This is a genomic window from Nitrospira sp., assembly GCA_024998565.1.
Lineage (GTDB): Bacteria > Nitrospirota > Nitrospiria > Nitrospirales > Nitrospiraceae > Nitrospira_A.
This window is the reverse complement of sequence record JACOEM010000003.1, coordinates 57,672-115,342: the sequence shown is the minus strand read 5'-3', so window position 1 is coordinate 115,342 and position 57,671 is coordinate 57,672. Positions and strand designations below refer to the sequence as shown.

Genomic DNA, 57,671 nt, shown 5'->3' with positions numbered 1-57,671 from the left:
CAGTCCATCAAGATCACGGCCTCGAGCGGACTCAGCAAAGAAGAAGTCGACAAGCTCGTCAAGGACGCCCAGTCCCACACCGAAGACGACAAGAAACGTCGCCGGGTGGCCGAGGCTCGAAACCAGGCCGACTCGTTGCTGTACAGCACCGAAAAGAACCTGAGCGAGCATGGCGACAAGATCGGCGAAGACGATAAGACCAAGATTACCGAAGCCATTGCCGGACTCCGTAAGGCGATGGAAGGCGACGATCCCGCCGCCATCGAAACGGCCACGCAAACGCTGACCACGGCCTCCCATAAGCTGGCTGAAGAGATGTATAAGAAAGCCTCTGCGGCAGCGGGTGCCGGCGCCGGGGCTGATGCGACCGCTTCCTCCGGAGACGGCGGCGCGCAGGCCAAGACCGATGAAAAGGTCGTGGATGCGGAGTTCGAAGAAGTCGATAAGGACAAGAAGTAAGCCCCTCACCGATTGCACGACCGGGTTTCACCATGCGTGAAGCTCGGTCGTGTTGCACATTTAACCGGGTAAAAATCTTCCGTGGCTAAGCGCGACTACTACGAAACTCTCGGCATTGAGCGAACCGCGTCCGACGACGAGATCAAGAAGGCATTCCGGAAACTGGCCCGCCAGCACCATCCAGATCTCCACACATCCCCCGAACAGAAAAAAGCCGCGGAAGAAAAATTCAAAGAGCTGAACGAGGCCTACGAGGTCATCAGCGACCAGGAAAAACGGCGGCGGTACGATGCCTTCGGCCATGCCGGTGGACCGCAGGGGGCGGAGGGATTCGATTTCGGTGGACAGGGCGGATTCGGCGACATCTTCAACGATATTTTCGAGGACTTCTTCGGCCAGCCTCGCGGGCGCGCCCGCGCCGAGCGCGGCAACGACCTGCAATACAACCTTGAGGTGACGTTCGAGGAGTCGGTTTTCGGAAAGGAAGCGAAACTTAAAATTCCCCGGTGGGAAACCTGCGCCGATTGCAAAGGCACCGGCGCGCGCTCAGCCACGGCCATTAAGATGTGCCCGGCTTGCAAAGGACAGGGCCAACTCCGTTTCCAACAGGGATTTTTCAGCGTCAGTCGACCCTGCGGTCAATGCGAAGGGGTCGGACAGATCATCACCGAACCCTGCCAGGCCTGCAGCGGACGGCAACGTATCCGCAAGGAACGCATGCTCTCCGTCCAGATTCCAGGCGGGATCGAAACCGGCATGCGCCTGCGACTTGCGAACGAGGGTGAACATGGCGTCCAGGGCGGTCCGCAGGGAGATCTCTATGTCGCCATCACGGTAAAGCCCCATCCTCACTTCCGCCGCGAGGGTCAAGATATCGTCTCCGACCTCCCCGTGAATCTCGTCACTGCGATTCTGGGCGGCCGCGTGGAAGTGCCGACGCTCAAGGGCAACACCTTCATGAAAATTCCTGCCGGCACACAGCCGGACAAGATCCTTCGTCTCAAAGGGCTCGGCTTCCCGAATCTCAAAGGGGGCCATACCGGCGATCAGCTGTTCCACGTCAAAGTCGAGATTCCGACGAAGCTCAATTCAAAGCAAAAAGAGCTGCTCGAGGAATTCGCTAAAGAAAGCGGCTACACGAAAGACACCGAGGGTGAAGGCTTTCTCGACAAGATGAAAACATTCTTCGAATAGACCGATCACTGCCCTCCGCCTGATCTGCCGACCACCATGCCGGCTTTCTTCGTCTCCTCATCAGATATTCGTGAAACCCAGATCACCCTCACCGGTGATCTCTGCCATCATCTGCGAGCCAGCCTGCGCGTCAAGCCGGGCGAAGATCTGTGGTTCACCGATGAGCGACGGCGGCGGTATCGCGTGCGGGTGATGCAAGTGGCCCAGCAGGCGATCACGGCGGAGATTCTCGAACAACGACAGGGACCCGTCGAGACCGGCCCACCCCTGCTGCTCGCACAGGCCCTGCTCAAAGGCGACCATATGGATTGGGTGGTGCAAAAGGCGAGTGAGTTGGGTGTACGGACGATCCTTCCCCTGATCTCACGCCATGGGATCGTACGACCACAGACCGACCGGATCGCTGCTCAAGTGGCCCGCTGGCAGCGCATCGCCACCGAAGCGGCGCAACAATCGGAGCAGTGGCAGCCACCGCAAGTATTGGAACCGCTGGAGTCACGCCGGTTCTTTTCCACTCACAACGCGACCTGTTCGTTGCTCCTGGCAGAACGCCTTGAGGCTCTCGCATTGGCCAGAGTGCCGCTGCCGAGCCTCCCCTCGGAACAGATTTGCGTCATCATCGGACCCGAAGGGGGATGGGCAGAAGAAGAGATCGCACTGGCTCTCGCGGAGCGCTGCCAAGCCGTGAGTCTCGGCGAGTGTATTCTCCGTGCGGACACCGCGGCAGTCACGGCGCTGAGTATTGTGCAGAGTCGATTGGGCCGATTGGGGTAGGATCGGGCTGGGGATTGGCCTAGCGCTACCGGCGTCCGGGACTGATCGAAATAATGGTGCCCCCCTCGCCTGCCGCCCACCCGACAGTGGTGTGAGGAAAACTCAAGGCCATCAGCGAGCGCTTCACCGGGCTGGCTTCTTCCACCCAGTTAAACCCTGCATCGGTGGTTCGCAGGATCTGACCATGCTCTCCCACGATCCAGCCTTGTTGGGCATCGGTAAAACGGACCCGAATCAGGTCGGTCAGCTTGTTACAAGTCCGGCCGCAGGGTAAGGTTCGATCAATCCAATGGGTGCCCCCGTCGGTCGTTTGAAACAACGCCCCGGCATTGCCGACCGCCCAGCCGTTCACCTCATCCGCGAAGGCCACATCGAAAAACGTGGCCGAACTCTGGCTGACCTGGGGCGTCCAGCTCGCACCGCCGTCGGAGGTCGTGAGAATCGTGCCCAACGCGCCGACGATGGCTCCGTGCTGCTGGTTCGTCAACACGATGGAGTGCAGCGCGGCGCTGGTGCCGCTGGCTTGATCCGTCCAATTCTCTCCGCCGTCGGTCGTCTGCAGAATCGTACCATTGCCGCCGACCAACCAACCCTTCTGGGGCGTCACGAACGCGATCCCATAGAGCGGGGCCTGCGTGGACACAAACACAACGCTCCAGGTTTCTCCACCATCCCGGCTGGTCCGCACGGTGCCGTTGGCGCCCACGACCCATCCACGACGCGCATCCTGGAAATACACGGCCGTCAGCAGCGACGTGGTGCCGCTCGATACCTTTTTCCACTTGCGTCCGCCGTCGGTCGTCTTGAGGATCGTTCCGCCGGACCCCACCGCCCAGCCGAGTTGAGGATCGTGAAAGAACATGCCCAGCAGCGTGGCTTCAGATCCACTCTTCTGCATGGCCACAGTAGCCCTGATTTCCGGGGAAGCCGCCTCGGCTGTGCCTGCGCACAGGAGGGCGATGAACAACCACGATGCAACGGCCAGAATGTGCAAGGTACGACGCCTCATTAATGAAAGTGGCTGTTATCCGGATTAGGATTCCGCCAGTAACTGGCATCCGGCAATCCCGTGGGTTGGATGGTAAACGTACCGGCTTCGAGCGTGACCCACTTCTTCGGCGTGCAGCAGGATCCGTCCGGCAGGAGATCCCACGACCCACGGCGGACCACGAGCGGCCCCGACGTCAGATCCGGATTGAACTCACCGAGTTTGCCCACGCCATAGGAGTGGCGATGAGGAATCTTGACTTTGATTTCCGTGTCCGTCCACGACTGCACGATCGCACCGACCCCGTTGAATAACACTTCGGTACGCGAGACGTTCTCTCCCAACTCGGGAGCAACCCTGGCATAGACACTATCCGTAATAACCTTGCTGGGTTCGGCCGTCTTGAGAAACTTCCCGAACCCACTCCCCTTGATCGTCACCACCTCATCCAATCCCCCGGTGTTCGGACTGTAGGAATCGATCTTCGGCGTCACGAGCGTAAAATTGCCGACCTGCGTTTCAAGCACCTTCTTATCGGCGCAGCACGTGCCATCCGGCTTGGGAGCATTGGCAGCGCGTTTGACCACCACCGGACCACTTTTCGCGCTGAAGGGTACCCAGACATCAATGCGGTCGTGGCCCCAACGATACACGATCGCCTGCACCCCGCCGATTTCGACGGTGTTCTCGCTCAGGGAAAAATCGATATAGTTAAATGGCGTAGACCCGGCTTCGGAATAGAACCCAAAATTCTCTCCCGTGATTTTCAGCAAGGTGCCGATGGGCGCCTCAGTCGGGGTCAGACCGGTCGCCTGAGGTGTCTGAACCGTGTACGTCCCGATGGCACGTTCCTGCCCATTGCGCTTCATCACGACAGGGCCGGTTTGGGCATCGAGCGGCACGTGGACCACAACGGTCGTATCCGTCCACTGCGACACCGTCGCCAGATGCCCTCCGAACAGCACGCCATCCTCGGGGTTTCTCGTCGCCCCGAATCCCTTGCCGAACAACACCACCTTCGTCCCGACCGGCCCACTCGTGGGATCGACCCGCACCGACGCGAGCACCTTCACCGCCATCGAATTGCTCACGACTTGCTTGACCGGCGCGCAACAGGATCCGTCCGGCAACGGATCGGACGAGGCCATACGTACCACAACATCACCCGACTGCACGTTGCCCGGCAACTCCACTTCGATCTTGTCGTCACGCCATTTGCGCACGCGAACGGTCACGTCGCCCACGGCTACGCTGTTCACGCCGAAAATGGTGTTTGGATCACGCGGCCCGGCCGTGTTGCCGAAATGTTCACCCGTGATCTCCAGAATCGTTCCCGGTTCGGCCTCAGCCGGCGACAACGAATGAATGGCGGGCTGCAATCGCGTAAACGATCCAGCCTTTACGTGCTTCTTCCCGATGATCACGTCGACCGGCCCATTGGTCGCCTGCGAGGGCACGCGCACTTCGATGAGATCGGCCTCCCAGCGTTGGATCAAGGCCGGCACGCCCTGGAAGGTGACCTGATTAAACTTCGTCGATTTATAGGGGCCGAACCCCTTCCCGGTGATCGAAAGGGTCGATCCCGGCACGGCAGCATTGGGATGAAGAACCGGCCCCTCTGCCCGGACTTCTCCGGAAACGACCGGGCCTACGAACAGCGCGACACCGAGCACGAGACGAGCGATGTATTGCATGGGATGACACTCCCTACCGAAAGCCTCGGGGCAGGCCTGACCAGCAGGCTCGGGCGAGGCTGAAATGATGACACATCAGACGAACGCCCCGCACGTGGCACGGAAACCCCACGCAACTGAGGCAGCGAGGCCGGATGGGGGGTACGGCAATGAACGAAGGGGCTCACGGACTATAACAAGCGGATTTTTTTGATGTCAAGGCAAGCGGGCGCGACGGGAAGGGAACAAACGGAGGAAAGTGTTTTATGGTCGAACCTGGACCAGTAATTCGAGTTCGATTGCGGCGTGCAAGGGCAACTCTGCCGCACCCAGCGCCACGCGAGCATGGCGTCCGGCCTCGCCGAACACCTGCACCAACAGATCGGAGGCGCCGTTGATGACAGCCGGCTGCTGCACAAACCCTGAGGCAGATGCCACATGCCCCACGACACGCACGATACGCCGCACACGATCCAATGAACCGAGCTCCTGCTTCACGACCGCCAAGGCATTCAGCAGCGCCAGCCTGGCCGCTTCGGCCCCGCGCTCAACCGTCACGTCCTGCCCCAGCTTGCCCGTGATTGCGACCTGCCCGTCACGAAACGGCAACATGCCGCTCAGAAAGAGCAGATCACCCGCCAGCACCGCAGGCACGTAACTCGCGACCGGTTTCGGAGGAGCGGGCAATTCGATCTCGAGAGATTTCAACGTCGCATCGATCGACACAGGTAATCCTTTCACTCGTCGCTGCTACTGATGAAGACGCATCCGCTAGCGGGACTGCAATGCATCCAGGAAACTGTCGCCCCAGGGCAGCCTGGTCGCGCCCAACGCTTCACCGATGGTTTGGCCAAGGTCCGCCGCGGTCGATCTGGTTCCGAGGTTCACACCGCGCGCGAGACGCGGACCGGTCACGAGACAGGGCACATATTCGCGTGAATGACCGGGATTCGGCCTCGCACAGTCGAAGCCGTGATCGCCGGTGATGATCAACACGTCTCCGACCTTGAGGGATTCCTGCAAATCCCGCAGCCGACGATCGATCTGCTGCAATGTAGACACTGTGGTCTGAAGATCGGGATTGATGACCGGGAGGCTTGCGTAAATCAGACCACGCGGCACCTTGCTGAACATGCCCACCACTTCATCCATGACGGCTTCCGCCTGGAACAGCGGCACCGATCTCGTCACCCCGCGCCCGCTGAACAGGTCGCCGACCTTTCCTACCCCGATCACAAGCTGGCTGGCCCGGCTCAAGTGATCCAGTAACGTCAGCCCCGGTGGCTCCACGGCAAAATCACGCCGCCGCTCCGTCGCAGTAAACTTGCCTGATTGCCCGACGAAGGGGCAGGCGACCACACGCACAATCGGCACCATGCCCTTGAGCAACTTTCGGGCTTCACGGGCCAGGCGATAGAGTTCTTCAGGCGGCACCACCTGCTCGTGCGCCGCCAGAAAAATAGTCCCTGCCGTATCGATCCAGGCGATGGGCATTCCCGATTTCTGATGCTGTCCGCCGAACTCGGCGATCGGCTCCTGCGTGACCGCACGGCAATTGCCCAGGGTCTTCTGTCCCAATGCGGCCTCGAGCGCATTCGCCAGCTCGGTCGTGAAAGTTTCACAGGGGCGCTCGCCTTCTTCGATCACGTATCCGGCGATTTCCCAATGCCCGGAGAGAGAATTTTTTCCCTTGGTCGAAAACCCGAGAGCCCCGTAGCAGCCTTCCGGCTGCACCATCGGACGAATACCTTGAAACTGGCCCAGATGCCCGAGACCGAGTTGCTCAAAATTCGGCAGGGCGAGCCCCTTGGAAATGGCGGCCAGCCGCTGCAGGGTGTTGCAGCCGGCATCGCCATACAGGTCGGCATCGGGCAAGGCGCCGATGCCGAAACCATCGAGCACCAGCAATACGATTCGAGTCATCATGGGCGCACTATATCAAATCCACCGGAACGAGCAAGGCTTTCACATCGCATGGCGGTTCACCGCACCTCAACCAGCGAGGCGCGCCATTCATTCAGAATCTTCAAACTCGCGCTGGTGCCGATCCGGTCGGCCCCGGCCTCCAGCAACTCCCGCGTGGTCTTCCAATCTCTGATGCCACCGGACGCCTTCACCTTGGCCCGTCCGGCCACGGCTTCTTTCATCAGCCGAACGTCTTCCACTGTCGCTCCGGCCTGATTGAATCCGGTCGAGGTCTTCACATAATCCATCCCGGCCTCGACGGCCAGCCGGCAGGCAGTGATCTTTTCTTCTCGCGTCAGGAGGCAGGTTTCCAGAATCACCTTATGATTCACACCGGGCGTCGCCTGAACAACGGCGGCCATATCGTTCCGTACCAGATCGTAGTCGCCGGATTTCAACCGGCTGATGTTGATGACCATATCGAGCACCCGCGCGCCATGCGCCACCGCCTCCATGGCCTCCGTTACCTTAGCGTGAGTCGAATGCCCACCGAGCGGAAACCCGATGGGGATGCCCACCTGGACATCGGTCCCTGCAACCGCGGCCACCGCCTCATCCACATAACAGGGAGGCACAAAAATCACGACGAACCCCTGCTCCCTGGCTTCCGCGCAGAGGCGTAACACATCGGCCTTAGTAGCCTCCGGACGCAGCACCGTATGGTCCAGGTAACGCGGCAACGATTCATTCCACGACTTCACACTCATACGAATGTCCCTTTCACATTCTACGATCGATGAGGAAATTAGACAGGACGTGTCGTGACCGGTTCTCAATACGATCACGCACCGTGGGCGACAAGGTTGCCCCTGGCACGTTTGCGGAAGTACTGTTTCTGATATTTCTCCACCGCTTGATTGTGCTCGGCCAACGTGGAAGAAAATTGATGGGTCCCGTCGTTCCGCGACACGAAATACAAATACGACGCCTGGGCGGGAAACAGCGCCGCACGCAATGAATGGGCCCCGGGGCTGGCGATCGGTCCCGGCGGGAGACCCTGCACACGATAGGTATTGTAGGGGCTCATGACGGAGAGATCGCGCTTGTGAATGTTCCCGTCGAACGCCGGTAACCCGTAGATCACCGTCGGGTCGCTCTGCAGCGGGATCTTTTTCCGCAACCGGTTATGAAACACCGCCGCGATCAGTTCCCGCTCCTCCTTCGCTCCCGTTTCCTTTTCGATGACAGAGGCGAGGGTCAGCACCTGATGCAGGGACATTTTCATGCGGGCCGCCTGCTCCTGCAACTCGGTACCCCAGACACGATGGAGACCATCGACCATCGCCTTAATCACCTCCCGCGCCTTCGTACCCTTCGCAAAGGAATAGGTTTCGGGAAAGAGATACCCTTCGAGGGAATCGGCCTCGATGCCGAGGGTCGAAATAAACGTACGATCGCGCACCAGCTTCGTGAACTCTTTCGTATCCGTCACCTGCTGCGCCGCCAGCACCTCGGCAATCTGTGTCAGACTGTACCCTTCCGGAATCGTAACGGGATGCAACACCACCCGACCGGCCAGTAGCTTCGTCAGAATGTCCTGCGGCGACATACTGGCATCCAACTCATACTCACCGGGGCGGATCTTTCGATCGATGTCCCGCGTCTTGCCCAGCAATAAAAAAGCCGACCGGCTGCGGATCAACTGTTCGTTTTTGAGAAGAGCGGCGACCTGCTGAAAGGTGCTGCCTTCAGGAATGAGAACAATGTGGGAGGGAGGTTTAGGAGGTCCGCTCGCGACGGGGCTTTGAGCCCAACGCAGCACCAGATATCCCGCGAGAGCCGCGAACATCACTGCCGCCAGGGCCAGACCCATGATCGCTTTCTTCTGCATCATCGACTCGGGGTTCGTCAAAAACCCAGGGATCGTTCTCCACGGGTGCGTTCAGATCGTTCGCCTGGCTGGTGGCCGGCTGTTCCAAACTCGCCAGATAACTCTGCAGGAGAATCGCCGCGGCAATACGGTCGACGATCCCCTTCCGCTTCCGGCGGCCGACGTCAGCCGCAATCAATAGGTCCTCCGCCGCGCAGGTGGTCATCCGTTCATCCCAGGTGATCACTGGGACAGACAGTGCCGGCTCCAGTAACTGGATGAACTCCGCGACGACTTTGGCCGCGGGACCGATCTCGCCATCCAGCCGCAACGGCATGCCGACCAGCACCTGCCCGACTTCGTGTTCACGAACCAGGTCCTGGATATGCCGGATGTCGGCATCGGGATTTCGCCGGTAAAAGGTTTCCAGCGGCTGAGCCGTCCACCCGAGTTCATCACTCAGGGCAAACCCGATCCGCTTGGAGCCGTGATCGATGGCGAGAATCCGTTGGCCTTTCATCAGTTTACCCTTCGAGGGCCTTCTGGACCAACCCAAAAACTTTTTCCAACGCGGTGCCGAGCCCTTCGGGATTTTTTCCTCCGGCCTGCGCCATCTCAGGACGCCCTCCCCCGGTCCCGCCCACTTCCGTTGCCATCTCCTTAATAAGTTCGCCCGCTTTCAGACGGCCCACCAGATCCTTCGTCACCACGACGAGCAGCGACACTTTGCCGTCATTCGCCGCCCCGAGCGCCACGACGCCGCTGCGCAGTTTGTCACGCAATTGATCGGCCAGCGCCCGCATGCCATTCACATCGAGGCCGTCCGTGCGTTGCGCGTGGACCTGCACACCCTTGATCTCGCGCGCCTGCGCGTCGCCGGACGAGGTGCTCGCCATCTTGAGCTTAACCTCCGCGAGTTCCCGTTCCTTTTCTTTCAGTTGCTCGCTCAACTTGCGGGTACGGGCGACGACTTCACCCGGCGCCACTTTCAGGAGGTCGGACAACTCACGAACATCCGCTTCCAATCGCTTGAGCGAATCCAATGCGCCGCTGCCGGTGAGACATTCGATGCGGCGCACACCGGCGGCCACCCCCGATTCGGACACGATCCGGAAGAGGCCGATTTCGCCCGTCCGCCGGCAATGAGTGCCGCCGCACAATTCCTTGCTGAAGGTATCGATGTGAACCACTCGCACCTGATCGCCATACTTGTCGCCGAAAAACGCCAGCGCTCCGCCGGCCACGGCTTCCTGCACTCCCATCACATCGGTTTGCACCGGCTGATCCTGGCGCACCTGCTCATTGACGATCGATTCGATCTCGTCGATGTCGCGTGAGGCCAATGGACGGAAATGCGCGAAGTCGAACCGCAACCGATTCGGCGCCACCAGCGACCCGTACTGTTTCACATGCGGCCCCAGCAGATCCCGCAAGGCGGCATGCACCAAATGGGTCGCCGTATGATTGCGGGCCGCATCGTGCCGAGTGCGACGATTCACAGCGAGCTGCAACCGCTCTCCTTCACGGATCGAACCGGAGGTAACTACGCCCTTGTGCACAATCAAAGTCGGCACCGGCCTGGTGGTTTCACGAATCTCCACACGGCCATCGGGGCCGGTCAGGAGCCCCTGATCGCCTGCCTGTCCGCCGCCCTCCGCGTAGAACGGCGTGACATCCAGCACGACTTCGATCTCGTCACCTTCACTCGCTTCTTTGACCAGCCGATCGCCCTTGAGCAACGCCTGCACGACACCTTCCGAATTCAGGTGTTCGTAGCCGACGAATGCCGTGGTGCCGACACGAGCGGCCACTTCACTCAAGGCGGGGCGGGCCGTCTCATTCTCGAAGCCCCCCGTTTTCCTGGCGCGCGTGCGCTGCTCTTCGATGGCCGCTTCGAATCCGGTTTCATCCAGCCGGATGTCCTGCTCACGGCAGGCTTCCGCAATGAGGTCCATCGGAAACCCATAGGTGTCATACAACTTAAAAATTTCGGTACCCGAGAGCATGTTTTGACCGGAGGCGCGCACCTTGGTCAGCATGTCGTTGAGAATCGGCAAGCCCTGATCGAGCGTGGCGATAAACCGTTCTTCCTCACCCCGTGTCGCCTCGGCCACCGTGCCGGCTGCCGGGCGCAACTCGTGATAGGCCTCGCCCATCTGTTCCACCACCGTCGCCGTCAGTTCATGCAAGAACGGTTCGGTAATACCCAGCAACCGGCCATGACGAGCCGCGCGGCGCAGAATCCGGCGAAGCACATAGCCCCGTCCCTCGTTCGACGGTAAGACGCCGTCGGCCATGAGGAACGTGATCGCCCGCAAGTGATCGGCGATGACACGCATGGAACGATCCGCTTGTTCCGCCGCACCGTACTGCGCTCCCGCCCTGGTTCCGATCGCCGCCAACAAGGGTGCAAATAAATCACTGTCGTAGTTGCTGAGCCGCCCCTGCGCCACCGCCGTCAACCGTTCCAACCCCATACCGGTATCGATGCTCGGTTTCGGAAGCGGATTCAGGGTGCCCGCACTGTCGCGATTGAACTGCATGAACACCAGGTTCCAGATCTCGATGACCCGGTCGCCTTCACCGTTCGGCGTCGCATCGCCCGGCACGGAAGGCCCCTGATCGAAATGGAGCTCGGAACAGGGACCGCAAGGGCCCGTATCCGCCATCTGCCAGAAATTATCCTTCTCGCCGCAACGTACAATCCGACTCGGGGAGACGCCGATCTTTCTCCAGAGACGGTCGGCTTCGTCGTCCTCGCGGAAGATCGTGATCCACATCCGGTCCTTCGAGAGCCCGACGACGGAGGTCAGAAACTCCCAGCCGAACCGGATGGCCTCTTCCTTGAAATAGTCGCCGAAGGAGAAGTTGCCGAGCATTTCGAAAAAGGTGTGGTGCCGCCTCGTGTACCCGACGTTTTCGAGATCGTTGTGCTTGCCGCCGGCGCGCAGGCACTTCTGCACGGTCACCGCCCGGTTGTACGCACGCGTCTCCTCGCCCAGGAACACCCGCTTGAATTGATTCATGCCGGCGTTCGTAAACAGCAGCGTCGGGTCTGCCTGAGGAATCAAGGGAGCGCTCGGAACCGCCCGATGCCCCTGCTGTTCGAAGTACTGGATGAAGGCTCGTCGCAGATCGTTTACACTGTGGCTCATAGCTCGTCCAACCCCGTCTCCAAATCTACTTGAGTGACTTGCTGAATCGTGTCGTCATCGAACCCGCGTTGCCGCAGAAACCGCACCCACTGCACCGGACGCGTACGGCTCGCACGCCCTTCGAGCGCCTGGCAGGCTAACTCCTGCTCGGAAATCGTACGGTAGGCCTGCCGCAATGCCCGTTCGACGACAGTGTCTTCAAAGCCACGGCTGAGCAGTTCCGCCTTGAGCCGTTCACGGCCCATCGGGTGTCGCGACAGTCTCGTTTCCGCCCATCGGCTCGCATAGGCCTGATCGTTCAGATAACCTCTGCGCTCCAGTTCACGCACGACCAGACGCCCCTGCGCCCGGTTCGCGCCTTTCTCCTCAACATACCGCTCGACCTGGGCCACGGTCCGATCGGTTCGCGCGAGATACCTGATCGCCAGCGCCAGATAATCCGGCGCCGGTTTCGTACGCCGCCCTGTGCTACGGGCTGTCCGCACTGCCACCACCTAGGTCGTGACTCTGGCACTGTGACCGCGTTTGTCGTCCTGGCGTCCCTCGGGCTTGCGTTCGGGCTTTTCGTCCTTGGCTTCCTTCGCCTCAACCTTCTTCTCAGTGCCGCGGGAAGGCAGTCCGGCGAGATCGCGCACCTTGCCCTCGATCTCTTTCGCAATGGCGGGATTCGTCTTGAGAAAGTCGCGGACGGCTTCACGCCCCTGCCCTAAACGTTCACCTTTATAGGAGTACCAGGCACCCGCTTTCTCCACCACACGCTTCTCCACGCCGATATCGACGAGCTCGCCGGATTTCGAAATCCCTTCGGCAAACATGATATCGAACTCCGCCTGCCGGAACGGCGGCGCCATTTTGTTCTTGACCACCTTGACTCGCACGCGGCTGCCGGTCACATCCTGACCATCTTTGATCGATTCAATGCGGCGGATGTCGAGGCGGACCGAGGAATAAAACTTCAGCGCGTTGCCGCCGGTCGTGGTTTCGGGATTGCCGAACATCACGCCGATCTTCATACGAATCTGGTTGATGAAAATCAGGGTGGTCTGCGACTTGGAGATCGCCGCCGTCAGTTTACGCAGCGCCTGCGACATCAGTCGTGCCTGCAATCCCATATGGGAATCGCCCATTTCACCTTCGATTTCCGCGCGCGGCACCAGGGCCGCCACGGAATCGACCACAATGACATCGATCGCGCCGCTGCGCACCAGGGTTTCCGCAATTTCGAGCGCCTGCTCGCCGGTATCGGGCTGCGAGACAAGGAGATCGTCGGTCTGCACGCCGAGCTTCTTGGCGTAGGTCAGATCCAGCGCATGTTCCGCATCGATGAACGCCGCCACACCGCCCGCCTTTTGCGCCTCGGCAATGGCATGAAGGGTCAATGTCGTTTTGCCCGAAGACTCCGGACCGAAGATTTCGATGACCCGCCCGCGAGGGAAACCACCCACACCGAGGGCAATATCCAACCCCAATGAACCACTGGAAATCGCCGGGACATCGGCGGGACGGTCGTCGGCGCCGAGCTTCATCACCGCACCTTTCCCGTACTGCTTTTCAATCTGGGCCAGGGCCAGGTCCAATGCGCGCTTTTTCTCGTCTTTTTCAGTCATTCCAAACTCCTTATCGAAGCGTGACTCTGAAGCGTTTCTTGTATCGAACGCCGTGGGAGACAACGCACCAGCCGGCGCTGAGTTGACCGAACGTGAACTGGACCGGGGCCAGTCTCTTAGAACGGAATGAATTGCGGATTATACCGGAGTTAGAAGGGAGAAACCTAGCCCGCCGGAGCCGCCATGACGGTCGGGCCTGATCGGTCGGAAATGGCAGGCCGCGGCGGCGTTGCCACACCAAACCACAGGTGAACGTACCCTGTACCACGCCTCATGATGCATCCCTGCGCTAGACGAGAGCGATCAGTAGCGGGAGGATTCAAGCGCCTCCAGCCAGGATTATTCATGAATGCCGTCGTGAGTCGTTCGAGGCCGAAGCCTGCCGGGCCTTCTCGCGCGTAAGGCCGACGCAGGCGTACTAGCAGTCCGTCGAGGAGGCCGGACGAGACCACCCCCGCCGGGTGAGAGGATCGGACAACGTAATAGGCACGCATGAATAGTCCGGGCTAGCAGGCGACCTGGAGGCCGAGTTGCGTGCGAATGGTCGTGGCGAGAAACCGATACTGCCCGGCAACAGTGAGCAGATACTGCTTCCTGGATCCTTCCGGCGTCCGTTCGGCTGCCTGGAGGTGCGTGCGTTCGGCGCTTTCGTATACCAGGACGAGCGACGATTGAATCTGGAGTTGTCGCGAACGACGAACCCGGATCTGGCCGTGAAGCGGCGCCGTCGCCACTACCTGAAGGATGGCCTGCGCCCGGTGCAAACTGGTGTGGGAAGCCATCACCGCCTCGTATCCCTGCCTTGCCACCGCATCCCGCTCGGCCGGGCGGCCGCAGTAGTGCTCGACGATCTCGATCACCTGCTCGACATTGCCCTTCTCATAGAGGGCACAATGGGTCCGATCCTGGAACAAGTCGTCAAAACCGTTTCCGATCCGCTCGCCGATCATGAGCGCCCCGCAAGCCATGGCCTGGAAGGTGCGGAAATTCACGTCATTGGCGGCCGATTGATTCAGCACCATCAGGGAACGGTTGAAGAGTTCGCGGTACCCGCCGCTCCCCACCGCAATGGAATAGCCTCGTTGCAGGCCTTCGATCAGCGCGACACGCTCCGGATTCCACTGCCGGTTGAGTGTTCCGACGAACGAGAGTGGCGTATCCCGTAAGCCACCCGAATCACCATCGTCGGGCACATGACAGAACAGGGGCTGCCACGAGACAATTTGCCGTTCAGGATCGACCCGATACCGGGAAACCCAGTCTCGCTGCGCCACACAGATGACGTCGAACGCCGCCGCATACTGTTGATGCCAACTTGCATGGAGATGGGAGTCGATCGCATACCAGACCAACGGCACGTCGAGCGCCTCCAGCCCTAACAGCTTCGGGGTCCCACTGTCGTCTCCCACCACAACCAAGTCGGGAAACCATCGCGCCGGAAACTGCGCCGAAAGACTATGCATGCTTTCTACGTACGGGCTCAGGACGAAATCGGCTGTGCGATCGAACGCCGCCCATTTGACATCATGGCCGAGGTGCCTGAAGTCCTGCACAAAGAATGGATTGCCGAGGTGAAGGATGTTCATATCCGTGTCGAACGACGCCGCCAGTCCATTTCTTACATCGGTGTATCCGTCTGATAACTTGAAGCAATGGGTCGATCAGAATGGAAACCCAAGAGCCGTTTGGCTGGCGGAGTAGGAGCGGCCATCAGCGCAAGGCCGCTGCCCAGGGGCAAGACTGCATGATTTCGTTGACGAGAAACTAGGGGCGCCGCGAGAAGATTGGAACCGATCGCAGGTCAATTGTCCGGATTGGACGTTTCCGGCAGGTCACTGCTGCTCTGGCGGCTCTTCAACCATTCGATGAGTTCAGTCCGGAGCGTGCGATTGAGGCGTTGTTGGGATTCAAAGGGAAGACGGACAAACTCCACACCAAAGTGATGCCCCTTCACCCATTTGATCGTGCCGAGGTCGATGGGGAGTGCCGGCGGCTGATGGTCGAGGAGCACACTCACGCGCACGTCACTGCCGCAGAGCACTTCTCTGTCACACATGACGGAACAGCCCTTCAGCGACAGATTTGTCAGGACACCTTCTCCAACGAAGGGCGCCCCGCCGAAAATGACCGGATAGTTGAGGGGAAACCGGTAGTAGGTTCGAACGTACCGACGAGGTGCCATCACATCCTCCCTGTGGGCGGATGGTACTCAGGCCGGCCCTGCAACCGATATCCTACCTTGGGAGGGTGAGACGACAATTCGATCCGTGAGTCTCCTTGTTTTGCCGGCGAGATCTGAGTAGGCTGCGGCGGAACATGAAACTGCGACCCCCGAGGTTCTATCGAGAAAGAAAGGGCTGCATGCGGAGGTATCGACAGGTTGTGATGTGGATGGCCGGGGCTTTGCTGCTGCAAGGGTGCGTCGGTGTCGGGGCCTGGACGCTGGGTAGTCGCACAGAATCCAGCGACCACCCTAAAATTGATGGAACGAGAGGTGTGCTCGACATGCGGAACGGCGAACCCGAAGGGACACAGAAGAGCGTAGCCGAGCTCCGCGCACACTGGGGCGAACCCGATCGGGTGGAGTCGCTTGAAGGCGGCAAGGAAGAATGGATCTATAAGACCGATGGCTTGCGATGGTCCGGACTCGTTCTCTATGTCGTCATTGTTCCCCTCCCCGCCATGCTTCCGGTCGGTTCACAATACGTATCGTTCCTCATCCATGACGGCCGGATCGAGAACGTTACACGCGCCGATTGGGCGTTCAAAGCCGGTGCCTACTGCGGCTTCTTCGGGATGATGTACGGAGGATTGGGCTGCGGGACGGGCACATTTGAAGAGCGGCAGAGTGTCGCCACCCATTGAGCAGTTTCCACAGAAAATCCGGGCTACGGCCGTCCGCAGCCCGGTTTCCACTTCACGAATTCTGTCACTCCTGCATCAATGAGCGCCGGATTTTTCCGGATGCACATCGATGATGTGGCCGGCTTCGTTCAACTCCGCCCGTACCCGCGCGCCATCCTTGATGGAGGCTGAGAGCACTTGTTTCTCCAGCGGAAACTTCTGCTCGCCCTTTGCAGTCTTTAATGTGATCTCATTTTGCATCGTGCCGATTGACACGACTTCACCCGTGACAAACCGATGTTTGCCTTCCGTGCCCTTGGGATGCACTTCCAGCACCATGTTGTTCTCGTCGATCACCAGAGTGACTTCGTCGCCGGCTTTCGGCAATGCATGACCATGACGCTCGGCGCGGTTCTCATTGAGCTGATACGTTGCGCCGTTGGGAACCTTCACCGCAAGCGCGCCGCCCTTCTCCACCACCACCCCTTGCAGCTCCTGGTGGTGACTATTGGGGGAGCCTGTGTGGGAGCCGTCGTCGGCCCTCACCGCCAGACTCATCATTCCGACCACAGCCACTACCATGCCTATATAGGTGAACAATTTCGACATATCCTACCCTCCCGTTAGCGAGTCGTCTGTAAGATCTCCCTACGACATACTCAGTAGAGTAGAGAATAGCCGTTTTCTGCATATTGAAGGACTAGGAGGAGCCCTGGCGGAAGTTCAGAGAAAAGAAGAGCCGGATGCGTGATGAGTGCGGTCTTCTGCTATGGAGCGATGCCTGGATGGGCTGCCGTCGATCCTGGTCGATCAAGCCGGCCTTTGAAGGAACTCATGCACCGGGCGCGTGGATAAACAGAATATCCTCGCGGCCGCGCGGAAAAAGCATGGTTTGGAACGGATGGCTGAAATCAAGTATGCCATCCTTGAACCGAACGGCATGATTTCCATCGTACCGAAGACGGGATAGCCAGGGTGAACCCTCCGTTCAGGCGACAATGAACGGCGAGGAAAGCCCGGGTCCATGGCTAGAATCCGAGTTCTTTTTCGAGATCCGCTTTCTTTTTGTCGAACTTCTTCTGCTCCGCCTGACTCTGCTCCGCGAAGGCTCCCTTCACTTTCTCACCGGACTTCTCCAACGCACGATTGGACTCTTCCATCTTCTTCTTCACTTGCGTCAGTTTGTCTTTCGCCTTCGGCGAGCCGGCAAATTCGTAATACATCACGGCATTCGCCTGGGTGAACGTCGAATCCGAACGCGCCGTGATCGTATCGCCTCGCTGCTCGGCCCGCTCCCGCGCCGCCTTGTCGCCGGCCGACAGGAACTTCATCCACCCGGCTGCGGTTCTGAGCTTCTCAAGAGACATGGTGGTGGCCGCAGCCACTTGGATCGCACTGCCGGAAAGCCCCTTCGCAGCCTGCTCTTCCGCTTTCATCAGGCGATCGGCCGTGGAGGAGGCTATCTTCTGCAACTCCTGACGATAGGCCTGCGGCGAGACATAGGGCTGACGCTCTCCCGTTTTCGGATCCGGCACCACCCAACGACCTTCATCCACACCCCAGGCCGTCGTGAAGAGCGCCAGATCCTCCGGTTTCGCCTGCAGCGCTTTCATCATCACACGATTCGCATCGGCATAGTCTCCGATGGCTTCGAAATAGCGAAACGCCGAGGTCTGCCCGTCGGCCCGCACCGGATCGGCAGAATACAACAGGCCCTTCGCCTCAGCCGCCTTGGCCAAATCCCGGCCCAGTTTCGGCACACCGGTTTTGGCGCGGGACAAGGCGGTCTTGTCGTAACGATCGAGACACTCGTTGCCGAGGATGGATCGATAGGCCATGAACAACTCAGCCTGCCGACCGGCCTGTTCGGCCTTCGTCAGAGCAGCGACCGCCGCCTTGGCGCTCTTCTCTTCCTCATCTCCTAAACAGGGATCGTCGGCGCGAACCGGGGACACCGTCACGGCAAGCAAGAGCAGGGCACAACTCAGGATTCTGACCGTACGCATCGCGCACCTCCCCTATCGACCGAAGAGGCCTTTGAGCATTTTGTTCACTTCGGCAGCAGGCGTCTCGCTCTCCTGGCTCTTGCTCCCGCTGTTGCTCCTGGACGAGCGTTTCTCCTTCGCCCGCTCCTGCCCGGCGTTCTTCATCATCTCTTCCATGTTCGGCATGCCGCCCTGCCCCATCATGGCGCCCATATCGTTCTTCGTCGCGCCTGCGGGGACTTCAAACAGCGCAGGGTTCTGCTTCTCGATCTTCACATTCGTCAACTCGCTGGCCATACGCATCTTCTTATCGCCGTCCTTCGACAGCAAATCCATTTTCACCGTGACACCCTCTTTGGTGGTCCAAAAGAAACCGCCGAACTTCGACCCGTCCGGCTTGGTCGCGATGATCTTCGTTTTCGTGGTCTTCAAGCCGTTGACCGTCTCTTCACCGACCTCGGTCTGTTCCTGAATGTCGAAGCCACCCATGTCGGGCGCGTTCGATTGATCCAGCGGCATCTCCATATACATATCGCCCATCACCTGCCAAACGACCTTCTTGTCCTTGCGGATAATAGTGACGCTACCGTCCGCCCCGCCCATTTCCATCCGCTGCTTCGTGGGCGTGTGATAGACGCGGGACTTCATCGTCATCCCACCCTCGGTTTCCATCGTGCTGTCCGCCGAATACTCCACCGTCGGCTCCGGCGGCGGCGCAGCCGCGACCGTCAGAGGCACAAGGACCAACGAGACCAACATTGCGACAGATCGACACAGCGTCATGGCCTAACCTCCTGGTAACCGGGTGATTGTCTGAGGGCGCTAGAGGCTAGCGGGGTTTCATAGGCGAGTCAATATGGGGAGAGGGGCAGGCGGTGGAAGCTGGGCAGTCGGAACTTAGGCGCGGTCGTGCAAGAAGAAGACACTTTAGGCGACGAGCTTGGAGACGAAGCGAGTCTGCGCCATCGGCTGATGGTAATCACCGTACGTAGCGATAAGACAGAGTCTCATGGCCAAAGAGCGGACATACGTGTGGCTCCGCAAGCGTGCTGTAGAAAGCCGTTGGCCAGATGAATCGTACACCGCCACGCACCGAAACATACTCAATGCAACACCTGCCCAGAGTTAGGTTGCCACATTGTCCCCCGCTTATGGCCAATGAGAGTCAGAGTAGAATTCAGAAGTGAAGGGAGCAAGTGGACATACAGATCATGTTCGATTTTCTCACATATCAGAAAAACATTACCCTGATTTCGGCATCCGTTTGTAGCTGATCCATCCCCCGCTGCGAACACCTAGATACATAAATCCGGCCGTCAATCGCCACACGCCACGAGCACGCATGCCCCAGTAAAAAACTCGATCCACAGTTTCGCGTGGTAGGCTCCGTGCGAATTCATCTATAGGATTCCTGTAAAGGCAATCATGCAAAATCGCAGCATAAATCGTGTTGTTCAGGGGAGAAATGAGTGAGTGCAAAATCCGTGGGATACTTGCAAAGTCCGTAGTACCTAGTTTGGGGATGATCAATTCGTGCGTCACGCCGTCAATCACGATGGGCACATTCCAATCAAACACCATCACGAAGTGACCGCGGACACAGGCAGGGATTTGGTATAGGTCTCCGGTCGGAAGACTGATCACTCGTTGCTCATCGGTGGCGCCCTTCGACGGAGCGTTGACCCGAGCGATAACCGGTGGCGTCCGCGAAAATCGAATTCCTACGTGCCTTGGCTTGATCAAATATGCGATTGCGCTTAAGAAAAGAATAGTAAACACTCCCCAGAATTCAATGTTTGTGCCCATTTATTGGCATCTCCCGCAACTGCATGATAGTACCAATAGGCGGCTCCAGGGCGACGCGGTCAGCTGATACAAAATGGCAAAAGTTTGCCACGACCTCATCCCTACCAAGCACAAGTTGCCACATTGACGTTGAAAATAAGCAGCCCCTCCTTGCCATAGAAGGCGCTGGTGGATAATGGTCGTGCTGTTATCTCCATGCGTGCGTATGGTCAGGAACGAACGTCACTCCACATGCCGCACTGGCTTCAATATCCGGTGCTCCGCCAGGAGGCGTCGTTTGTTCTCGATGCAGAACCAGAGTCCTGACCAGCCACCCACCGGGAATTTCTGCACGATCCGTACGTAGCATCGAAATGAGGCCCGGAGCCGGCCCTGTCGTTTGCTGTTGCTGATCGATTGTCTGCCATAGTATGGGCTTCATTTGCGCTTCCTCCCTTACCAATCGGGCATTCTCCTACCACTACCCATGCTGATACACAGAACACATATGCATCTATCCAGGCGGAACCACCCTTAATTGTTTCGCGCCCTCACTAACCCGGCCGCGCATAGCGGTAGGAGCAAAACTGTTCAAGCTGGCTCGGAATGGCTGACTATTTCGACCCATCACCCGTTGACCGAGGTACATACGGAAGCATGGTCAAACCTGTGCTCCTCAGTCCTAACGATCGGGTCACCTGAGGCAGACCGCTATCGGTCCTGCCTTGCCATCAACAAACCGCGTCACAGGAATGAGGGAATGTTGCATCTGGTCTTCGATAACTGCACGATATCGAGCTTGTCTAGTCACGGCATCGACCCTAGGCCGATCGATATCCTGACCGAAGAACCAACCGAGTCGTTTTGCGTAGTAGTACCCTAGTTCTCGATAGGCGCCAAACAGAAACGGTGATGAATCTGCTGTGACCGCGGCAGTACCGTTCTGAGGAACATACGGGCAGAGATCGTCGTCGTTGAATCCACCCTTATTGAACGCATTGATCATCATAAAACCGATCAACTCACAACTCGCATCGTTCTTAAAAGACCAGGGCTGAGACCGGCGCGCCCCTCCAGCAGTGGGCCGTAAATGACCACTTCTTGGCTGAAAGCTATCACAATGTCCTGCAACTGCAGCTTTGCAAGACGCTGTGTTCGTGCCGCTTCGGCATTCTCGTCCGACGGCAGCCAACACACTCCCAAGCGCATCGTGACTTTGTGAGCTGGGCAGCGCAGGCTTGATGAGATACAGTCGTTGAAAGTGACGCTCCGATTTCGCTTCACCAGAGCAGGTAACATCTCGTGGGTTGGATGTAATACAACCCAGCACAATTGGATGCTCCCACCTGAAAATATCGTACCCTAACTCCAAGTCCTGGTTACAAACCTGGTCAAGGTTCGCTAGGCCAGGAAGATAGAGATACAAGGGGTCCTGCGCCTGGTCTCTCAATAGACCGTACTTCAATCGGCAGATATCAGCCATTGATCCACTTCTATCTGCAGAGTGATCTGAGACGATAATGTCTTCCAACTTTCGCTGGATGAGCGCGTATGCACCCAGATTCTCCGACTGGCCACCATCGGAAAGGCGGATATTCACAAAATCGCCTGCAGAATCTCCAGCTCGACCATGGAGGAGATACAGGGGAAACGGGAGTAGCTTGTGCAAGATGTTTTCAGCCAGAGAAACGTGCGGATTTGGAACACTTCTCCCCCAATCAAGCGTAGTCAGCTTCAAAGCAGGGTTAGCTAGCGCGAGCCACTTTCGCAGAACCTTTTGCTGGGAGTCGAGAAATGCTGCGGACGAGATTGCAGCCTCCCAGGGGCGCAAATTGCTCAATTGTTTTGTCGAGTAATCGAACAGACCGGAACCTGATCCGTAGGGAGAAAACTCAAACGCTGTAAGTTGGAAGCGCTTTTGTTCTGGAGTGCCATCTAAGTAGAGCCAGCTTCGATTTTCTCCTGCTGTGGCATTGATGATCCACAGGGGCACGGTACCCTTTTCATACTCTTGTCGCAACAGACCAAACGTGAGATCATTTCTCACCCACTCTTCCTCACCAAGCGGTCGAGTATCTTTGTCGCAGGCAACAGAAGGCTTCTTGCAATTGTGTGGTGTGGCTCCAAATGTTCGGACTATTCCTACCTCGTATCGCCATCGAGAGGGGGAAAGTTTAATTTCCCAGTCGAAAACAAGATTCGGCACCACATTGAACGCCGTCGCTCCTAACGTCAACAGACTCAGTCCTACATACTCCAAATTGACTTGTAACTTGTGCTTAGTCGTCTCGTTATACCGGAATGGCGCGTTCCACCCGAAAAGATCCTGGTATCCACGAAGGTGATTCTGATAGCGAACCGGATCATCGTGAAAGAAGGAGGTGGAATTCGCATCATAGTTCGTAATGGACTGAGGGCACCTCTCTAAAGTAGCATCTCTAGATAAGTGAGCGTCCCTGCTTGTTACTGAGCCATCACTAGAAGAGTCACCAAAATAATCGACGTACTTGATAGGAAGACAATCTCGGAAGAATTTACCGGCCACAGCCCTTGAAGTACGCGGCGCACCTGCATCCTGCAGGTTACCTTCCGGATTCAACAACCGTGAAAAATACCAGAGGGCAGCGTACCCGCCTCCGGACACGGTTGAGACTGCATCGACACGCTCCATCACTCCTGCTTCCGTCAATCCCTGAAGCACTCCGACCGAAAAGTTCGCAGCTTTGATGCCTCCGCCCGCTAACGCGAGGCCTAGCTGAGGGCCGATTCCTTTGCTGCGGGTTCGTGCTTCAACCCCCTGTTCATAATAAGATCTACTATGAATGGCACCAGGCAGTGATGTTGATGCACATCCCGCTAACAACATTGCAAGAAAGATCAGTGCAAATCTCATCCTCTGCTCCGAGTGCACGTTCTTGGCTTACCAATGGTGGCTGTAGCTCTCAAAGTCTTCCCACACTTACATAGCTATCGGTTCGGGATTGTCGAGAGTGACACGAACTTACGGCGTACCATCATCCCGACCTTTCCAAACCCTACGACACGGCAACTTGTCTTATCAGAAGATGTCGCTCACCCTCACGGCGTAGGATCAGGAAAGAACCGCTTTTTAATGATGTCGAGAATGCCGATGGTACGACGAATGGCGAAGCCAAAAATAAATGCTATCCCAATGTTCATCGTGATTGAAGATTGGCTGGGAATGAACTCCGAGATCCCGCTCAATGTGAAGAGAAAGAAAATCACTGGGACGACTACGGGAGCCATAAGTAGTTCGGCCATGAACATCGTCCCTTCCTCAGGCCGAAACACTCCCTTCCCAAGAAGACCGGCGATATAGAACAGCAGGCCGACCAGGCAACCCATGCTCGCCCACAGCGAGAGTTCAAGCCAGCGCCAGGGATGACTGGTCCAAAAATATGACGTACTCAGGCTTTCAAGGTCGGTCTGTAGATGCGTTAAGAAATTCTGATATGTGACATGAACGGTGATGTCACCGGCTTCAAGCTCTGCTGAAGCCATGCCGAGCAAGCGTATAGTTTCATAGGGAAGCGGCAATGGATACAGCACCGATTTAAGATCCTTCAAGAGACACGCAGGTTGTGGCTCGTTACAATCAGGCTTTAGCCCTGGAACTAGAAGCTGCCCTGGAGATGAGACCGCAGGCATGGGAGGAGGTTCTACAGCCTTGGGAGCCTGAGCTTGTCCGCTTAATACAGGCGGCGCAGGAGGCGTAATTTCTTTTTTCTTTTGATTCTGCGACTCTTTGAGAGAGGCGAGTCGTAGTTCAATGAGGCGGGCTTTATGCAATATCGCGAGGCTGAGGTGTGAAGTAAGTGGTGGTTGCACCCAATCCCTGACGGCTTGTCGATGCACACACAGATAGCCCGAGACGACCAGAAGGAACAGTATGGAGAACAGCGCAAAATACCGCCTTCCACTGACAAGCGAGGCGGCATTTAGGGAACGCAGTTCATCATGGATGGCAGAGACCTTCTCCCAGACCGCTCGTCGGTCGGCTTCAGGTTTCGCATCCCAACCAACGCGGTCTAGCGCACCATCCTTCATTGGAAGCTCCGCAACGGCCTGTCCAACCTTGGCACTTTTCAACTCGGTCAGAGACCGCTTGATCCGCTCCAGTCGAACAGTATGGGTGGACGTGGCGTCGAGCTGCGCGAGCATCACATCAATCTTGCCAAGGATCTGCTCCACCGCTTGGCCGTCTGGCGTATAGGGCAACGGTGTGGTGCCGCAGCTTAGAACCATTGTCAACCACCTTTCGACCGTTGTGACGCTACTCATTGCTTTGTGACCGTCGAACTGAGCAGATCGACCAACTGGCTATGGTCATCGATGAGTGCAGCCCATTTCTCGATGACAGTTTTTCGGTGAGCGGCCAGGTCCTTCTGTGCGTTCTCAAGCGCGGTCCCGGTAGTCTTTTCCTCCTCAGCCAGGATCTGCGTGCTTAACGTCGAATCTTGTTTGGCCTTTTCAAGCGAGGCTTTGACTTCATCGCTGGCTTCTTTCGCTGTTTTGACTTTATCCATTAGCTCTTTATCTTTGTTCAGGTCAGTTCGTACATGCTTGGCGTTCAGTTGTCCGTCGATACGGGCGCGGAGATGATTCAACGACAAGGCACCGCCAGACAGTGTGGCCTGCAGGGGTTTATCAGGGTCAGTTTGACGGGCAATTGCAAGGAGCTCATCCGCAGCCTTCTTGAACCCGGCATCGGCGCCGCCGCTGGCAATCTCACCGGCGATTTCGACGACACCTTCGAGAGCTGATTTTGTAACCTTGGTATAGGCATCCAGCAATTCAGTGGGGTCATTATCGAAACTCTTGAGATTCCAGTTGCCAGTTTCATCCTTGATGAATGCCATCTGAGCCTTGCCACGGCCACTGGCATAGACCGTGTTGATCTTCGACCAAAAATGGTCGGCGTAGAGTCGGTCGATGATCTTGATTTTTTCTCCAATGGGGGTCGTGGACCCAAAGAGCAAGTAATCCAAAAATTGAGGGGTGTGCGCACCAGACCATTCATATAGATGAACGAAGTCAGTAGGTTCCGCTCCCCGAAGATGGACGCTCAGCGGAAGTTCTCGTCTATCTCTCCCCTCAGGCCCAAGCTGCTTCAGTAAGGCATCGGCTCGAGCTTGAATTTGATTGCCGTATTCGGAAGCGGCAGCGATAAAATGCACCATGGCGACGCGAACTTTGAATTTTGTCGGGCGACCTGCTGTGCTGGCAGTAGCATATCGAAAGGCTGCAGCTTGCATAGCCGCAGCAGTCTCGCTCGCTGCGCGCAACGCCAAGTTATAGCGCGCAAGCGCGTCAGCGCCCGAATGCGGTGCTATCGAATCAACCTGACTTGACCACTTCTCCGAGCTAATCTGTTTCTGAAACTTCTTAACGGATATCTCTGTTGCAGCGTGAATGGATGCAGAGCAAGCACCAGTGCTATGCAGCGCACAAATAGGGAGAATCAGTTTGCGGGATAGGCTATCAGCATCATCATCCAACGATTTAAGCAAGCGGCAGTGGAAATAATCGATCCGACTAAACCATCCTGTTGGATCAATATCCTTTTGAGCCAAACCTCTTGGACCAATATTCTCACACCAGGTTTTGACAGAATTCTCATTGTTCGGGTCAGCGCCGTTATTGGGAGGAGATTCGCCCAGTTCCCCAATCTCGCCAACGGTTTCCAAAACGTCCCGCACTCTGATCAATCCATTCTGAGCCTCGATTAGATAGCCATATAGCTCTCCAAGTTGAATTTCTGGTTCGAGCGACAGCGGGCCCTTGTAGACCTCCACCTCGATACGCATAGCAGCTGAGTCGTTGAAGACATAGCAGCCAGGCAGGCAGGATACCAGCAGTACTGTGGCCAGGAGGGAGATACGAGTTGCGCTAAGCTTGGTCATGGTCGTGGGGCTCCCTTACTTGCTACCGGTGGTTGCGAACGGCATGCGAAGTGTGTCTAGCAAAGTCTCCAGCTTCGACCGATCAGTAGGCGCGACTTCACGTTGTAGATCGCCCATCGCCCTCAGCAAGGTTTTCTGTGCGTCCAAAATTCTTCCACGCTCTTCCAGTAGATGTTCCATGGTCTTCAATTCTCTGCCCGCAGTTTGGAATTTAGGTTCGGACAGCTGCTGAAGCGCACTGATCAGCGGCTTGCTGTCGATGGAAAGGGCAAGCAACAGGCGATCATTCGGGTCAAGTTCTTTCGTACCCTCTGGCCCGAGAAGATAGTATTTCGTTTCCGATGGCTTTCCCTCGCAGGAAAAACTCCTTTCAGCATCGTCCCTACTCTTGGCCCCTTCCAGCTCCTTGAGACGGCCTTCGATGGTTTTCGAGAGATCTTTCAGGCTGGCCGTTTCTTTTGTCTTCTGACTCGCCAGAGCATCGTTGGCCTCGCTCAACTTCGCCTGCAACTCTGTCGCCTGCTCACCAATCTTGGGATCTGGCTGCACAGAAGGTGTGTCGCCCACTTTTGCAGATTCTTTAGGCTCGTCTGTCGCTACTCGCAGAGGTACGCTGACTGCACGCAACTGATTCAATTGCTCTAGACGTTCCTCGATGATTAACACTACCTTCGCTAGCAGGGTTTCCTTGGTTGTCAATTCGAGGGACTTATCGTCCTTAATTTCTTGATAAAGCGCCCGCAAGTCCCGGACCTCTCCTCGTGCAATCTGACGTTTGGCGTCTGCTTGCAGATCATCGGCAGAGACAGGGATAAATGAATTGCTCTGTTCGTTGTAGCGGATCGCGCTGCCGAAGGAGTCGATCTGACTTTTCTTGAGTACGCCGGACTCGAAGTGCACCTGACTATACAAGGCCGCGGCCTGACCGGTCATACGAAAACGATAAAGGGAGTCCCTGAGTGGTTTGAACTCGCCTCGGACGCGCTTCATAAATGGCGACGAATCCGCTGAACGCTCATCCTCTGGGGTTGTGTCGATCCGGCATCCACTCAACACACGAAAGTAGTACGTGGTACGGAACCGGACTTGGTCATCGATGTGCTGCGGCTCTAGACCGGAGTCCACGCGGAGAGCCGCAGGCACATCGCCCCAACTCGCGCAGCCGGATATGGCCATAACTGCCAGGCCGATCAGTGGAATGGGGCATAGTCGGTGTTTCATTGGGTTGATCCCTCTGGAAGTATTTGTCTCAGCGTTCCGATGGGCAGCTCCGTCTAACCATTTTGGGCAAGGCATCAAAACGCATCCCCCTCATCTCAGGCGGCTGGTTGTAGACGAACTACTACGTATGCGCAATACGTGCAAATGGCCCTATCGAGAATGAAATGCAACCATTCCGACGGGAGATATTGGGAAACGAATTCGCCCTAGTATCTCTACTAGAGGCAAGAATCACTACGTACTAGGAAGGAAGAAACTGAAGCATATTGTCCAACCGTGAGGTTGCACCCCAAAGTCACACGCGATACCCCGCCAGCAACAAGGGTGACTCGACCGGAGCGAGACAATCGCATCCCGTTCACTCACTACAACCGCATCGAAAGAGATACAGCCCATCTCATTTTGCCGATGTCCAGATGTATCCGACTGTCATATCCACGCAATTTCCGTCATGCGAACCACTCAGCAGGGTCAATTCGCGCCGGCTGCCCCAGTAAATCACCAGGGTAGAAAGATGCCGTTCCTAGGGTCATGGCGAGCCACATCCCCGCGCTAACTGTATGAAAATATGTTCATGGTAGGATGAATCATGAGCCCTGAATTCTCAGTTGAGCATTCCGCCGCAGAAACCTTCGTGACACAGAGGGCAGAAGACCTGACCTGGCACTAAGTTTGCTCACTTATTCGAGTAGCGAGTATCAAAAGGTCGAATCACCCAAGGAGGACACCATGCGAGAACGCACCCTCACCTATGACGAAACGAAGGCGGCCGAAGCGGCGTTCAAGGGCGAGCCCTTCAACCCGGCTTGGTCTGCCGCTGCTGCTACCGTGTATGCAGGAATCACGGAAGCCATGGAAAAGCGACTGATGGCTATGGCTGTTGAGTCCGAGGTAGCTGAGGAATGCCTTGCCGGACAATAAGCACGACAATCGTTGAGGATCAATATGCAGTGGCTAATGCGATCAACGTTTGGACAAGCTGATGAGGCAATACGAGGCCCCTGCCGGCTGTCCGACGGCCTCCAAGAGGAAGTGCAATGTTAGGTGAGCGTGGAAATCGGTTAGCGGGTTGGTCTTCGCATCTCGCTCGGAACAGGCGTCACGGTTTCTTCGCCACCACCTTGCCGTTCTCCCACACATAGATGGGTGTGCCGTACATGCGTGCGGTCTTCCGCGCAACCTTCGCCGCTCGGCGCAGCGCGGCGCCGACCTGCTTAGAAAATTCGCTAGCCTTGGCTTTTCCGCCTGGCGGTTTCATGACTTCCCCTCCACCAGTCTCGGCACCGCCCCTGAATTATCATAGATGGACCACTTGTCTGCCAGATCCCGGCATAGCATATGAAAATTCTTCAGGCTCCGACGAAATCGACGCACGACATCGGCCCGTGGTACATCATGCCCTCCCTGACGCACCCGCACGGCAATCCGCTGGAGGGCCAGGGCAACGGAAGGCAAGGAGAGGAATACGATTTCAATTCGATATCCATCCGCCTTCCACTGTGCTAACAGCTTGAGATAGGTCCGCCCGCTCAAAGTCGTCTCAAAAGCAAAGTTTGCCCGAGCACCAGCCAATCGATTCAACTCCATCAGCAACAGGCGCCCTCCCTGCCTGGCTGCCAATTCCGGCTTGAGTGGCGACAGCCCGCTCGCAATGAGATCGGCATTCACGAAATGGATGACTCCGCCCTCACGTGGAAGAAACTCTCGAGCGAATGTGGTTTTCCCCGCGCCGTTCGGCCCGGCAATCACAATACATCGAGGAGTACGGCTCGATCGACCTCGTAGGCGTTGCATCGACGCATTGTCGCTTTTTTTCGCGCATGAGACAAGCCGGCAACTGCACGTCACACATCTGCTTTCTCGATTTTGGCCACACCAATCTTCTTCCCAAACCAGGCACTCCCCCCTGCCAAGACACACATCACTCCGCCGATCCCAATGAGGCTGGCGACAGAGCCGAACGACTCCGCCACCCAGCCGAATGCACTCATGCCGAGCATGGATGTCGCGGTGGCACTCGCCGTATAGACCGCCATCACGCGGCCGACCATTCCCGCCGGAGCCACTTCCTGAATAATGCCCCAGGCGATGGGGGTCCACGCGCCGAAGCCGATGCCGATGCAGCCCACGAGTACGGCCGCCAGGCGCAAATCATCCGTCCACGTCAGGCCCAACAAGGCCAACCCCGCGAGGGCGCAGGAGAGCGTGATCACTGCGAGGCGCTGCGAAAGGTCCCACCCGCTCATCCGGATCAGCCCGATTGAAGAGAGCAGCAACCCCACTCCAAGCCAGGACCAGAGATACCCGACCTCGACCGGCCCGAGCCCGAGCAGATGGCGACCAAAGACAGGGAACAGTGTCGTGAACGCGCCGCTGCCGAACGTATAGACCGACGCGAGGACAATCAGGATCAGCAACGTGCGGTGGGTGACAAAGGCATATCGTATCCCTTCGAACAGATGCCGGATGAATGGTCTCCATCCCCCGCCGTTAATCTGCACGGTCTCTGTCACTCGCAGCCGGATCGGCAGCAGACAAGCCGCTGATGCAAAATAGGTCATAGCGTTCAGGCAGAGCACGTCTTGTGAACCGACAAACGCAATACCGAGTCCGCTGACCGCCGGCCCGATGATGATACCCAGACTGGTCGTGCTCTGGAGGAGCGCATTCGCCGCCGTGAATTGAGGGCGAGTGACCATGAAGGGAACGGCGGATGAGAGCGTGGGCACAAATACAGCCGTGGCGACACCGTAGAGAAAGGTAAGAAGGTAGAGCGACCCGACGGTAAAGTTTTCCACCGAGACCAGGCAGGGGATGAGTCCGATGAGTACTCCTCTGGCGACATCGCTCCCGATGAGGATGGTTTTCTTGGGGAAGCGATCGACGATCACACCGATGAACGGCCCGAAGAGAATCGGCGGGAGCGTCTGTAGAAGCCCGATGACGGTCGTCTTGAGCGGCGAGCCGGTCACCGCATAGACGAACCAGAGCAAGGCCAGCTTGCTGATGCCTTCAGCAACCTGGGACAGTACCTGGCTCCACCACATGAGACTGAAATCGCGTGTGAGCAGCCACCGATGGGCTTGGGCCATACCGCCAGTATAAACGTTTACCGCAGGAGTGGAATCAGTAGGAATGGGTGGCGCTGAGAAATGTCTCACGCATGGTCCTTCCGCTCACGAGGGCTCGCTTGCCACATATCATCGCGTTCGTTCCATGCAGACAGTCAGGTGTTCGCCACCTGTGAGGATCATCATGCCTGCGCGACAAGAACGGGACGGGCTCTGCGAACACATGACACCGCCACGGCTGCGGTGAGCAGGAGCACAAGCCCCAGCCCCATCAGGCTCGTAGCGGGACCGAGCGCGTCGGCCACCCACCCGAATCCCGTCATCCCCGCCATGGCGGAGGCCATGGAGCCAACACTAAACGTCGTGAGCACGCGGCCGATCAAATGTTCCGGTGTCACTTCCTGAAGCACCGCCCACACGATGGGATTGAGCACCGCCGTACTGCCGCCCACGATGATGACGATCGCCGCCGCGACCAGAGGCGTCTCCAGCAGGCTCACCCTACAGACCGCAAGGCCGCCGATGGTCATGCCGCTGACGACGATACGTAAGCGCCCCTGCATGTCACTCTGTTTTTTCCACGCCAGCCAGGTCGAGGCCGCCAACATCCCCACACCCAGCGCGGACCACAACCAACCCAGTTGCACGGGCCCGACTTGGAGAAACTCCTTGGCATAGACCGGCAAGATGAAGACGAAGGCGCTCACACCCAGATTGTAGAGCGATGAAATGATCACCAGGGTCAATACCATGGGTGCTGCCCGAACACGAAACGAAATCCGACCTTGAGCTCGTCCCACACGGAGGAGGAAGCATTCCTCGCTGCAACATGAGGGATGCTGAAGCGAATCGGCATCAGGCACAGGGCCGAAAGAAGGAAGGTGGCGGAGTTGACGAACAACACATTCTCCGCGTTGATGAGTGCAATCATCACGCCGCTGATCGCCGGCCCGAGCAACATGCCGATATTGTTCGTGCCTTGAATGAGCGCATTCGCCGACATCAGCTCCGAAGGTCGAACCAATAACGGCACGGCCGACACCAGCGCGGGACCGAATACGGTGGAGACCACCGATGTCAGAAAAATCAGTCCATAGAGTCCCTCGATCGACAGCATGTCCATGGCATATAGCGCCGGGATGAGAACGGTGAGCAGTGCGCGAAGCAGATCGACCCAGATCATGACGGCTTTTTTCGGCAGCCGGTCCAGGTATACGCCGATCAGCGGACCGAACAAAAGCGGGGGAATGGTCTGGAGAAGTCCGACCATGGTCATCTTCATGACCGAGCCGGTCAGTTCATAGACGAACCAGAGAAGCGCAACCTTGTTTAAGCCCTCTCCGATCTGAGAGGTGGTCTGCCCCCACCACAGCAGCCCGAAATCTCTGGTTTGAATGAGACGCCACCCGCGGCTTGGAATCGAGACTGAACCATCCTCTGACATGATCGCGTTCCTCCTGGACTGACCGAAGCACTGTGGTCGCAGCCACACCTCTGCTATCTCTCGTACCTACGGCCAAGTCGTCCTGAACCATGCTACTCATTTCTGCCAGCCGGGGAGGCTAGGAAAAGCCCTGGAGGCAGATCGACAAATGCCTGGCAGGCATCACGATTTTGTCCAGTGAGCTGGCCTCGGGGCATCGTGCAACTGTGCGTATCCAACGAGGGCCTTCATAGACCGCACGTTCCGCAAGCAAGAGGACGACCAGGCCACGCTCCTCCCCCCTCAAGCCTTCCCCCCCTCCCTCCGATACAGGAACAGGAAACCCTTTTCTTTATTTCCCGGGAGGTCGCATGTCCAACATCATCGAACAAATCGACAAGGCAATCGGTGCGCATGGCGCGTGGAAGGTGAAACTGCGGCAGAACATCGACGGCACGCTGGCACTGGTCCCGGCAGAAGTCGGTGTGGACAACCGCTGCGAATTCGGCAAGTGGCTGTATAGTCTGGCCGGTACCCCCGCCGCCACAGACCCCTATTACAAAGAGATCCTCGAACTGCACAAGGCCTTCCACAAGGTCGCGGCGACGGTCGTCACCAAGGTGCAATCGGGAGATAAACCCGGCGCGGAAGCGTCGATCGGCTTTAAGGGTGAGTACACGGCGGCCTCGTCCAAGTTGACGGCCAAGATGATGGAGTGGAAGAAGACAGCCACGAAGGCAGCCTAATCGAGCGCGGCCATGCTCTGGAGAAACTCCCTAGACTCTATGGAGTTTCTCCAGCCTCCGCGCCGGCCGACAAGGCCCCCTCCTCCCCTTCAGACCCGGACGCGCAGGACTAAGCCGTCGTTTTCTCACACACTTTCTGAAATGACTGCATAGAGAGTTGCTCCGGCACGGCTCCTGCTCTGTGCTGCTTCAGAAGTAACCGGATGTATACGCGATGCCCTCATCTATCCTGCTCATCGACGACAGCCCCGGCGAATGTGAACTCTTTCGCCAGGCCCTGACGCAGTCCGGATACAAGGGTCGCTTGGAGATCACCGATGGCAGCCGTGCGGCAATGACCTATCTCAACGATCACGTACCCAGCGATGAACCGGGCTTGATCCTGCTCGACCTCAAATTACAGGGAGAACGCGGGGTGGATGTGCTGAAACGCCTGAAGCAGGATGCGCGATTGGCGCCCATTCCAGTGGTGATTCTCACCAGCTCCGACGACGCCATGGATGTGCGGGCCTGCTACCAGGCCGGAGCCAACGGCTACGTGGTCAAGCCGGGACAATTCGATGATCTGGTGAGCCTCTCCCTGCACCTCTGGAAATTCTGGCTGGAACACAACTGTACAAGACGGATGGCCACCTCATGCTGACGCGCGCCGCCCTCAAAAATCCCTACGCCGTCTTTGCGATCTGCATGATCGCGCTGATCCTGGGCGCCGTGTCCTATCAGAAAATGCGCGTGGACATCTTTCCCGAGATCAAGCTGCCGTCGATTCTCGTCACCACCTTCTATCGCGGCTTGAGCCCCAGCGAAATGGAGGGAGCGATCACGCTCAAGATGGAGCAGCGCTTCGTCGAGGCGAGTTACGTCGAGCACATCGAATCCCAATCGCTCTCGGGGATGAGTTACATCAAAGTCTTCTTTCAGCCGGACTACGGGATCGATTCGGCCCAGTCGGAACTGACCAGCCTGGCCTACAGCATCATTCGCCTGCTGCCGCCCGGCGTCTATCCGCCCTCCGTCTATAAGTTCGGTGTGTCGAGTCTGCCGGTGGGCTACCTCTCCATCTCCAGCGACACGCTCGGCCCCAAGGAAATCCGCGACCTGGCCTACTTCAACGTGCGCCAGCAGATCGCCACCATCCCGGGCATTTCCTTCGGCCCGCCGTTGGGCGGCAAGGTCCGACAGATCACCGTGTTCCTCGACCAGCAACGGCTACTCGCGCGCGGCGTCTCTCCCTCCGAGGTGGTGAATGCACTGAATGCGCAGAGCGCCATTATTCCCGCCGGCGACATCAAGATCGGGGACCTCGACTACTACGTCTACTCCAACAGTCTCGTGGACGTGGTGGACAAGATCAACGACATCCCCATCAAGATCGTGAACGGCACGCCGGTGTTGATCCGCGACATCGGCACCGCCGCCGACAGCGCCGCGGTGCAGACCTCGATCGTGCGGGTGAACGGCCGCGAGGCGACCTATATTCCGATCACCAGGCAGGAAGGCGCCAACACGCTGGAAGTCACCGACGGCATTCGCGCGAAACTGTCGAAGCTCACGGAGATTCCAGCGGGCACGACCGTCAAGTTTCTCTACGACCAGTCGCTGTACATCCGCCAGGCCATCGCGAATCTCCAAAAAGAGGGACTCCTGGGCGCCGGACTGGCCGGCCTCATGATTTTCATTTTCCTGGCCAGCGTGAAGGCAGCGCTCGTGGTCGGACTGGCCATTCCCCTCTCTCTGACCGCCGCGCTGGTCGCGCTCTACCTGACCGGCCAAAGCGTGAACTTGATGACGCTGGGCGGACTCGCCCTGGTCATCGGCACCCTGCTGGACAACAACATCGTGGTGCAGGAGAACCTGCATCGGCATTTGGAAATGGGCAAGGACGGACGTTCGGCAGCCGAGGACAGCGCCATGGAGCTGACGCTGCCGATCCTGGTGGCCACGATCTGCATCCTCATCGTCTACCTGCCGATCATGTTTTTTACCGGCATCGTGAAGTATCTCTTCGTGCCGCTGGCGATGACCGTCGCCTTCGCCATGTTGGCCGACTATGTCGTCTCCATGTCGGTGACGCCGGTCGTGTTGGCCTGGCTCTACCAGGCGGGGCACGCCAAGTCTTCCGAACATGAGGCGTCGGCCGACGAGGGGTGGTTCCGGTATGTGCTTGCGATCTACGAACCGCTGCTCACCGCCGGTGTACGGTTCAAGCCCGTCGTGATCGGCTTGGCTGCACTCGCCCTGGTCGCGACCGCGGTCTTCCTGCTGCCCCGTCTCCACACCGAGTTCTTCCCCAAGGTCGATGCGGGCAATTTCACCATGCTGGTGATGGCGCCGGAAGGATCACGGATCGAAAAGACCACGGCCATCGTGGGTCAAATCGAGCAACTCGTGCACGATACGATTCCCAAGGGCGATCTGGAAGAAGTGATCTCGAACACGGGTCTTTACTTCGGCGATGCGGCGCGCTTCGCTCCGAACACCGGAAACCATACGGCCTTCGTGCTGGTAAACCTGGTGACCGGACATCAGGGTCACACGGAAGACTACATCGCGGACCTTCGCAAGAAGTTCAAGTCTTCGCTGCCCGGTGTCGAGATCGCCTTTCAAACCGGCGGTATCATCAGCGATGTGTTGAACTTCGGCCTCAAGGCTCCGATCGACATCCAGGTCAAAGGCCCCAGTCTCGAGGTCATCCGGCCGGTCGCGGAGCAGATCCAGCAACGGATCGCGCAAGTGCCTAACACGGTCGATGTGCGAATCAAGCAGGGCAAGAGTTATCCCGAGCTGCATATCGATGTGGATCGCACCAAAGCCGCGTACTACGGCATCAACCAGAATCGCGTGGTCGTCGATGTCATCACCGGCATCAGCTCCAACCTGGCCCTCTCCCCCAACTACTGGCTGGATCCCAAGACCGCAAACGGCTATTTCCTGCTGGCCCAGTATCCGGAGCAATCGCTCACGACGACGGAAGATCTGTTGAACATTCCCATCATCGGCGCGCGCACACCGCTGCTGCCGACGGCCAGCCTCACTGGCGGCGGTATGCAAGGCTCCACGCTGGCGCTGCAGAATACGCCGTTTGCCGGACGGCAAATGGACATGGCCAGCGGGTATTACGCCACGGGAGACGACCGGCGCGGACCGCCGGTCATGTTGCGGGATGTGGCATCCCTGAAATTCAAAACCGGCCCGGATTCAGTGGACCACTATGATCTCTCGCGCTTGATCAACGTGTTGGTGACACCGGTCGGAAACGATCTCGGCCATGTGGCCAAAGACATTGAAACGGCCCTGGCCGGCGTGCCCCTGCCCAAGGACGTGACGGTACAACTGCGCGGCGAAGTGGCCAACATGCGCGGCGCAATCCAAAACTTCGCGCTGGCCCTGCCCCTCGCCGTGGTGCTGATCTATCTGGTCATGGTGGCGTTGTTCCGGTCGTTCATCGATCCCCTCATCATCCTGGTGGCGGTTCCGCTGGGATGGATCGGCACGGTCTTGACGTTGCATCTCACCAACACGTCCGTGAACGTCGAGTCGATGATCGGAACGCTGATGATGATGGGCATCGTGGTGTCGAACAGTATTCTGCTGGTCGACTTTGCCAATCGTATGGTCCGTCATGGAGCCACGGCCGAACATGCCGTGCTCGAGGCGGGACGGCGACGCATTCGTCCGATCCTCATGACGGCCCTTGCGACGATTCTCGGCCTGCTGCCGCTGGCCCTCGGCTTCGGCGAAGGCAATGAAACCATGGTGCCCCTGGCTCGCGCGGTGGTCGGCGGGTTGGCGGTCAGCACGATCATGACGTTGTTGGTGGTCCCCATCATGCACTCACTCGTACTTATCCGCCGGGAACGTCCCCCTGTGTCTTCGACCGCGCCCGCGACTCTGGAGGAAATCTGATGACCGAACAGGTAGTCCCGCCCCCGCTCGTCAAACGCCCCAACCGTACGCCGCTCTGGATTGGAACGGCCGTGCTGCTCATCCTGACGATCGGCGGCTATCTCTATTGGCAGGGAGACGAACCGGCTACCCCCTCGGCTACAGCAAGACCGGCTGCGACGGCGCAATCGGAACCGCCCTCCGGCCCGACGCCTTCGGAACTGGACTCCACACCGGTCGATGTGCAGGTCACCAAGCCGACCCGACGAGACCTGGTCTATACGGTGAAACTACCGGCCAATGTGTCGCCGCTTTATCAAACCACGCTCTACGCCAAAGTCGCCGGCTATCTGAAATGGATCGGCCCGGACAAGGGCGACGCGGTGAAGAAGAACGAAGTGGTCGCCGTGATCGATGCGCCGGAGGTGGAAGAGCAGTATCAGCAGGCCGTGTCGGATTACAAAATCAAGAAGCTGACCTACGAGCGGCTGGCCAAGGTCTGGAAGGAATCGCCGGACGTGATCGCCAAACAGGACGTGGACGTGGCCGAGGCCGCGTACCAAGGCGCCCGACACCTGATGGAGCAGCGGGTCGTTATGCGGGACTACACCAAAGTCCGCGCACCCTACAACGGCATCGTCACCGCGCGCTTCGCCGATCCCGGCTCCTTAATTCAGATCGCCACCTCCTCAGCCACCAGCGCGATTCCGCTGTTTACGATCATGGACCTCAGCACCGTCCGCGTCTATGCGAACGTCCCGCAAGACGACAGCCCCTGGGTCGTGCCCGGCAAAACCAGCGCAACCGTGAAGGTCACGGAGCTGCCCAACCGGTCGTTCAGCGGTGTCGTCACCCGCTCCACCCTGGCGCTTGATCCCGCGACGCGAAGCCTGCTCGTCGAGATCGATTTGCCCAACACAGACCATGCGCTCCGGCCCGGCACCTTTGCCGAAGTGGCGCTCGGGTTGCGGGAAATCCCGCAGGCTCTCGTCGTTCCGCCGCAGGCGGTCATCAGCACACCCAAAGGCAAGTCGGTCTTCATCATCGAAGAGAGCAAGGCCAAATCGGTCCCCGTGCAGACCGGCATCAGCGACGGCCGCTGGATCGAAATCACCTCCGGTTTGCAGGGCCACGAAGAAGTCGTCGCGGTCGGAAAACGCCGCCTGCTGGACGGCATGCCGGTCCAGGCTTCGCCGTTCAATCTGCCTGAAGCCAAACCGTCCCAACAGAAATTCGAGCGTCGCGTTCCCGGTGGCACTCCCCCGCCGCCGACCTCCGCACCGAACGGGGCCTCGCAGAAACAGGGAGAACGCCCATGAGTCGCTTGTTGCCCCATACCACCCTCCTGACGCTGGCGACGTTGGCATTGACCGCGCTGTTGGTCTCCGCCTCGCGCGCCGCGGACCCAGAGCAGCCCCTGACGCTGCCTCACGGCAGTTTTCTGGGCGTACAGCGCGCCGTCGATATAGCAGTAAAAAACCACCCCATGCTGCTCGAAGGCGCGGCGAACTTGAAAGCCTCGGAGGCCCGCACCGAACAGGCCCGCTCCCTCTACTACCCGCAGGTCTATGCGAACGCCAACACGGTGGCGGGCGCCGGGGTGAGCAACCCGCGTTTCCTGGTCGGCGGTGGATTACTTCGAGAAAACCAGACCACCTTCACCGGTGGCGTCATCGCCAATCAACGCATCTACGACTTCGGCTACACGAGCAATCTGGTGGAGTCGAGCAAACTGGCCGAACGCGCGCAGGGACAGGATGTCAGTGCCCGCCGTGCCCTGGTGTTGCTGTATGTGCAACGGGCCTATCTGAATAGTCTCAAGCGGCGGCGACTGGTCCAGATTGCGGAAGAAACCGTCCGGGAACGCGGGATCATCGCCGGGCAGATCGAGACCCTCTACCGCCAACAACTGAAATCGAAGCTCGACTTCGATCTGGCGCATGTGGAGCTGGTCAATGCGCAATCGCTCCTGGTGCGCAGCCGCAACGATTTGAAAGCCAGCTTTGCCGACTTGAACCGGACCATGGGCATTGCCGGAGCCGACGACTACGTCCTCGAAGACATTTCCGTGGAGGTGCGTCCGCAGAAGACGCTGGAAAGCCTGATCAACGAAAGCCTGTCGCATCCGGAAGTGAAACGCGCGAAGGAGCAAACCGCGTCAGCCGATGCGCGACTCACCGCGACCAAACGCCAGTACCTGCCGACGGTCTCGGCGATCGCCAGCGGCGGGACCTTCGATCCCTTCGATGCCCGCCAGAACCAGCAGACCGGCGGCTGGTGGATGGCCGGCGCGATGGTGTCGATGCCTCTGTTCACCGGATTTTTGATCGAAAATCAAGTCGTGGAGGCGAACGCCAATCGTCAGGCCGCCTCCGCCGCCACCAGCAATATCGAACAGGCGCTGACGCAACAGGTGACCAACGCCTATCTCGACACCCTGACCTTCGCCCAACAGATCACCCTGGCGGAAGAACAGGTGAAAACCGCGCAAGAGGCGTTGCAGCTTTCGAAACAGCGCTACAAACTGGGGTTGGGCACGGTGGTGGAAGTGACACAATCGGAAGTGGCGGTGACCGCGGCGCAAACCCGGTTGGCAGAAACCCAATTCGACTACAAGATCGCGGAAGTCACGCTGGCCTACACGTCTCAGGGCGACGACACCGGGCGCGCGCTTTTATTGAGTCGCGCCAGCCCCCCTTCACCGGATGCAGTGGGCCCGCACCCGGCCAATTAGCAGGCGCTCCGACCGAAGCATGCTCGCCGTTCGTGAAGCGCCGTTCGTATCTCGTGTCGCCGGCGATCGACTCGTTTGAAACAATGGACGAGAGACGCGTCACGAACGACGCGGGTTTCAGTTTACACCGGTTGGCCGGGGAAGACTCGAGCGAGGTCGATCACCAGTTCGTCCTTGGAGTTGGCAAGAAGCCAGTCCCAGATGCTGGTACTCTGGATTACCATGGCCTGGTCGAGATCAAAAAACAGGTCGAAGCCTTTGGAGACGATGGGGTTCATCGGATAGCGTCGATCGTAAATCATGCCGTAGGCCGGAATACCGTAGACGGTCTGCCAATTCCCCAAAATAAAATGTAGTTCAGTCCCCCTCACGTAGAGCCCGCCTGACGTGATGATCCGCTTGACCGACGTCTGCGGCTGACTCAGATAGTAGGTGACCCGTTCATTCTCCCGCGCCAGGCGTAATGCTTCGACCAACTGCGGGACCAGAATCGCGATCTCCCCGTCCCGAAACATCGGCAACCGGATCGAGTCCCCGGAAATCCAGCGCTGGATCGAAGCCCGGTGCTCCTGCACCGTAAGACCCATCAGCACGCGACGCACCTGGTCGTGAGAGAACTGGGCCGGATGTGTGAAATGACCAGGCGGCCATTCCGGAAGCACATTGGCATCCAACTCCAAGCGGACAAAATTGACGGGATCTTCGTAGACGGTCCGCGAGGGGACCTGGGGGATGGCGCACCCCGCAGCGGCCAAGGCCGCTGCGGCAAACACCGTCATCCGTGAAACGTGAAACGCGAACCGCCGGCCGACCCGCCCCTCTCTCTTTGAGTTTCCCCTCTTCACGTTGTACGTGTTACTTTTTACGTTTCGCGACCATCACTCGGTAATAGTGACGGTCATTTCGACGCGCTCCAGCGGATTATCCCGCCCGTCGCGCTTGGAGCCGACCACTTTGTCGACCACGTCCAGTCCGCTCTGCACTTCACCGAAGACCGTATACTGCCAGTCCAGAAAGTTGGCATCGTTGACGCAGATAAAAAACTGCGAGCCCGCGCTGTCCGGATCGTTGGCGCGCGCCATGGACAGGGTGCCCCGCTTGTGCGGCTTGCTGTTGAACTCCGCTTTCACGTTGTGGCCTGGACCACCCATTCCATGCGATGCCCGGTCCGGATTCTTGCTGTTGGGATCGCCGCCCTGAATCATGAACCCGGGGATCACCCGGTGAAACGTCGTGCCGTTGTAGAAGCCCTTTTTCGCCAGATCCACGAAGTTCTTCACGTGATTGGGCGCCACGTCGGGGAAGAGACGCAACACGATCTCGCCCCATGGTTCGTTCTTGGATGTGACAGAAATGGTCGCGACCGGTGAACCTGCTTGTGCCGTCATCTCGTATCCTTTCCTACTCAGTTAAACTTGAAGGGTGCTACACTTTCCCCTTCCAATCCCTGGCTGACCGCCGTCCAGGTGACGCCATCGTCATCGCTGCGAAAGACCCCCGAACTGGTGCCGGCGTAGAAGCCCCCTTTTTCACCTTCGATCAACACCTGCACCGACAGATTGCTGAGCCCCTTGTTCAAGGGAACCCATTGCCGCCCCTTGTCGACGGTCTTGAAGATTCCCCGACCTGTGGCGACATACACGCCGCGCTCGTTGCTGATCAGTCCGCGGATCGAATCGTTCGGCAGGGCACGGCTGATCGGCAACCAGGTCTTGCCCGCATCGCTGCTGCGAAAGACCCCGCCGTCGAACGTGCCGGCATAGACGCCCTGTTCCTTATCCACGGCCAGCACCCGGATAAAATTCTCCACGAGCCCTTCATGATCCTTGAGTCCCTGCCGGAGACGTGTCCATCCCGGCGTCCGCTCTTTCAAACTATGCACGCCCTTGCCGGATGTGCCGGCGTAGAGGGTCCCGTCGTCGGTCCGGGCCAGCGCGTGCACCAGAATCTCATCCAAACCGGTGGACACGACCTTCCAGTGATCCTGCGCGGCATTCAACAGATAGACGCCGTCGCCGGTGCCGGCGTAGAGCCCCTTGGCATCCATCATCAGGGCTTTGATCTCCAGACGCTTGAGGCCCTTGTTGACCGGCTGCCAGCTCTTGCCTCCGTCACGCGACCGGAAGACGCCGCCACGAAACGTCCCTGCGTAAATCGCGCCGTCCTTGCCGGTGGTGAGACAGAGCACGAACGGATCGGTCAGTCCCTGGTTGGCCGAGGTCCAGGACCCGCCACGATCGGCGCTGCGAAAAATGCCCATGCCGAAGGAACCGGCATAAATGACTCCTCCGGAGCCGGCTGCAAGGGCCTGAATACTCGTATTGCCGATATCGGCGGAGGCGCCCGGGTCCTGTCCCGGATGCCCCTGCTCCAGATTCAACGGAGCCCCGCCCTCGCTCCCGCCCGGAAAGGATGCCGCTTGCGCAACCCCTTGCAGACCGCCGAGTGTAACCACCGTCAACACCAGCATATGACGCAGCATAGAATGATCATCCTTCCAAAAGTGTGAGCGCCGGATTACCGGACGCGATGACCGGCCGTGCCGATGGGTATATCAGGATCGAGCGGCAGATTCATGTCGGGAGCCGGCCCTGCGGCCCGCCCGAAGATCTTGGCCCCGATGATCCCGATCTCATAGAGTACCATGAGCGGGACCGCCATCAGCAACATGGTAAACAGCGTGGCGTCCGGGGTCACGATGGCCGAAATGATCAATGCCGCCATGATGGCATGTTTGCGATAGTGCGCCAGCACCGCGGCCGAGACGACCCCCACTCGGGACAACAGGGTCAACACCAGCGGCAATTCAAAAGCGCAGCCGAAGATCAGAAGAAATTTGACGTTGAAGTCGATATAGGTCCCTACACCGAGCGCGGGGGTGATGTCGCGATCCATACCGAAGCTGACGAAGAAGTCGATGACGAGCGGCAGAATGACGAGGTTACAAAAGACCAGGCCGAGCGCAAACAGAAACGCCGCCAGCAGGAACAAGGGAATCGCCCAGCGTTGCTCCTTGGGGAGCAACGCCGGTTCGATAAACCTCCAGCACTGGTAAAACACCATGGGCAGGCTGAGGATGATGCCCGCCAGAAACGACACTTTGATGGACGCAAACAGCGCTTCCGTCGGCCCGTAAAACACCAGTTGATTGGGAAACGGGCGATTGAGCCAGGCGACCATCTCGGAGGAGTAGGCAAACGCCGTGGCGAACGCGACCGCCAAGGTCACCACGATGATCAGCAGCCGCTTCTTGAGCGACTGAATATGGGCGGCCAGTGGTGCGAGCATTGCCTGTCTGAATCAACGACCCGTCCCTCCGTGCGTTCGGCTCACACACCGGCTCGATGCAAGCAGCGGCGGGTGCGACCGGGACGGAAAACGGGGATCTTCGCTAACGCGACGATCGAATGAATTCGGCTATTTTGTCTTTGGTGGCCAGCTTCTCTTTTTGCAACTGCTTCTTCAGCACTTCTTCCGCCGGCGTGAGCACATGCCGCTTCTGTAAATCGGCTAATTCAGCATCGAGGCGATGGTGAGATTCTTCAAGCGCACGGAATTCTGTGTTGGATTGCCGCAACCGTTCAGTGATCGCCGTCTCCGTCTGCATGTCGCACCTCCTGGTTGACTACATACGTTCGTGGATGACTGTCCTGTGCCCGGCTCCCGGAATCGCCCTACACCCGCTCGCACAAGGGGCCTAACTGGAGCGGTGCCAGTTCCATCAGCAGCGCATCTTCGTCAGGGTTCACATAGTACCGCGCTCGCCTGGCGGTCTGCCGAAACCCCAACCGATGATAGAGGGTCAACGCCTCCTGATTCGAGGCCCGCACCTCCAGCATCGCCCGGCTGGCACCACGCTCCAACCCGGCCCGCAAGGCCGTACAAACCAACCGACTCGCCACACCCTGACGTCGAAACGGGGCGAGCACCGCCAGATTCATCAACCGCAATTCCTCGAACACGATCCAAAAACAAAAATACCCGGCAATCACGGAGGTTCCAGCCCGGGGGTCAGGACACTTCGCGATGAGGAACTGCGCAAATTGATTACCGGACAACTCGGCTGCCAACATTTTGCGCGTCCAGGGGGCAGAGAAGCAAGCCTGTTCGATGGCGAAGACCTCGTCGAGGACCTCAGCGGTCGCCGGTTCAATCAACACGGAATCTGACGCCATGTCCGATCCCATTCCCAATTCCTTTGCCTACTTCTGCGCCCGCGGATCGGCATCATTTTGAGCACGTTTCCGGCGGCCCTGCGCCAGCTTGCCGGCAACCCGCTGCCGACGCCGTTCGAGCGCCGACACCCCCTGCTGTTCGTCGAATTTTACTTCCGCTTCGGTGCGTTGAACATAGCGGGGAACCAGCTCCGGCCCGGCAACCTGTCCTGCCTCCAGGCACTGTCTCCCCGCGAGACCGACACTCACGGCCGAAGGACGCTGTTGCTCCGGCCTGACTTCCTGCACTCGCCCGCCGACCGCTTCAACCGCCGCCCGGATGCCTTTCTCATAGGCTTGCCAGCCGTCGCCGAACAACGTACAAGCTTTGGCCCCTTGTAACGCCCGGGCCACCGAAGCAGGAGGGCCCACCTGCTCGGCGATATGAGTGTGCAGACCCGTTCCCGGCCGCCACTCGTAGGCAGCCCAGTACACTTCATTGTGCCGACTCTTCAGGACCGGCACCAACAAGCCCTTCACATCGCGCAAATTCCAAGCCATCGCTTCCAAAGTCGGGACCGTTACGATGGGAGTGCCCAACACGGCACGAAATCCCAACATGGTGGCAAGCCCCACACGCAGGCCAGTGAACGAACCGGGCCCGATCGACACGGCCAACCCTTGGAGATCCTTCAACGACAGTCCGGCCCCGCGTAACAGACGATCAATCGCGCCCATCAACGAACGCGCGTGCGATCCGTCGGCATCCTGTTCGAGCAGGGCCAGCACCTGCTCATCCCGAAGCAGCGCGACACTTTGCCAAGCCGTGGCCGTATCGATCGCCAGCACATGCCGGGCCGGTTTCGTCTTCATACCCGCCCAAGCTCGCCTGGCTTGATCGGTTCGTTCGGCACCAATTCATGAAACGTGACCTGCAAGCTTCCCGACCCTTGCCCATCGGTCATCCGAATCGCGAATGGACGCATGATGCGTTTGTCGGCTGTAGGCGCCTGGCCGTTCACCGCCGATACGGCCTCGACCCCACCGCCGACCACGCGGTAGTCGTCGAATTGCATCGTCGCTTCGACGTCACCGGACGGCGACAGACGCTCTTCCTGCACGACCAGCAGATTCCGACGATCGAACCAGATCCGCCTGGCCATGAACGGAGCCGTGCCATTCAGGCCCGGCGCGGTCATCACATCGAGTCGATACCGGCTGCCGTCTTCCGTCAATCGTACCGACTCGTCAGGCCCCACCACCTGGGTCCCGATGATCCCGCTCATCGCCCAGACGCTCAGTTGAAAGGGGCGCGTCAGTTGGCCGAGTTGATCCGCCTCAGAGGGACGGCCGATCACCTCACGTCCCATGGTCGGTAGCCGGAGCTTGAATTGATCGTCTATCTGCACAAACTCGAAAATTTCGCTGCCCACCGCAGAGAAGCCGCGCAACCGGATGGCGTCGGGACGTTGATAGAACACCGTACCTTGCACACGCTGGCCGATCGGCAGGATGCCGCCGGTAATCTTTGCGCTGAAGAGCCCCTTGATTGTCCGAACCTCGCCTGCCTGTTCCTGCAGGAGTGCCGTCAACTGCTCCGCCGTCGCCTGTTTGAGCTGGATGGTCTCAGACGGACCGAAGAGCGCGCAGCCGGAGAGTACCGAGAGACACAACAGCACGACAACCGTACCGAGCGAGGCAGTCTTGCGTTTCACCTCTACCGTTTCACCTTTTGCTTCACGCCAGTACTGCATCCAACGCGTCTCCGACTTCATGAATGCCGATCAACTCAATGCCTTCGACCGGTTCCAGCTTGGCGACGTTTCGCTCCGGTAAAAGACAGCGTTTGAATCCCATTTTGGCGGCTTCGCGAATCCGCAACTCGGCCTGGCTGATCGCCCGGACTTCACCACCCAGTCCGACTTCGCCCATCACCAGCGTCGTGAAATCGATTGGACTCTCCCGCAAACTCGACGTGACGGCGGCGACAATGCCCAGATCAATGGCCGGTTCGTCGATGTGGATCCCGCCGACCACATTCACATACACGTCCTGCCCCGAAAGGTGCATGCCCAATCGTTTCTCCATCACGGCCAACAGCAACGACAGGCGATTCGGCTCCACACCATTGGCCATGCGCTTGGGCATGGGATAATTGGTCCCCGAGACCAACGCCTGCAGTTCCACCAGGATCGGCCGCGTCCCTTCCAGGCTGGACACCACCACCGAGCCGGTGCTGCGTTGCGGCCGCTCGGCGAGAAACAATTCGGAGGGGTTACTGACTTCCTCCAAGCCGCCATCCTTCATTTCAAAGACGCCGATCTCGTTCGTCGATCCGAAGCGATTTTTTACCGCTCGCAGAATCCGGAAACTGTGGCTCTTATCCCCTTCGAAATACAGTACCGTATCGACGATGTGTTCCAGCAAGCGCGGTCCGGCGATGGCGCCTTCCTTCGTGACATGCCCGATGATGAACACCGGCACGTTGCTGCGCTTGGCAAACCACATCAGCTGCCCGGCCACTTCCTGCACCTGGCTGATGCTGCCCGGCGCCGAGGTGAGCTGCTCGGTGTAGACCGTCTGAATCGAATCCACCACCACAGCCGCCGGCTGGATTTCCTGGATGGCTTTGAGGATCTGTTCGAGACTGGTCTCCCCGAGAATCAGCAGATGTTTGCCATCGATGCCCAGACGTTGCCCCCGCATCTTGATCTGCCGGGGAGACTCCTCCCCGGAGACGTACAGAACCTGCTCGCCCGGCGCGGCCAGCAGCGGCAAGGCCTGCAACAGTAAGGTCGTCTTGCCGATGCCGGGATCGCCGCCGATCAGCATCACGGAACCGGGGACCACACCACCACCCAACACGCGGTCAAACTCCCCCATGCCCGTGCTGTGTCTTGGCTCCCCCACGATTTCGATATCGGAGATCGGCGTCGCCACGGCCATGGCTGTTTTGGGCATACCCTGGCGACCTTTCGGGGCGGCCGGCAATCGCTCTTCCTTGAGCGTATTCCAGCCTCCACAATCGGGGCAGCGCCCAAGCCATCGCAGCGCCTGATGACCGCAGGCCTGGCAATGAAATGTCGTCTTCGCCTTCATCCCTATTCGCTCCACCTCAAGGTCACAGATCTCAAGGCATCGTAAATGAAACAGCAGAGAAAAAGGAAGGAGGCGATGGGCGCATGAATGGGGAGATCCGCATGAAGTGCTGGTGAAATCCTACGTCTATCAGCGCAGCAATCAATTGGAAGCAGCAAGAGGATGAAAGGGAAGACCAGGAGGAATACCGGGATGAAACAGAAGCTCGGCACACAGATCGTTCGGCGTCAGGCTTTCCCGCCCTCAACCGGCAATCCTGACAATTGGAAGAGTGCGATGGCTGTAGCCGCCGCGGCATTGAGGGATTCCACCCCCGGTTTCAACGGGATGGTAAATCGAACGGTGGCGGCGTCCAGAACCGGTTCAGACAGGCCCCGACTCTCGCTCCCGATCGCCAGCACCGTTCGCGCAGGAATACTCCGAATCGCCCGGATGGGCACGCAGCCCTCACTGGTTCCGGCGTCGGCGGCCATGATCACGCAATCCAGGTTCTGCAATTCTTCTAGACTGGTATGGGGAAAGATCGGCAGCTGAAACAACGCGCCGGCGGTCGCCCGCACGACTTTTGGATTGAACACATCGACGGAGTGGGGTGCCAGCCACAAGGCACTCACATTGAGTCCCGCCGCAGTTCGAATGATCGTCCCCATATTCGTCGGGTCCTGGAGCATGTCCCCGTAGAGGCCGAAGATTTTCGGTTGCGCCAGTATGGCCGATTGGTTCCAGGTCGGCTGATGAACGATGGCCAGCACGCCGCTGGAGGTTTCGACATCGGACAATTGGGTCAGCTGGTGCTCCGGACAGCTGTGAACAGTACATCCGCTGCTGACAATCTGCTGCGCGATGTCCGGCGGCTGCCGCTCCAGAAACGTGGGGGTGACGACAAGGCAGACGATGTGTTGAGGAGCCGACTGCAACAATTCAAGGATCGGCTTGGTGCCCTCAAGCACGAAGACCCGTTCGCGGTCACGCGTACGCTTCGTCTTGACGACATCCCGTATGTGGGAGAGAAAGTTGCGGGAAACGGTGCGAGGTGAGAAGGTCAACAGTTACCCAGGGTCGGCGACACTGCGGGGAGGCCTGACTGACTCAGCAAGGCCTCCCCGACATCGACCTATTTGCGTTTTTTGCCGGAAGCCGCTTCCGCCGCGCGAATGCGTTGCGCACGAACCTTCGCTCGCTTGAGCGCCGACAGCTTGCCACGGGTCCGGTCCCGCTCGGCCTTCAATCGCTCCAGCTGGGCACGCAGGTGCACGCGCTCTTCCTTGTAAATATTGGCACATTCAGCAGGTGACAGGTTCGTCCAGTCTCCCGTTCCACGCGCCCGCTTGATTCGAGCTTCCAACGATTCACGCAGTAGCTTCTCGCGCATCGACATCAATGACTGCAAGGCTTCCTGCCGCCGCTGGACTTCTTCCTCTTCGGCCATAATGCCGCGAATGTCGGTTCCTAACATCGGCTGATCCTCCTCGCTCGAGACAACAATTAGAACGCCTCATTCTACCCGATTTGAGCGGCTTTGTTCTACCTAGGAGAATGGATCGTAACGCATTGATGTTACAAGCAAGTATTAGATCGGCCTCGAAAATGGGCCGTTGCAGACCCGGAAAGGGATGCAGTAAGATCCGTCCATGCCGAACGTCGGAACTCTTATTCGCGCCTGGCGGATCTCGCAAAAGTGCTCCGAGCAGGCGCTTGCAGAACGAGCCGGAATCGCAGCCTCGGTACTGGAAACGCTGGAATCGGAACAGGCCGATCCTCAGGCCTCCACCCTGGAAGCGTTGGCCGGCGCACTCAAGATTCCCCTTCCCTGGCTCTTTATCCACCCCACGGATTTAGACCTGCTGTGTAAAGACGATGACGATGAACCGGCCCCCCTGTCCACATTAACCGGAGCCGACCCCGTCCTGGAGCGAATTCTCGTGGCAGCCGGACATGACCGGTCGCTCTACGTCCTCCTGACGGCGCTCATGCAAAGCGGCGACCCCAAACTCCTGCGCGCCGCAGAGGTGAGCCTGCGAAGCCTTGTGAAACAATCCAAGCAGGCGACGGTACCCTGGCAATCACGGCCACCAGGACATTTCGAACCACCCAGCGATTAGCGCCCCCATCGGCGACTACCGCTACACCGTCCCACACCATCAGTGTCGATGAACAGTCGCTCACTCCTTTTGAGCGGATGCAGCCGACCGCGCCGCGTGCACCAACCGGAACCCCACCACAATCAGTGCCGCAAGCCCCGGCCATCCACCCAGCGGAGGCTCGGCAACCAATTGAAACGGATCTCCCGAGAGTGACGGCCAGATCGAACTGAGGGCAATGGGAAGCGCCAGCAGGATCCCGACCAGCGCTTCACCTGTGACTAAACCAGCGGCGCACAGCAGACCTCGATCTTCCGTCATAACATCGGAAGATTTCCCGGCAACCCGTACATACTCAGCCAGCAGGCCCCCGAACAAAATCGTGGCCGACAGCTTGAGCGGCAGATACATACCAAGCGCCACCGCCAGGACAGGAAAACGAAGGGCCGCGTTCCGTCGTGCCTGCCGCATATCGAGACCGATCACCATCATCCCCAGCACCATCCCCACGCCCAACAGGTGCCAGGGTAAAGAACCGCCGAACACTCCATTGGCAAGATTAGCCATCAGCGTGGCCTGCGGCGCCGTGAGGGGATGGGGATGGGCGGCCGTCACTTCACCGATCCCATATTTGGCCTGCAGCAGCGACAACACCGGCACAATCACGACCGCCCCCGTTGCCACCCCAATGACCTGCATTACCTGTTGCTTCCACGGGGTCGCACCGACGACGTGCCCGGTTTTCAGATCCTGAAGATTGTCGCCGCCCATCGCCGCGGCGCAGCAGACGACCGCCCCCACCAGCAGGGCCGCAGCCGGACCGGCCGGATTGCCCTTCCCGAAAATCCCCAGCAGAAGCAATGACGCGAGCATGATGGTGGCGATCGTCACACCGGACACTGGATTGCTTGAGCTGCCGACGAGGCCGGCCATGTATCCGGCCACAGCCGAGAACAGAAACGCCGTCACAACCATGAGCAGAGTCAATCCGACGCCGCCCCACAGATTGTGATTCAACAGGCCTTGATACAACAGCACCATGGGAACCAGCGCGGCCACCGTCAGCCCGATCAGCCAGACCACTCCTGCGTCCCGCTCCGTGCGCAGAAGTTCCGATTGCCCATCAGATTGGTTGCGAGCGCCGTACAGCGCCAGGAGTTGACGCAGACTCTGCCAAATCGGGCCGCGTACCTGAAACAGGGTCCAGACTCCACCCACCAGCATAGCCCCGATGCCGATGTAGCGAATCTGCCCGCTCCACGTCGCTTTCGCCGCCGCCACGCCGATTAATCCCTCCGGCGAACCGATGATCGCCTGGTACAGCGGCAGTAGCACCAGCCAGCCGATCGCCCCCCCGAAAAAGACGACCACTGCGGTGTTGAGACCGATGATGTATCCGACTGCCACCAAGGCCGGTGACAGGTTCAGCCCTCCGTAGAAGGTCGAACGCCCCAGTTGGAACGCCCCTTCGAGCGACTCGCTCCAGAGCTTCAACCCTCCCTCGGCAAACTTGAAGCCGCCGCCCAGCGCCGCAGCGCCCAAGAGCAGACGAACCCGGCCACCGGTCCCGGCGTCCGACGAGGCCCCGACCTTCAGCACCTCTGCCGTCGCGACCCCTTCCGGAAATCGCAGCCTGGCGTGAATGATCAGGACGCGGCGCAGGGGAATGGTGAACAACACCCCCAGCACCCCGCCGACGAGCGACACCGTGAACGTCTGCCAATAGTCGAAGGTGGTCCAATAGCCGATCAGGACCAGCCCCGGAATGGTAAAGATCACCCCGGCCGCCAACGCTTCGCCTGAGGAGGCGGCGGTTTGCACGATATTGTTTTCGAGAATATTCGACTGACGGAAGAGACGCAGCACCGCCATGGAGACGACGGCGGCTGGAATAGACGCGGACACCGTCATGCCGGCAAACAGGCCCAGATAGGCGTTGGCTCCGGCCAGCACGGCGGCCAGCAGAATCGACAAGACGACCGCTTTCAGTGTGATTTCCGGCAGCGTGACCGAGGCGGGAACGAGCGGCGCGTCTACCGGCTCCGTTGGCGCATCCTGCTCGCGCATCATCCCCTCAGAACACCTGCACGAGGTAGCATTTGAGATAGCGCGTTTCCGGCATGCCGGCGAGCACCGGATGGTCCGGACCCTGTCCACGTTGTTCAAGGAGCCTGATCTGCCGGCGGGCATCCCGAGCGGCCGCCTGCAGCATCTTCCAGAAGTCCTCGTCCGTGATCGGCTGCGAGCAAGAACAGGTCACCAGCACGCCCCCCGGCTGAAGCAGACGAAGGCCGCGCAAATTCACTTCCTTGTACCCGGCGATGGCATGCGGCACCGCCTTCTTGCTACGGGCAAAGGCCGGCGGGTCGAGAATGACCAGGTCGTACCGTTGGCCGTTGCGTTCCAACAGCCGAAGTTCCTCAAACGCATCGGCCTGGCGATAGCGACAACGAGCCGCCACCTGGTTCTGCTCCGCATGCGCCTGTGCCAACGCTACGGCCGCCGCGCTCACATCCAACCCCTCCACCGACTGCGCTCCGGCCAGCGCAGCCTGTATGCCGAACCCACCGGTGTGACAAAAGGCTTCCAACACCGTTTTCCCTTTTGCGAAGAGAGCGGCGGCGATCCGGTTTTCGCGTTGATCGCAGAACCAGCCGGTCTTCTGCCCCTCCGCAAAATCCACCGTAAACTGAGCCTTCCCCTCGTGAATGTTCACCGTCGTGGCCCCCTCACCGCGCAGATACCCTTTCGACAACGGCAGTCCTTCCAGCGTCCGGCTCTTGGCATCATTGCGGAGATACACCGTCTTGACCCCCGCTTCCTGCACCAGCAACTCGCCCAACAGTTCCTTCCGCAGATCCATGCCATACCCCAGTGTCTGCATCACTGCCACATCCGCAAACCGGTCCACGACCAGGCCCGGCAACAGATCGCTCTCGCCGTGCACGAGGCGGCAGGCCGTGGCATGGGGCGCGACCGTCCGGCGAAGGGCCGCTGCAGCACGGAGGCGCGCGGCAAAAAACTCGTCGTCGATCGGCTCCTCCTGAAACGTGATCATGCGGATGCGGATCTTGGAATGGGGGTTGAAGAGGCCGCGGCCGAAAAACCGGTTTTGATGGGTGTACACATCGACGAGATCCCCGGCAGCCGGTGTACCCAGCACGTCGGCCACATTGCTGTCGAACACCCACAGGTGCCCGTAGTAACGCGGCCCTTCACGTTCGGCGGTCAGTCGGACTTTCGCAGTAGAACCGGTCACAAGCTGTGTCATGGTAATGGTTACGTCCCGTATAAGCGGTTTGATTCGACGGTGATGAAATGGCTCACGAGGGTGCCTGAAATCATCCCGCGAAGCAACCGGACAGTGGGCGGGCAGCATGCCGATGTGACGATCGCTCCTGTGCTTGACCTTCGCTACCACCTATGGTTTGCTGCAGGAAGACGGGCGGACCATACGCAGATTCACGACCTCTCACTCGACAGCCGAGGCACCATGACCACACAGACGATCGGAACAGCAGTCCTGGACCGGCTCCACCGGCTCGGAGTCCGGCACATGTTCGGCATCCCCGGCGACTATGTCCTCGGCCTTTATAAATTGATGGAATCTTCGCCTATCCAGCACGTGGCCACCACGCGGGAAGACTGCGCGGGGTTTGCGGCCGACGCCTATGCGCGCATCAACGGCATCGGCGCTCTCTGCGTCACCTACTGTGTCGGCGGACTCAATACCGTCAACGCCATCGCCTGCGCCTACGCGGAGCGGTCTCCCGTCGTGCTGTTGACCGGTTCACCCGGATTGTCGGAGCGCGCCCGTAACCCCTACCTGCACCACATGGTGCGCGAGTTTTCGACGCAGCGGGAAGTGTTCGAAAAAATGACCGTGGCGGCCGTGAGCCTGGAAGACCCCGTCACCGCCGAACGTGAGATGGATCGCGCCTTCGCGGCCCTGTTGCGGTATCGCCGCCCGATCTATCTCGAAATTCCGCGCGACATGGTGCACGTGCCGTTGGCCCAGACGTCTCATAAGCCTCAGACCCAGGGCGAACCGACCGATCGGGCAGCGCTGAGCGAAGCGCTGAATGAGGTCCGCAGCATGTTGGAGTCGGCCAAGCGTCCGGTGATTCTAGCGGGCGCCGAGGTGGGCCGCTTCGGACTCCATGACGAATTGACGAGCCTGGTCGAGCGCCTGAATGTGCCGATCGCCTCGACGCTCCTCGGCAAGTCCATCATCCGCGAAGACCATCCGCTGTATGTCGGCGTCTACAGCGGACTCGTCGCACGCGATGAAGTGAAGGAATTCGTCAATCAGACCGATTGCCTGCTCATCCTGGGCTCCATCCTATCCGACGTGGAAGACCTGGATGCGCACAGCGCCCTCTTTTCCGACGGCCATACCATCCACGCCACGGCCGATCGTGTCGCCATTAAGCATCACCGGTATGACTCGATTCTGTTCGAGGATTTCGTGAAGGGACTGGCCGCGGCCTCACTGCCTTCGTTTCCAACCCCGCAATTACCGGCGCCATACAAGCCCGAAGATCCCATGCCGCCGGCGCAGGCGTCCGTCAGTCTGCAGGGAGTGTTTCGTCACCTCGATACCGTGCTCCATGAGAAAACCCTCGTCATTGCCGACGTGGGTGAATCCCTCTTCGCTTCCGTCGATCTCCACGTGCACCGACGCTTCGAATTTCTCTCCCCCGCCTACTACACGTCGATGGGATTCGCGGTTCCGGCCGCCATCGGCGCAGGTTTCGCCGACCCGTCGTTGCGGCCGATCGTGCTGGTGGGAGACGGCGCGTTTCAAATGACCGGATCGGAGCTCTCGACTGCCGTGCGCTACAAACAAGCACCGGTCGTGATCGTCCTGAACAACCACGGCTATTCGACCGAGCGCGAAATTCTGGAAGGCCCCTTCAATGACATTCACGAATGGCGCTATGAACGGATCTGCGAACTGATCGGCGGCGGTCAGGGCTCCCTGGTGGCCACCCACGGAGAATTCGTGCAGACCCTGGCCAAGGCACTCGCGGATCCCAGCCAGCCCTATGTCATCAATGTATTGCTCGATCCGGCCGACCGCTCGCCGGCCATGATGCGGCTGGCGCGGCGACTGGCAAAGCGGCTCTCGACGGACCGCCCCTAACCCCAGCGCGTATCACGATCCTGTTGCTCCGCAGGCCCTCTGACGGGAGGGCCTCGCACCCCACATCCAGACACCTGTTTCACGCTGATACAGTGCGGAGTTGCGGCCGTCCTACCCATTGACCCTCCGTAGACAAATATGGTCTTCTAGAGGCGTACTTGTCGAATTGTCATTTGACGGGGAATTCGCCACTATGTCGACGAAGTTGCCGGATGGAAAGACCATGCGAGACGGTCAGATCTTCTCTGCACGACTGAACAATGTCGTCACCACGGAACGAGAGTTCGACGAGTTGGTCGCCAAGTCGCTGCCGGAATTGTTGGATCGCGCCACGGGTCAAACCAAGCGCTTTCTCCGTGAAACCAATCAATGGGGCGATGACATCACGCATGAGAAGCTGGCGCTTCGCTGGGGGTATGAGCTGGTGGAACGGTTTGTGGTCTTCGGTCGCACCGAAGTGCCCTGCCGCCCCTTCTTCCTCCTGGACAGCCTGATCGCCAAATCGTTCAGTCAGCCGGACCCGCTCTGCTATCACAAGGAGCTCCTGACGCCGGTGGGACGGTTTCTCGATGGGCTGGCCTCTCGCGCTGTGGTCAGCCGCGACGCCCTGATCGCCCTGTTCTATCACTTCTATGGGTTCAGTCAGGCCCATGTGGTGAAATTGTTAGGGTTCGGACAGGCCGAAAGCCAGCGTGTCTATAAGAACTTCGAGCGGTGGCGCCAAACGGGGTGGCAACGCACGATGAACGAAACCGGGTTGAGTGGATCGGAAATCGAGGTGCTGGAGCAGGAATTACGCACCAGACCAGACCACCTGAACCATGAAGTGGACCGGCTGATGCCGGTCTTGCAGTCACACTATCGAAAGAGCGAACCGGAGCACTACCCCTGCTTGTCTGAACAGAAGTGGGGTCAACTATTTCACGATGACTACGGCCACGACTACCGCGTCTGGCATTTGGCCTTTTGCCGCGATTGCTTCCTGGAAGTCGCAGATCGCCGGCAAGCCGAAGTCAGCAGCGGGTTGAAGCCGCAGGTCAATCTCCATATACATCCGCTGAAAAAGGGAGGCGTCTTGGCTCTCTTTGGAGGGGATCGGGGGGGACGGCACCATGGAAACACCAGAGCTCAACGACTATCGCGCACATCTGCTTGACGCCCTGGACGATCAGCCGCGGCGCGCGGGTGAAGAACGTCCTGAATTCCTGCAGGTACTGGTCAACCACGAACGCGTCGGGACGCTGAATTGTGCCCACACCGATCCGTCCTTCGCCTACACGGCCCGCGAGCGGAGTATTCAACACATCGAGATCCGGAACGAGTCCGGTGTGCTGGTCGGAGGGTGCGTCGCTCCCGAAGCCGGCCAGAAAAGTGTGTGCGTCCCAATCGGCAAGGGCAGCGTCGCCATTCAGGTCCAGAACCATTTCGACGGCGGATCGCTCAAGCTCCAGTACGCAGCCGCCCCCGGCTGGTGGTCGAACCTGGCGTCGTCGATCGGACTCGCCTCAGCAACATCCTCGCCCGCCGCAACCAGAACTCCCGTCTGGACCATGACGACAGCCTTCGCGCAAATCGTGCTGGCCGTGGGAGTCGTGGCGCTATTGGCTGAACGGGTCCCGAACTGGATCAACGCCGAAGACCGGGCGCATCAACTTGAAGAAGAGCTGGCCGCCAGACAATCCACGCAAGAGCAGATCGATCGCGTGCACCAGCAACTGGCACAACTGGTTGAAGCACAGGCCGCAGCCGTCGCCGTGTCCCGGTCGGAACAGGACCGGATCGCCCAGCTGAATGCCCTCCTCGATACCGTCGCCCATGCGCAGCAGAAGCTCAACACACAAGTCGTCTCGGTACAGGAAGACCTCAAAACGGTCAAAACCGATGTCGCCCAGGAAGTCGAAACCGGCCTGCGCGTCGCGGTGAATGCCGTGGAAGCCGACCGCGACCTCGTGCGGCAGGATCTGAAGTCGATCAAGACGGTCAATGAAACTCTGATCAAACAGGTCGCGCTCTTGGAAAGCCGCAATCGGGAGTTACATGCCCGGCTGGCGCTCACCTCGCTCGAAGTCGCCAAAGCCAACGCGGCGCCTAAACCCACCGTCGTAGCCAAGGGAGACCTGCCGAAGGAAGCGCCCCTGGCGACCCCGGTCGCGGATGGCATCCGGGAGGCAGACCGTCAGGCCTTCATGTTCTGGGTCGCGTTTCAAGACGGCACGACCGAGAAGAGCATCGAGGATCTGGTCCAGGAACTGAACGGCATCAAAAAGGGACCGATGAAGTCGGGCTGGTATTCCGTTGAAGTCAACTTGCCGCATCCGGAACCTCCGGACCGCTTCCTTGAGTCTGTGAAGCGAGCCAAGATCGTGAAGTCGGTTGTGACCAGCAAGGCGATGCCTCCGGCTCAGTAGTCGCGATCTCCCCTCAGCACATTCGACCACCCGGCACGGTGGGTGTCCGTCTCCCGCGTGGAGGGCGCCTCCCTGCCGCACTGGTCATTTGCTTTCTATCATCCGCGCCACACCCGACACAGGAGGGCACATGTCGGATTTTCATCAGAACGGGCTCGTGACGGTCTTGCACCGTCTGGGCGCCTCCAATCTGGAACAACTCGAAAAGGAACTGGAACGACACGCGGCGAGCAACCCGATCGCCCTCGTCCTGCCTTCGCTGTATTCGGAACTTGAGAAGCCCGCGCTGAAGCACATTGTGCAGGTGCTGAAAGACATCCGGTACGTCAACGAAATCGTCATCTCCCTGGATCGCGCCTCGGCTCTGGAGTTCCGGCTGGCCAAACAATTCTTCTCGGTGCTGCCGCAGCGGGTCCGGATCGTCTGGAACGATGGCACGGGCATTCAGGACATCCTCAAGCTGCTGGCCCACGCGGAAATCGACACCGGGCTGCAAGGCAAGGGCCGGGGCTGTTGGATGGCCTTCGGCTATGTGTTGGCCCGTGGACAAAGCAACGTCATCGCACTCCACGACTGCGACATTCTCAGTTACAACCGGGAATATCTGGCGAGACTCTGTTATCCGATCGTCAACACCAACCTCGGCTACGAGTTCTGCAAAGGCTATTACAGCCGGGTCACGGATCGCCTCCATGGCCGGGTTACACGACTCTATTTCACCCCGCTGATTCGAAGCCTCCAACAAATCGCCGGCGCACATCCCTTGCTGACCTTTCTCGACAGCTTTCGGTATCCGCTGGCGGGAGAATTTGCCATGGTGCGGGACCTGGCATGGATTAACCGCGTGCCCGGAGACTGGGGGTTGGAAGTCGGTGTCCTCTCCGAGATCTATCGCAACTGCGCGCTCAGGCGGATTTGCCAGGCCGATATCGCCGACGCCTATGAACACAAGCATCAAGGATTGTCGGCGGATAACGCCGAACAGGGCCTTCAGAAGATGTGCGTGGACATCACGAAGTCGTTGTTCCGGAACCTCGCGAGCGAAGGAGTCGTGTTATCGGAAGCCGTGCTCAAGACCTTGCGGGCGACCTACCTGCAAGCAGCTCAGGAAGCCATCACTCGCTATCAGAATGATGCCGCCATCAACAGTCTGCAGTTTGACCGCCACGCAGAACGGATGGCCGTCGAAGTCTTTCTCAAGGGCATGAAGATCGCCACGGAAGCGTTCCTGGACGATCCGCTCGGCGTGCCGATGATCTCAAATTGGAGCCGGGTGACCGGCGCCATTCCCGATATTTTCGAACGCTTGATCGGCGCGGTCGAACGCGATCATGAGTGGGATCCCGTCGGAGACCGGGCGTAGCGAGCAAGAGATGACCCGGCGAGCCTGCACAAAGAACGTCCCTCTGCGTCTCGGGAGGTGGCAGCGATACTTCTACCTCGCCAATCATGGCCGATGAGCATCTTGCCGCCTTCCAGTCGATTGGCGTAGGATTCCGGCACAGGTTGCATCACAAAGCGCCGACAAAAGAAGCATTGG

At 59.0% G+C, this 57,671-nt stretch carries 53 protein-coding genes and 1 pseudogene (1 of these 54 only partly in view); 17 read left to right on the top strand and 37 right to left on the bottom strand.

The features are described from left to right. The 3 genes from dnaK to H8K11_07015 all read left to right on the top strand — a co-directional run. A protein-coding gene (gene dnaK / locus H8K11_07025; protein ID MCS6263497.1) for a molecular chaperone DnaK crosses the window boundary here: on the top strand, positions 1–459 show its 3' portion. The gene continues 1,473 nt to the left of window position 1, outside the view; the window shows 459 of its 1,932 coding nt (coding positions 1,474–1,932); its start codon lies off the left edge, out of view; its stop codon occupies positions 457–459. A gap of 81 nt (positions 460–540) precedes the next feature. Further along, positions 541–1,653, top strand: coding sequence for a molecular chaperone DnaJ (dnaJ, locus tag H8K11_07020; protein MCS6263496.1), 1,113 nt, complete (start codon positions 541–543; stop codon positions 1,651–1,653). A gap of 36 nt (positions 1,654–1,689) precedes the next feature. After that, the gene (locus tag H8K11_07015; GenBank protein ID MCS6263495.1) at positions 1,690–2,427 is read left to right on the top strand and encodes a 16S rRNA (uracil(1498)-N(3))-methyltransferase; all 738 of its coding nucleotides are present in this window, start codon (positions 1,690–1,692) and stop codon (positions 2,425–2,427) included. Between the two features lie 25 nt (positions 2,428–2,452). On the opposite strand, the gene H8K11_07010 is transcribed toward H8K11_07015, so the two are convergent. The 11 genes from H8K11_07010 to H8K11_06960 form a co-directional block, all read right to left on the bottom strand. Beyond that, the gene (locus H8K11_07010) at positions 2,453–3,436 is read right to left on the bottom strand and encodes a hypothetical protein (GenBank protein ID MCS6263494.1); all 984 of its coding nucleotides are present in this window, start codon (positions 3,434–3,436) and stop codon (positions 2,453–2,455) included. Continuing rightward, the gene (locus H8K11_07005; protein MCS6263493.1) at positions 3,436–5,109 is read right to left on the bottom strand and encodes an IPT/TIG domain-containing protein; all 1,674 of its coding nucleotides are present in this window, start codon (positions 5,107–5,109) and stop codon (positions 3,436–3,438) included. The genes H8K11_07010 and H8K11_07005 overlap by 1 nt, the downstream gene beginning before the upstream one ends. A 243-nt stretch (positions 5,110–5,352) precedes the next feature. Continuing rightward, positions 5,353–5,814 carry a RidA family protein gene (locus H8K11_07000; GenBank protein MCS6263492.1) on the bottom strand — a complete coding sequence of 154 codons (462 nt, stop codon included), beginning with the start codon at positions 5,812–5,814 and terminating at the stop codon, positions 5,353–5,355. 45 nt (positions 5,815–5,859) lie between these two features. Next, positions 5,860–7,014, bottom strand: coding sequence for a phosphopentomutase (locus H8K11_06995; protein ID MCS6263491.1), 1,155 nt, complete (start codon positions 7,012–7,014; stop codon positions 5,860–5,862). 56 nt (positions 7,015–7,070) lie between these two features. Beyond that, on the bottom strand, positions 7,071–7,760 hold the full coding sequence (deoC, locus tag H8K11_06990; protein MCS6263490.1) for a deoxyribose-phosphate aldolase: 690 nt from the start codon (positions 7,758–7,760) through the stop codon (positions 7,071–7,073). Positions 7,761–7,834: 74 nt separating this feature from the next. Next, entirely contained in the window at positions 7,835–8,887 is a 1,053-nt protein-coding gene (gene mltG / locus H8K11_06985) for an endolytic transglycosylase MltG (GenBank protein MCS6263489.1), read from the bottom strand. Beyond that, a complete protein-coding gene (gene ruvX, locus H8K11_06980; GenBank protein MCS6263488.1) occupies positions 8,772–9,383 on the bottom strand; it encodes a Holliday junction resolvase RuvX in 612 nt (203 codons plus the stop codon). The genes mltG and ruvX overlap by 116 nt, the downstream gene beginning before the upstream one ends. A gap of 4 nt (positions 9,384–9,387) precedes the next feature. Beyond that, positions 9,388–12,018: an alanine--tRNA ligase gene (gene alaS, locus H8K11_06975; protein ID MCS6263487.1), complete on the bottom strand. Its 2,631-nt coding sequence runs from the start codon at positions 12,016–12,018 to the stop codon at positions 9,388–9,390. Further along, the gene (locus H8K11_06970; GenBank protein ID MCS6263486.1) at positions 12,015–12,509 is read right to left on the bottom strand and encodes a regulatory protein RecX; all 495 of its coding nucleotides are present in this window, start codon (positions 12,507–12,509) and stop codon (positions 12,015–12,017) included. Before H8K11_06970 ends, alaS begins: the two co-directional genes overlap by 4 nt. 3 nt (positions 12,510–12,512) lie before the next feature. Further along, on the bottom strand, positions 12,513–13,625 hold the full coding sequence (gene recA / locus H8K11_06965) for a recombinase RecA (GenBank protein MCS6263485.1): 1,113 nt from the start codon (positions 13,623–13,625) through the stop codon (positions 12,513–12,515). A 506-nt stretch (positions 13,626–14,131) separates the two neighbouring features. Further along, positions 14,132–15,088 (bottom strand): glycosyltransferase family 1 protein, encoded by a 957-nt coding sequence (locus tag H8K11_06960; GenBank protein ID MCS6263484.1) that lies wholly within the window; start codon positions 15,086–15,088, stop codon positions 14,132–14,134. Between H8K11_06960 and H8K11_06955 the strand changes: the two genes are divergently transcribed. Next, positions 15,083–15,265 carry a hypothetical protein gene (locus H8K11_06955; GenBank protein MCS6263483.1) on the top strand — a complete coding sequence of 61 codons (183 nt, stop codon included), beginning with the start codon at positions 15,083–15,085 and terminating at the stop codon, positions 15,263–15,265. The two genes, H8K11_06960 and H8K11_06955, sit on opposite strands and share 6 nt — an antisense overlap. A gap of 161 nt (positions 15,266–15,426) precedes the next feature. Here the strand turns inward: H8K11_06955 and H8K11_06950 are convergent, their stop codons facing one another. After that, complete coding sequence (locus H8K11_06950; GenBank protein ID MCS6263482.1) at positions 15,427–15,807, bottom strand: PilZ domain-containing protein; 381 nt, start codon at positions 15,805–15,807, stop codon at positions 15,427–15,429. Positions 15,808–15,986: 179 nt separating this feature from the next. On the opposite strand from H8K11_06950, the gene H8K11_06945 reads away from it, so the two are divergent. After that, positions 15,987–16,490 (top strand): hypothetical protein, encoded by a 504-nt coding sequence (locus tag H8K11_06945; protein MCS6263481.1) that lies wholly within the window; start codon positions 15,987–15,989, stop codon positions 16,488–16,490. Between the two features lie 75 nt (positions 16,491–16,565). Here H8K11_06945 and H8K11_06940 read toward each other — a convergent pair whose 3' ends face one another. Continuing rightward, positions 16,566–17,078 (bottom strand): hypothetical protein, encoded by a 513-nt coding sequence (locus H8K11_06940; protein MCS6263480.1) that lies wholly within the window; start codon positions 17,076–17,078, stop codon positions 16,566–16,568. Positions 17,079–17,316: 238 nt separating this feature from the next. Between H8K11_06940 and H8K11_06935 the strand changes: the two genes are divergently transcribed. Beyond that, on the top strand, positions 17,317–17,439 hold the full coding sequence (locus tag H8K11_06935; GenBank protein MCS6263479.1) for a DUF421 domain-containing protein: 123 nt from the start codon (positions 17,317–17,319) through the stop codon (positions 17,437–17,439). A 58-nt stretch (positions 17,440–17,497) separates the two neighbouring features. On the opposite strand, the gene H8K11_06930 is transcribed toward H8K11_06935, so the two are convergent. From H8K11_06930 to H8K11_06900, 7 genes are all read right to left on the bottom strand, one after another. After that, complete coding sequence (locus H8K11_06930; protein MCS6263478.1) at positions 17,498–18,475, bottom strand: hypothetical protein; 978 nt, start codon at positions 18,473–18,475, stop codon at positions 17,498–17,500. Between the two features lie 12 nt (positions 18,476–18,487). Beyond that, a complete protein-coding gene (locus tag H8K11_06925; GenBank protein ID MCS6263477.1) occupies positions 18,488–19,237 on the bottom strand; it encodes a hypothetical protein in 750 nt (249 codons plus the stop codon). 459 nt (positions 19,238–19,696) lie between these two features. Further along, positions 19,697–20,260 carry a DUF1353 domain-containing protein gene (locus tag H8K11_06920; protein ID MCS6263476.1) on the bottom strand — a complete coding sequence of 188 codons (564 nt, stop codon included), beginning with the start codon at positions 20,258–20,260 and terminating at the stop codon, positions 19,697–19,699. A gap of 673 nt (positions 20,261–20,933) precedes the next feature. After that, positions 20,934–23,132: a patatin-like phospholipase family protein gene (locus H8K11_06915; protein ID MCS6263475.1), complete on the bottom strand. Its 2,199-nt coding sequence runs from the start codon at positions 23,130–23,132 to the stop codon at positions 20,934–20,936. Between the two features lie 185 nt (positions 23,133–23,317). Beyond that, positions 23,318–24,505 carry a hypothetical protein gene (locus tag H8K11_06910; protein MCS6263474.1) on the bottom strand — a complete coding sequence of 396 codons (1,188 nt, stop codon included), beginning with the start codon at positions 24,503–24,505 and terminating at the stop codon, positions 23,318–23,320. Positions 24,506–24,537: 32 nt separating this feature from the next. Next, positions 24,538–26,163, bottom strand: coding sequence for a hypothetical protein (locus H8K11_06905; protein ID MCS6263473.1), 1,626 nt, complete (start codon positions 26,161–26,163; stop codon positions 24,538–24,540). Positions 26,164–26,178: 15 nt separating this feature from the next. Beyond that, on the bottom strand, positions 26,179–27,384 hold the full coding sequence (locus tag H8K11_06900) for a hypothetical protein (protein ID MCS6263472.1): 1,206 nt from the start codon (positions 27,382–27,384) through the stop codon (positions 26,179–26,181). Between the two features lie 729 nt (positions 27,385–28,113). Here H8K11_06900 and H8K11_06895 point away from each other — a divergent pair. Then, the gene (locus tag H8K11_06895; protein MCS6263471.1) at positions 28,114–28,305 is read left to right on the top strand and encodes a hypothetical protein; all 192 of its coding nucleotides are present in this window, start codon (positions 28,114–28,116) and stop codon (positions 28,303–28,305) included. Positions 28,306–28,483: 178 nt separating this feature from the next. Here H8K11_06895 and H8K11_06890 read toward each other — a convergent pair whose 3' ends face one another. From H8K11_06890 to H8K11_06875, 4 genes and pseudogenes are all read right to left on the bottom strand, one after another. Then, positions 28,484–28,642: a hypothetical protein gene (locus H8K11_06890; GenBank protein ID MCS6263470.1), complete on the bottom strand. Its 159-nt coding sequence runs from the start codon at positions 28,640–28,642 to the stop codon at positions 28,484–28,486. Next, positions 28,639–29,178 (bottom strand): zeta toxin family protein, encoded by a 540-nt coding sequence (locus H8K11_06885; GenBank protein ID MCS6263469.1) that lies wholly within the window; start codon positions 29,176–29,178, stop codon positions 28,639–28,641. Before H8K11_06885 ends, H8K11_06890 begins: the two co-directional genes overlap by 4 nt. A gap of 50 nt (positions 29,179–29,228) precedes the next feature. Further along, positions 29,229–30,476, bottom strand: coding sequence for an MFS transporter (locus tag H8K11_06880; protein MCS6263468.1), 1,248 nt, complete (start codon positions 30,474–30,476; stop codon positions 29,229–29,231). 161 nt (positions 30,477–30,637) lie between these two features. Then, positions 30,638–31,899 (bottom strand): annotated as a pseudogene (locus H8K11_06875) (MFS transporter). Positions 31,900–32,249: 350 nt separating this feature from the next. Between H8K11_06875 and H8K11_06870 the strand changes: the two are divergent. From H8K11_06870 to H8K11_06850, 5 genes are all read left to right on the top strand, one after another. After that, a complete protein-coding gene (locus H8K11_06870) occupies positions 32,250–32,624 on the top strand; it encodes a CZB domain-containing protein (protein MCS6263467.1) in 375 nt (124 codons plus the stop codon). Between the two features lie 214 nt (positions 32,625–32,838). Next, complete coding sequence (locus H8K11_06865; protein ID MCS6263466.1) at positions 32,839–33,267, top strand: response regulator; 429 nt, start codon at positions 32,839–32,841, stop codon at positions 33,265–33,267. Then, positions 33,261–36,530, top strand: coding sequence for an efflux RND transporter permease subunit (locus H8K11_06860; protein MCS6263465.1), 3,270 nt, complete (start codon positions 33,261–33,263; stop codon positions 36,528–36,530). The genes H8K11_06865 and H8K11_06860 overlap by 7 nt, the downstream gene beginning before the upstream one ends. Further along, on the top strand, positions 36,530–37,828 hold the full coding sequence (locus H8K11_06855; GenBank protein MCS6263464.1) for an efflux RND transporter periplasmic adaptor subunit: 1,299 nt from the start codon (positions 36,530–36,532) through the stop codon (positions 37,826–37,828). Before H8K11_06860 ends, H8K11_06855 begins: the two co-directional genes overlap by 1 nt. After that, the gene (locus H8K11_06850; GenBank protein MCS6263463.1) at positions 37,825–39,243 is read left to right on the top strand and encodes a TolC family protein; all 1,419 of its coding nucleotides are present in this window, start codon (positions 37,825–37,827) and stop codon (positions 39,241–39,243) included. Before H8K11_06855 ends, H8K11_06850 begins: the two co-directional genes overlap by 4 nt. Positions 39,244–39,365: 122 nt before the next feature. Here H8K11_06850 and H8K11_06845 read toward each other — a convergent pair whose 3' ends face one another. The 11 genes from H8K11_06845 to H8K11_06795 all read right to left on the bottom strand — a co-directional run bounded on the left by H8K11_06845 (position 39,366) and on the right by H8K11_06795 (position 47,952). Next, a complete protein-coding gene (locus tag H8K11_06845) occupies positions 39,366–40,022 on the bottom strand; it encodes a hypothetical protein (protein ID MCS6263462.1) in 657 nt (218 codons plus the stop codon). A 99-nt stretch (positions 40,023–40,121) separates the two neighbouring features. Next, positions 40,122–40,631, bottom strand: coding sequence for a peptidylprolyl isomerase (locus tag H8K11_06840; GenBank protein ID MCS6263461.1), 510 nt, complete (start codon positions 40,629–40,631; stop codon positions 40,122–40,124). Between the two features lie 17 nt (positions 40,632–40,648). Then, on the bottom strand, positions 40,649–41,725 hold the full coding sequence (locus H8K11_06835) for a hypothetical protein (protein ID MCS6263460.1): 1,077 nt from the start codon (positions 41,723–41,725) through the stop codon (positions 40,649–40,651). Positions 41,726–41,760: 35 nt separating this feature from the next. After that, positions 41,761–42,531, bottom strand: coding sequence for a twin-arginine translocase subunit TatC (gene tatC / locus H8K11_06830; GenBank protein MCS6263459.1), 771 nt, complete (start codon positions 42,529–42,531; stop codon positions 41,761–41,763). A 103-nt stretch (positions 42,532–42,634) separates the two neighbouring features. Beyond that, the gene (locus H8K11_06825; protein MCS6263458.1) at positions 42,635–42,850 is read right to left on the bottom strand and encodes a YdcH family protein; all 216 of its coding nucleotides are present in this window, start codon (positions 42,848–42,850) and stop codon (positions 42,635–42,637) included. Positions 42,851–42,917: 67 nt separating this feature from the next. Beyond that, a complete protein-coding gene (gene rimI / locus H8K11_06820; GenBank protein ID MCS6263457.1) occupies positions 42,918–43,418 on the bottom strand; it encodes a ribosomal protein S18-alanine N-acetyltransferase in 501 nt (166 codons plus the stop codon). Between the two features lie 27 nt (positions 43,419–43,445). Next, positions 43,446–44,270: a tRNA (adenosine(37)-N6)-threonylcarbamoyltransferase complex dimerization subunit type 1 TsaB gene (gene tsaB / locus H8K11_06815; GenBank protein MCS6263456.1), complete on the bottom strand. Its 825-nt coding sequence runs from the start codon at positions 44,268–44,270 to the stop codon at positions 43,446–43,448. Further along, complete coding sequence (locus H8K11_06810; GenBank protein ID MCS6263455.1) at positions 44,267–45,151, bottom strand: hypothetical protein; 885 nt, start codon at positions 45,149–45,151, stop codon at positions 44,267–44,269. The genes tsaB and H8K11_06810 overlap by 4 nt, the downstream gene beginning before the upstream one ends. Continuing rightward, a complete protein-coding gene (radA, locus tag H8K11_06805) occupies positions 45,135–46,496 on the bottom strand; it encodes a DNA repair protein RadA (protein MCS6263454.1) in 1,362 nt (453 codons plus the stop codon). Before radA ends, H8K11_06810 begins: the two co-directional genes overlap by 17 nt. Before the next feature lie 227 nt (positions 46,497–46,723). Next, positions 46,724–47,542, bottom strand: coding sequence for an RNA methyltransferase (locus tag H8K11_06800; GenBank protein ID MCS6263453.1), 819 nt, complete (start codon positions 47,540–47,542; stop codon positions 46,724–46,726). Positions 47,543–47,610: 68 nt separating this feature from the next. Beyond that, complete coding sequence (locus H8K11_06795) at positions 47,611–47,952, bottom strand: hypothetical protein (protein MCS6263452.1); 342 nt, start codon at positions 47,950–47,952, stop codon at positions 47,611–47,613. Positions 47,953–48,127: 175 nt separating this feature from the next. Here H8K11_06795 and H8K11_06790 point away from each other — a divergent pair, with 175 nt between their 5' ends. After that, positions 48,128–48,598, top strand: coding sequence for a helix-turn-helix domain-containing protein (locus H8K11_06790; protein MCS6263451.1), 471 nt, complete (start codon positions 48,128–48,130; stop codon positions 48,596–48,598). A gap of 60 nt (positions 48,599–48,658) precedes the next feature. Here H8K11_06790 and H8K11_06785 read toward each other — a convergent pair whose 3' ends face one another. Together H8K11_06785 and H8K11_06780 are read right to left on the bottom strand one after the other, a co-directional pair. After that, positions 48,659–50,644 carry an oligopeptide transporter, OPT family gene (locus H8K11_06785; protein MCS6263450.1) on the bottom strand — a complete coding sequence of 662 codons (1,986 nt, stop codon included), beginning with the start codon at positions 50,642–50,644 and terminating at the stop codon, positions 48,659–48,661. Positions 50,645–50,651: 7 nt separating this feature from the next. Next, a complete protein-coding gene (locus tag H8K11_06780; protein MCS6263449.1) occupies positions 50,652–51,848 on the bottom strand; it encodes a class I SAM-dependent rRNA methyltransferase in 1,197 nt (398 codons plus the stop codon). A gap of 222 nt (positions 51,849–52,070) precedes the next feature. Between H8K11_06780 and H8K11_06775 the strand changes: the two genes are divergently transcribed. From H8K11_06775 to H8K11_06760, 4 genes are all read left to right on the top strand, one after another. Continuing rightward, complete coding sequence (locus tag H8K11_06775; GenBank protein ID MCS6263448.1) at positions 52,071–53,723, top strand: alpha-keto acid decarboxylase family protein; 1,653 nt, start codon at positions 52,071–52,073, stop codon at positions 53,721–53,723. 193 nt (positions 53,724–53,916) lie between these two features. After that, on the top strand, positions 53,917–54,879 hold the full coding sequence (locus H8K11_06770) for a hypothetical protein (GenBank protein ID MCS6263447.1): 963 nt from the start codon (positions 53,917–53,919) through the stop codon (positions 54,877–54,879). After that, the gene (locus tag H8K11_06765) at positions 54,836–56,131 is read left to right on the top strand and encodes a hypothetical protein (protein ID MCS6263446.1); all 1,296 of its coding nucleotides are present in this window, start codon (positions 54,836–54,838) and stop codon (positions 56,129–56,131) included. The genes H8K11_06770 and H8K11_06765 overlap by 44 nt, the downstream gene beginning before the upstream one ends. Positions 56,132–56,261: 130 nt before the next feature. Next, the gene (locus tag H8K11_06760; GenBank protein MCS6263445.1) at positions 56,262–57,494 is read left to right on the top strand and encodes a glycosyl transferase; all 1,233 of its coding nucleotides are present in this window, start codon (positions 56,262–56,264) and stop codon (positions 57,492–57,494) included. Positions 57,495–57,671 lie beyond the last annotated feature (177 nt).

Excerpts from the sequence above, each read along its gene's own strand:
- H8K11_07015 (MCS6263495.1), top strand. The coding sequence starts at position 1,690 with ATGCCGGCTTTCTTCGTCTCCTCATCAGATATTCGTGAAACCCAGATC.
- H8K11_07010 (MCS6263494.1), bottom strand. The coding sequence starts at position 3,436 with ATGAGGCGTCGTACCTTGCACATTCTGGCCGTTGCATCGTGGTTGTTC.
- H8K11_07005 (MCS6263493.1), bottom strand. The coding sequence starts at position 5,109 with ATGCAATACATCGCTCGTCTCGTGCTCGGTGTCGCGCTGTTCGTAGGC.
- H8K11_06995 (MCS6263491.1), bottom strand. The coding sequence starts at position 7,014 with ATGATGACTCGAATCGTATTGCTGGTGCTCGATGGTTTCGGCATCGGC.
- deoC (MCS6263490.1), bottom strand. The coding sequence starts at position 7,760 with ATGAGTGTGAAGTCGTGGAATGAATCGTTGCCGCGTTACCTGGACCAT.
- mltG (MCS6263489.1), bottom strand. The coding sequence starts at position 8,887 with ATGATGCAGAAGAAAGCGATCATGGGTCTGGCCCTGGCGGCAGTGATG.
- ruvX (MCS6263488.1), bottom strand. The coding sequence starts at position 9,383 with ATGAAAGGCCAACGGATTCTCGCCATCGATCACGGCTCCAAGCGGATC.
- alaS (MCS6263487.1), bottom strand. The coding sequence starts at position 12,018 with ATGAGCCACAGTGTAAACGATCTGCGACGAGCCTTCATCCAGTACTTC.
- recA (MCS6263485.1), bottom strand. The coding sequence starts at position 13,625 with ATGACTGAAAAAGACGAGAAAAAGCGCGCATTGGACCTGGCCCTGGCC.
- H8K11_06955 (MCS6263483.1), top strand. The coding sequence starts at position 15,083 with ATGCATGCTTTCTACGTACGGGCTCAGGACGAAATCGGCTGTGCGATC.
- H8K11_06960 (MCS6263484.1), bottom strand. The coding sequence starts at position 15,088 with ATGCATAGTCTTTCGGCGCAGTTTCCGGCGCGATGGTTTCCCGACTTG.
- H8K11_06950 (MCS6263482.1), bottom strand. The coding sequence starts at position 15,807 with ATGGCACCTCGTCGGTACGTTCGAACCTACTACCGGTTTCCCCTCAAC.
- H8K11_06945 (MCS6263481.1), top strand. The coding sequence starts at position 15,987 with ATGCGGAGGTATCGACAGGTTGTGATGTGGATGGCCGGGGCTTTGCTG.
- H8K11_06940 (MCS6263480.1), bottom strand. The coding sequence starts at position 17,078 with ATGTCGAAATTGTTCACCTATATAGGCATGGTAGTGGCTGTGGTCGGA.
- H8K11_06930 (MCS6263478.1), bottom strand. The coding sequence starts at position 18,475 with ATGCGTACGGTCAGAATCCTGAGTTGTGCCCTGCTCTTGCTTGCCGTG.
- H8K11_06925 (MCS6263477.1), bottom strand. The coding sequence starts at position 19,237 with ATGACGCTGTGTCGATCTGTCGCAATGTTGGTCTCGTTGGTCCTTGTG.
- H8K11_06920 (MCS6263476.1), bottom strand. The coding sequence starts at position 20,260 with ATGGGCACAAACATTGAATTCTGGGGAGTGTTTACTATTCTTTTCTTA.
- H8K11_06915 (MCS6263475.1), bottom strand. The coding sequence starts at position 23,132 with ATGAGATTTGCACTGATCTTTCTTGCAATGTTGTTAGCGGGATGTGCA.
- H8K11_06910 (MCS6263474.1), bottom strand. The coding sequence starts at position 24,505 with ATGGTTCTAAGCTGCGGCACCACACCGTTGCCCTATACGCCAGACGGC.
- H8K11_06905 (MCS6263473.1), bottom strand. The coding sequence starts at position 26,163 with ATGACCAAGCTTAGCGCAACTCGTATCTCCCTCCTGGCCACAGTACTG.
- H8K11_06900 (MCS6263472.1), bottom strand. The coding sequence starts at position 27,384 with ATGAAACACCGACTATGCCCCATTCCACTGATCGGCCTGGCAGTTATG.
- H8K11_06895 (MCS6263471.1), top strand. The coding sequence starts at position 28,114 with ATGCGAGAACGCACCCTCACCTATGACGAAACGAAGGCGGCCGAAGCG.
- H8K11_06890 (MCS6263470.1), bottom strand. The coding sequence starts at position 28,642 with ATGAAACCGCCAGGCGGAAAAGCCAAGGCTAGCGAATTTTCTAAGCAG.
- H8K11_06885 (MCS6263469.1), bottom strand. The coding sequence starts at position 29,178 with ATGCAACGCCTACGAGGTCGATCGAGCCGTACTCCTCGATGTATTGTG.
- H8K11_06880 (MCS6263468.1), bottom strand. The coding sequence starts at position 30,476 with ATGGCCCAAGCCCATCGGTGGCTGCTCACACGCGATTTCAGTCTCATG.
- H8K11_06870 (MCS6263467.1), top strand. The coding sequence starts at position 32,250 with ATGTCCAACATCATCGAACAAATCGACAAGGCAATCGGTGCGCATGGC.
- H8K11_06865 (MCS6263466.1), top strand. The coding sequence starts at position 32,839 with ATGCCCTCATCTATCCTGCTCATCGACGACAGCCCCGGCGAATGTGAA.
- H8K11_06860 (MCS6263465.1), top strand. The coding sequence starts at position 33,261 with ATGCTGACGCGCGCCGCCCTCAAAAATCCCTACGCCGTCTTTGCGATC.
- H8K11_06855 (MCS6263464.1), top strand. The coding sequence starts at position 36,530 with ATGACCGAACAGGTAGTCCCGCCCCCGCTCGTCAAACGCCCCAACCGT.
- H8K11_06850 (MCS6263463.1), top strand. The coding sequence starts at position 37,825 with ATGAGTCGCTTGTTGCCCCATACCACCCTCCTGACGCTGGCGACGTTG.
- H8K11_06845 (MCS6263462.1), bottom strand. The coding sequence starts at position 40,022 with ATGACGGTGTTTGCCGCAGCGGCCTTGGCCGCTGCGGGGTGCGCCATC.
- H8K11_06840 (MCS6263461.1), bottom strand. The coding sequence starts at position 40,631 with ATGACGGCACAAGCAGGTTCACCGGTCGCGACCATTTCTGTCACATCC.
- H8K11_06835 (MCS6263460.1), bottom strand. The coding sequence starts at position 41,725 with ATGCTGCGTCATATGCTGGTGTTGACGGTGGTTACACTCGGCGGTCTG.
- tatC (MCS6263459.1), bottom strand. The coding sequence starts at position 42,531 with ATGCTCGCACCACTGGCCGCCCATATTCAGTCGCTCAAGAAGCGGCTG.
- H8K11_06825 (MCS6263458.1), bottom strand. The coding sequence starts at position 42,850 with ATGCAGACGGAGACGGCGATCACTGAACGGTTGCGGCAATCCAACACA.
- rimI (MCS6263457.1), bottom strand. The coding sequence starts at position 43,418 with ATGGCGTCAGATTCCGTGTTGATTGAACCGGCGACCGCTGAGGTCCTC.
- tsaB (MCS6263456.1), bottom strand. The coding sequence starts at position 44,270 with ATGAAGACGAAACCGGCCCGGCATGTGCTGGCGATCGATACGGCCACG.
- H8K11_06810 (MCS6263455.1), bottom strand. The coding sequence starts at position 45,151 with ATGCAGTACTGGCGTGAAGCAAAAGGTGAAACGGTAGAGGTGAAACGC.
- radA (MCS6263454.1), bottom strand. The coding sequence starts at position 46,496 with ATGAAGGCGAAGACGACATTTCATTGCCAGGCCTGCGGTCATCAGGCG.
- H8K11_06795 (MCS6263452.1), bottom strand. The coding sequence starts at position 47,952 with ATGTTAGGAACCGACATTCGCGGCATTATGGCCGAAGAGGAAGAAGTC.
- H8K11_06790 (MCS6263451.1), top strand. The coding sequence starts at position 48,128 with ATGCCGAACGTCGGAACTCTTATTCGCGCCTGGCGGATCTCGCAAAAG.
- H8K11_06785 (MCS6263450.1), bottom strand. The coding sequence starts at position 50,644 with ATGCGCGAGCAGGATGCGCCAACGGAGCCGGTAGACGCGCCGCTCGTT.
- H8K11_06780 (MCS6263449.1), bottom strand. The coding sequence starts at position 51,848 with ATGACACAGCTTGTGACCGGTTCTACTGCGAAAGTCCGACTGACCGCC.
- H8K11_06775 (MCS6263448.1), top strand. The coding sequence starts at position 52,071 with ATGACCACACAGACGATCGGAACAGCAGTCCTGGACCGGCTCCACCGG.
- H8K11_06770 (MCS6263447.1), top strand. The coding sequence starts at position 53,917 with ATGTCGACGAAGTTGCCGGATGGAAAGACCATGCGAGACGGTCAGATC.
- H8K11_06765 (MCS6263446.1), top strand. The coding sequence starts at position 54,836 with ATGGAAACACCAGAGCTCAACGACTATCGCGCACATCTGCTTGACGCC.
- H8K11_06760 (MCS6263445.1), top strand. The coding sequence starts at position 56,262 with ATGTCGGATTTTCATCAGAACGGGCTCGTGACGGTCTTGCACCGTCTG.